General features: G+C 76.2%; 51 protein-coding genes (2 of these 51 only partly in view). 23 read left to right on the top strand and 28 right to left on the bottom strand.

The genetic code is table 11. The annotated features are described in order from the left end of the window. The 3 genes from ACWFNE_RS11780 to ACWFNE_RS11770 form a co-directional block, all read left to right on the top strand. On the top strand, nucleotides 1–46 hold the 3' end of the coding sequence (locus ACWFNE_RS11780; protein WP_452122599.1) for a nitroreductase family deazaflavin-dependent oxidoreductase. The gene continues 359 nt to the left of window position 1, outside the view; 46 of the gene's 405 nt are visible here — the last part of the coding sequence; the start codon falls outside the window, past its left edge; it ends in the stop codon at nucleotides 44–46. Nucleotides 47–183: 137 nt separating this feature from the next. After that, nucleotides 184–579 (top strand): VOC family protein, encoded by a 396-nt coding sequence (locus ACWFNE_RS11775; RefSeq protein WP_452122752.1) that lies wholly within the window; start codon nucleotides 184–186, stop codon nucleotides 577–579. Nucleotides 580–718: 139 nt separating this feature from the next. Continuing rightward, the gene (locus ACWFNE_RS11770; RefSeq protein ID WP_452122598.1) at nucleotides 719–1,747 is read left to right on the top strand and encodes a sigma-70 family RNA polymerase sigma factor; all 1,029 of its coding nucleotides are present in this window, start codon (nucleotides 719–721) and stop codon (nucleotides 1,745–1,747) included. Nucleotides 1,748–1,774: 27 nt separating this feature from the next. Here the strand turns inward: ACWFNE_RS11770 and ACWFNE_RS11765 are convergent, their stop codons facing one another. The 3 genes from ACWFNE_RS11765 to ACWFNE_RS11755 form a co-directional block, all read right to left on the bottom strand. Then, a complete protein-coding gene (locus tag ACWFNE_RS11765; protein ID WP_452122597.1) occupies nucleotides 1,775–2,026 on the bottom strand; it encodes a hypothetical protein in 252 nt (83 codons plus the stop codon). Nucleotides 2,027–2,177: 151 nt separating this feature from the next. After that, on the bottom strand, nucleotides 2,178–2,420 hold the full coding sequence (locus ACWFNE_RS11760) for a hypothetical protein (protein WP_452122596.1): 243 nt from the start codon (nucleotides 2,418–2,420) through the stop codon (nucleotides 2,178–2,180). Nucleotides 2,421–2,478: 58 nt separating this feature from the next. Continuing rightward, nucleotides 2,479–2,667 (bottom strand): hypothetical protein, encoded by a 189-nt coding sequence (locus tag ACWFNE_RS11755; RefSeq protein WP_452122595.1) that lies wholly within the window; start codon nucleotides 2,665–2,667, stop codon nucleotides 2,479–2,481. A gap of 134 nt (nucleotides 2,668–2,801) precedes the next feature. On the opposite strand from ACWFNE_RS11755, the gene ACWFNE_RS11750 reads away from it, so the two are divergent. After that, nucleotides 2,802–3,809: a DNA-3-methyladenine glycosylase family protein gene (locus tag ACWFNE_RS11750; protein WP_452122594.1), complete on the top strand. Its 1,008-nt coding sequence runs from the start codon at nucleotides 2,802–2,804 to the stop codon at nucleotides 3,807–3,809. Between the two features lie 52 nt (nucleotides 3,810–3,861). Next, complete coding sequence (locus ACWFNE_RS11745; protein WP_452122593.1) at nucleotides 3,862–4,059, top strand: hypothetical protein; 198 nt, start codon at nucleotides 3,862–3,864, stop codon at nucleotides 4,057–4,059. A 205-nt stretch (nucleotides 4,060–4,264) separates the two neighbouring features. Here the strand turns inward: ACWFNE_RS11745 and ACWFNE_RS11740 are convergent, their stop codons facing one another. Next, nucleotides 4,265–4,855, bottom strand: a complete 591-nt coding sequence (locus ACWFNE_RS11740; RefSeq protein ID WP_452122592.1) for a M15 family metallopeptidase — start codon at nucleotides 4,853–4,855, stop codon at nucleotides 4,265–4,267. Nucleotides 4,856–4,968: 113 nt separating this feature from the next. Here ACWFNE_RS11740 and ACWFNE_RS11735 point away from each other — a divergent pair, with 113 nt between their 5' ends. Continuing rightward, a complete protein-coding gene (locus ACWFNE_RS11735) occupies nucleotides 4,969–5,595 on the top strand; it encodes a uridine kinase (protein ID WP_452122591.1) in 627 nt (208 codons plus the stop codon). A gap of 146 nt (nucleotides 5,596–5,741) precedes the next feature. Here ACWFNE_RS11735 and ACWFNE_RS11730 read toward each other — a convergent pair whose 3' ends face one another. From ACWFNE_RS11730 to ACWFNE_RS11720, 3 genes are read right to left on the bottom strand one after another with little or no spacing between them, the layout of a single operon-like run. After that, nucleotides 5,742–6,785 (bottom strand): NAD(P)/FAD-dependent oxidoreductase, encoded by a 1,044-nt coding sequence (locus ACWFNE_RS11730; RefSeq protein ID WP_452122590.1) that lies wholly within the window; start codon nucleotides 6,783–6,785, stop codon nucleotides 5,742–5,744. After that, nucleotides 6,782–7,363, bottom strand: a complete 582-nt coding sequence (locus ACWFNE_RS11725) for an isoprenylcysteine carboxyl methyltransferase family protein (protein WP_452122589.1) — start codon at nucleotides 7,361–7,363, stop codon at nucleotides 6,782–6,784. Before ACWFNE_RS11725 ends, ACWFNE_RS11730 begins: the two co-directional genes overlap by 4 nt. Beyond that, nucleotides 7,357–8,463: a type III polyketide synthase gene (locus ACWFNE_RS11720; protein ID WP_452122588.1), complete on the bottom strand. Its 1,107-nt coding sequence runs from the start codon at nucleotides 8,461–8,463 to the stop codon at nucleotides 7,357–7,359. The genes ACWFNE_RS11725 and ACWFNE_RS11720 overlap by 7 nt, the downstream gene beginning before the upstream one ends. Nucleotides 8,464–8,539: 76 nt before the next feature. On the opposite strand from ACWFNE_RS11720, the gene ACWFNE_RS11715 reads away from it, so the two are divergent. From ACWFNE_RS11715 to ACWFNE_RS11700, 4 genes are all read left to right on the top strand, one after another. After that, entirely contained in the window at nucleotides 8,540–9,397 is an 858-nt protein-coding gene (locus ACWFNE_RS11715) for a UbiA family prenyltransferase (protein ID WP_452122587.1), read from the top strand. Nucleotides 9,398–9,459: 62 nt separating this feature from the next. Then, entirely contained in the window at nucleotides 9,460–10,215 is a 756-nt protein-coding gene (locus ACWFNE_RS11710; protein ID WP_452122586.1) for a glycosyltransferase family A protein, read from the top strand. An 83-nt stretch (nucleotides 10,216–10,298) separates the two neighbouring features. Further along, complete coding sequence (locus tag ACWFNE_RS11705) at nucleotides 10,299–11,174, top strand: DNA/RNA non-specific endonuclease (protein WP_452122585.1); 876 nt, start codon at nucleotides 10,299–10,301, stop codon at nucleotides 11,172–11,174. A 127-nt stretch (nucleotides 11,175–11,301) separates the two neighbouring features. After that, a complete protein-coding gene (locus ACWFNE_RS11700; RefSeq protein WP_452122584.1) occupies nucleotides 11,302–11,481 on the top strand; it encodes an Rv0909 family putative TA system antitoxin in 180 nt (59 codons plus the stop codon). A gap of 98 nt (nucleotides 11,482–11,579) precedes the next feature. Here the strand turns inward: ACWFNE_RS11700 and ACWFNE_RS11695 are convergent, their stop codons facing one another. Next, the gene (locus ACWFNE_RS11695; RefSeq protein ID WP_452122583.1) at nucleotides 11,580–12,335 is read right to left on the bottom strand and encodes a ZIP family metal transporter; all 756 of its coding nucleotides are present in this window, start codon (nucleotides 12,333–12,335) and stop codon (nucleotides 11,580–11,582) included. Nucleotides 12,336–12,389: 54 nt separating this feature from the next. Further along, nucleotides 12,390–14,192: a thiamine pyrophosphate-requiring protein gene (locus ACWFNE_RS11690; RefSeq protein ID WP_452122582.1), complete on the bottom strand. Its 1,803-nt coding sequence runs from the start codon at nucleotides 14,190–14,192 to the stop codon at nucleotides 12,390–12,392. Nucleotides 14,193–14,552: 360 nt separating this feature from the next. On the opposite strand from ACWFNE_RS11690, the gene ACWFNE_RS11685 reads away from it, so the two are divergent. Continuing rightward, complete coding sequence (locus tag ACWFNE_RS11685; protein ID WP_452122581.1) at nucleotides 14,553–16,403, top strand: S8 family serine peptidase; 1,851 nt, start codon at nucleotides 14,553–14,555, stop codon at nucleotides 16,401–16,403. A 162-nt stretch (nucleotides 16,404–16,565) separates the two neighbouring features. On the opposite strand, the gene ACWFNE_RS11680 is transcribed toward ACWFNE_RS11685, so the two are convergent. The 5 genes from ACWFNE_RS11680 to ACWFNE_RS11660 are packed head-to-tail and all read right to left on the bottom strand — an operon-like array spanning nucleotide 16,566 to nucleotide 24,409. Next, nucleotides 16,566–17,792, bottom strand: a complete 1,227-nt coding sequence (locus tag ACWFNE_RS11680) for a vWA domain-containing protein (RefSeq protein WP_452122580.1) — start codon at nucleotides 17,790–17,792, stop codon at nucleotides 16,566–16,568. Beyond that, nucleotides 17,789–20,311, bottom strand: a complete 2,523-nt coding sequence (locus ACWFNE_RS11675; protein WP_452122579.1) for a DUF5682 family protein — start codon at nucleotides 20,309–20,311, stop codon at nucleotides 17,789–17,791. The genes ACWFNE_RS11680 and ACWFNE_RS11675 overlap by 4 nt, the downstream gene beginning before the upstream one ends. After that, nucleotides 20,308–21,432: an ATP-binding protein gene (locus tag ACWFNE_RS11670; RefSeq protein WP_452122578.1), complete on the bottom strand. Its 1,125-nt coding sequence runs from the start codon at nucleotides 21,430–21,432 to the stop codon at nucleotides 20,308–20,310. Before ACWFNE_RS11670 ends, ACWFNE_RS11675 begins: the two co-directional genes overlap by 4 nt. Next, nucleotides 21,429–23,087 (bottom strand): DUF5691 domain-containing protein, encoded by a 1,659-nt coding sequence (locus tag ACWFNE_RS11665; protein WP_452122577.1) that lies wholly within the window; start codon nucleotides 23,085–23,087, stop codon nucleotides 21,429–21,431. The genes ACWFNE_RS11670 and ACWFNE_RS11665 overlap by 4 nt, the downstream gene beginning before the upstream one ends. After that, nucleotides 23,084–24,409, bottom strand: coding sequence for an SWIM zinc finger family protein (locus ACWFNE_RS11660; RefSeq protein WP_452122576.1), 1,326 nt, complete (start codon nucleotides 24,407–24,409; stop codon nucleotides 23,084–23,086). Before ACWFNE_RS11660 ends, ACWFNE_RS11665 begins: the two co-directional genes overlap by 4 nt. Nucleotides 24,410–24,605: 196 nt before the next feature. On the opposite strand from ACWFNE_RS11660, the gene ACWFNE_RS11655 reads away from it, so the two are divergent. Then, nucleotides 24,606–25,994, top strand: coding sequence for a UTP--glucose-1-phosphate uridylyltransferase (locus tag ACWFNE_RS11655; RefSeq protein WP_452122575.1), 1,389 nt, complete (start codon nucleotides 24,606–24,608; stop codon nucleotides 25,992–25,994). Between the two features lie 328 nt (nucleotides 25,995–26,322). Here the strand turns inward: ACWFNE_RS11655 and ACWFNE_RS11650 are convergent, their stop codons facing one another. Genes ACWFNE_RS11650 through ACWFNE_RS11630 form a run of 5 tightly spaced genes read right to left on the bottom strand, consistent with a single transcriptional unit; the run spans nucleotide 26,323 to nucleotide 32,531 of the window. Further along, a complete protein-coding gene (locus ACWFNE_RS11650; RefSeq protein WP_452122574.1) occupies nucleotides 26,323–27,177 on the bottom strand; it encodes an HpcH/HpaI aldolase/citrate lyase family protein in 855 nt (284 codons plus the stop codon). After that, a complete protein-coding gene (locus ACWFNE_RS11645) occupies nucleotides 27,174–27,647 on the bottom strand; it encodes a MaoC family dehydratase (protein WP_452122573.1) in 474 nt (157 codons plus the stop codon). The genes ACWFNE_RS11650 and ACWFNE_RS11645 overlap by 4 nt, the downstream gene beginning before the upstream one ends. Further along, complete coding sequence (locus ACWFNE_RS11640; protein WP_452122572.1) at nucleotides 27,647–28,819, bottom strand: acyl-CoA dehydrogenase family protein; 1,173 nt, start codon at nucleotides 28,817–28,819, stop codon at nucleotides 27,647–27,649. Before ACWFNE_RS11640 ends, ACWFNE_RS11645 begins: the two co-directional genes overlap by 1 nt. Continuing rightward, entirely contained in the window at nucleotides 28,816–30,918 is a 2,103-nt protein-coding gene (locus ACWFNE_RS11635; RefSeq protein WP_452122571.1) for an ATP-binding protein, read from the bottom strand. The genes ACWFNE_RS11640 and ACWFNE_RS11635 overlap by 4 nt, the downstream gene beginning before the upstream one ends. 5 nt (nucleotides 30,919–30,923) lie before the next feature. Further along, a complete protein-coding gene (locus ACWFNE_RS11630) occupies nucleotides 30,924–32,531 on the bottom strand; it encodes a carboxyl transferase domain-containing protein (protein WP_452122570.1) in 1,608 nt (535 codons plus the stop codon). A gap of 132 nt (nucleotides 32,532–32,663) precedes the next feature. Here ACWFNE_RS11630 and ACWFNE_RS11625 point away from each other — a divergent pair, with 132 nt between their 5' ends. Continuing rightward, complete coding sequence (locus ACWFNE_RS11625; RefSeq protein ID WP_452122569.1) at nucleotides 32,664–33,371, top strand: SACE_7040 family transcriptional regulator; 708 nt, start codon at nucleotides 32,664–32,666, stop codon at nucleotides 33,369–33,371. 238 nt (nucleotides 33,372–33,609) lie between these two features. Here the strand turns inward: ACWFNE_RS11625 and ACWFNE_RS11620 are convergent, their stop codons facing one another. From ACWFNE_RS11620 to pdhA, 3 genes are read right to left on the bottom strand one after another with little or no spacing between them, the layout of a single operon-like run. After that, the gene (locus tag ACWFNE_RS11620) at nucleotides 33,610–35,100 is read right to left on the bottom strand and encodes a dihydrolipoamide acetyltransferase family protein (protein WP_452122751.1); all 1,491 of its coding nucleotides are present in this window, start codon (nucleotides 35,098–35,100) and stop codon (nucleotides 33,610–33,612) included. A 22-nt stretch (nucleotides 35,101–35,122) separates the two neighbouring features. Next, complete coding sequence (locus ACWFNE_RS11615; RefSeq protein ID WP_452122568.1) at nucleotides 35,123–36,130, bottom strand: alpha-ketoacid dehydrogenase subunit beta; 1,008 nt, start codon at nucleotides 36,128–36,130, stop codon at nucleotides 35,123–35,125. Further along, a complete protein-coding gene (gene pdhA / locus ACWFNE_RS11610; protein WP_452122567.1) occupies nucleotides 36,127–37,386 on the bottom strand; it encodes a pyruvate dehydrogenase (acetyl-transferring) E1 component subunit alpha in 1,260 nt (419 codons plus the stop codon). The genes ACWFNE_RS11615 and pdhA overlap by 4 nt, the downstream gene beginning before the upstream one ends. 171 nt (nucleotides 37,387–37,557) lie before the next feature. Here pdhA and ACWFNE_RS11605 point away from each other — a divergent pair, with 171 nt between their 5' ends. The 3 genes from ACWFNE_RS11605 to ACWFNE_RS11595 are packed head-to-tail and all read left to right on the top strand — an operon-like array spanning nucleotide 37,558 to nucleotide 40,195. Then, nucleotides 37,558–38,346 (top strand): CoA transferase subunit A, encoded by a 789-nt coding sequence (locus ACWFNE_RS11605; RefSeq protein WP_452122566.1) that lies wholly within the window; start codon nucleotides 37,558–37,560, stop codon nucleotides 38,344–38,346. Then, nucleotides 38,343–39,011 carry a 3-oxoacid CoA-transferase subunit B gene (locus ACWFNE_RS11600; RefSeq protein ID WP_452122565.1) on the top strand — a complete coding sequence of 223 codons (669 nt, stop codon included), beginning with the start codon at nucleotides 38,343–38,345 and terminating at the stop codon, nucleotides 39,009–39,011. Before ACWFNE_RS11605 ends, ACWFNE_RS11600 begins: the two co-directional genes overlap by 4 nt. Further along, a complete protein-coding gene (locus tag ACWFNE_RS11595) occupies nucleotides 39,008–40,195 on the top strand; it encodes an acetyl-CoA C-acetyltransferase (protein WP_452122564.1) in 1,188 nt (395 codons plus the stop codon). The genes ACWFNE_RS11600 and ACWFNE_RS11595 overlap by 4 nt, the downstream gene beginning before the upstream one ends. Before the next feature lie 102 nt (nucleotides 40,196–40,297). On the opposite strand, the gene ACWFNE_RS11590 is transcribed toward ACWFNE_RS11595, so the two are convergent. Beyond that, on the bottom strand, nucleotides 40,298–40,771 hold the full coding sequence (locus ACWFNE_RS11590) for a pyridoxamine 5'-phosphate oxidase family protein (protein ID WP_452122563.1): 474 nt from the start codon (nucleotides 40,769–40,771) through the stop codon (nucleotides 40,298–40,300). A gap of 122 nt (nucleotides 40,772–40,893) precedes the next feature. Further along, nucleotides 40,894–41,304, bottom strand: a complete 411-nt coding sequence (locus tag ACWFNE_RS11585) for a PPOX class F420-dependent oxidoreductase (RefSeq protein ID WP_452122562.1) — start codon at nucleotides 41,302–41,304, stop codon at nucleotides 40,894–40,896. A 239-nt stretch (nucleotides 41,305–41,543) separates the two neighbouring features. Between ACWFNE_RS11585 and ACWFNE_RS11580 the strand changes: the two genes are divergently transcribed. The 7 genes from ACWFNE_RS11580 to ACWFNE_RS11550 all read left to right on the top strand — a co-directional run bounded on the left by ACWFNE_RS11580 (nucleotide 41,544) and on the right by ACWFNE_RS11550 (nucleotide 50,766). Further along, nucleotides 41,544–42,575, top strand: a complete 1,032-nt coding sequence (locus ACWFNE_RS11580; protein WP_452122561.1) for a LacI family DNA-binding transcriptional regulator — start codon at nucleotides 41,544–41,546, stop codon at nucleotides 42,573–42,575. A gap of 83 nt (nucleotides 42,576–42,658) precedes the next feature. Next, nucleotides 42,659–43,870 (top strand): L-rhamnose isomerase, encoded by a 1,212-nt coding sequence (gene rhaI / locus ACWFNE_RS11575; RefSeq protein ID WP_452122560.1) that lies wholly within the window; start codon nucleotides 42,659–42,661, stop codon nucleotides 43,868–43,870. A 202-nt stretch (nucleotides 43,871–44,072) separates the two neighbouring features. Then, nucleotides 44,073–46,127, top strand: a complete 2,055-nt coding sequence (locus ACWFNE_RS11570) for a bifunctional aldolase/short-chain dehydrogenase (RefSeq protein ID WP_452122559.1) — start codon at nucleotides 44,073–44,075, stop codon at nucleotides 46,125–46,127. Nucleotides 46,128–46,131: 4 nt separating this feature from the next. Continuing rightward, nucleotides 46,132–47,634: a rhamnulokinase gene (locus ACWFNE_RS11565; RefSeq protein WP_452122558.1), complete on the top strand. Its 1,503-nt coding sequence runs from the start codon at nucleotides 46,132–46,134 to the stop codon at nucleotides 47,632–47,634. A gap of 47 nt (nucleotides 47,635–47,681) precedes the next feature. Then, nucleotides 47,682–48,479 (top strand): (Fe-S)-binding protein, encoded by a 798-nt coding sequence (locus ACWFNE_RS11560; protein WP_452122557.1) that lies wholly within the window; start codon nucleotides 47,682–47,684, stop codon nucleotides 48,477–48,479. A gap of 14 nt (nucleotides 48,480–48,493) precedes the next feature. Next, nucleotides 48,494–50,101 carry a lactate utilization protein B gene (locus tag ACWFNE_RS11555; RefSeq protein ID WP_452122750.1) on the top strand — a complete coding sequence of 536 codons (1,608 nt, stop codon included), beginning with the start codon at nucleotides 48,494–48,496 and terminating at the stop codon, nucleotides 50,099–50,101. Next, nucleotides 50,098–50,766 (top strand): LutC/YkgG family protein, encoded by a 669-nt coding sequence (locus ACWFNE_RS11550; protein WP_452122556.1) that lies wholly within the window; start codon nucleotides 50,098–50,100, stop codon nucleotides 50,764–50,766. The genes ACWFNE_RS11555 and ACWFNE_RS11550 overlap by 4 nt, the downstream gene beginning before the upstream one ends. 64 nt (nucleotides 50,767–50,830) lie before the next feature. Here ACWFNE_RS11550 and ACWFNE_RS11545 read toward each other — a convergent pair whose 3' ends face one another. The 4 genes from ACWFNE_RS11545 to ACWFNE_RS11530 all read right to left on the bottom strand — a co-directional run. After that, the gene (locus ACWFNE_RS11545; protein ID WP_452122555.1) at nucleotides 50,831–53,131 is read right to left on the bottom strand and encodes an exo-beta-d-1,3/1,6-glucosidase; all 2,301 of its coding nucleotides are present in this window, start codon (nucleotides 53,129–53,131) and stop codon (nucleotides 50,831–50,833) included. Between the two features lie 134 nt (nucleotides 53,132–53,265). Further along, the gene (locus ACWFNE_RS11540) at nucleotides 53,266–54,507 is read right to left on the bottom strand and encodes an alpha-amylase family protein (protein ID WP_452122554.1); all 1,242 of its coding nucleotides are present in this window, start codon (nucleotides 54,505–54,507) and stop codon (nucleotides 53,266–53,268) included. Between the two features lie 135 nt (nucleotides 54,508–54,642). Beyond that, nucleotides 54,643–55,254, bottom strand: a complete 612-nt coding sequence (locus ACWFNE_RS11535) for a TetR/AcrR family transcriptional regulator (RefSeq protein ID WP_452122553.1) — start codon at nucleotides 55,252–55,254, stop codon at nucleotides 54,643–54,645. 123 nt (nucleotides 55,255–55,377) lie between these two features. Then, nucleotides 55,378–56,020: the 3' portion of a cation diffusion facilitator family transporter gene (locus tag ACWFNE_RS11530; protein ID WP_452122552.1), read on the bottom strand. Its footprint extends 242 nt past the window's final position; the window shows 643 of its 885 coding nt (coding positions 243–885); its start codon lies off the right edge, out of view; the stop codon is at nucleotides 55,378–55,380.

The raw sequence follows: 56,020 nt of genomic DNA, 5'->3' as shown, positions 1-56,020 counted from the left end.
TGCGACGTCACGCACGATCCCGGTCGTCGAGCTGACCCGAGCCTGACCGGCACGGCACGCCACCGGCACGGCACCTCCCCGGCAGCCCCCGGGACCCCGCGGCCCGGGCGATGAGTTCCCGGCCCAAGACCGGTCTGCCCTGGACCAGCAGCCGACAGGTCCCGGAGGTCCCGCGTGCGCTCCATGGTGTTCGTCAACCTGCCCGTCCGCGACCTCGCCCGGTCGACGGCGTTCTTCACGGCCCTCGGGCTGGGCTTCGACCCGCAGTACACCGACGACCGGGCGGCGTGCCTCGTGCTCGGGGCGGAGAGCTTCGTCATGATGCTCGTGGACCCCTTCTTCGCGACGTTCACGACGAAGCCCGTGGCCGACGCGACCACGACCACCGAGGTCATCGTCGCGTTCTCCGTCGCGTCCCGGGCCCGCGTCGACGAGCTGGTCGACGCGGCGCTCTCCGCGGGCGGCAGCCCGTCGAAGCCGCCCGTCGAGGAGGGCGGGATGTACTCCCGCTCCTTCCAGGACCCGGACGGCCACGTCTGGGAGGCGATGTTCATGGAGCAGGCCGGTGCTGCGGGCTGACGCGCCGGACGTCGACCTGATCGCACGTCCGGGAGGGTTGTCGGTGGGCGCGGCGCACTGTCAGGATCGAGAGGTCGTGGGCACCCGCCGCCCCGACGGCGGGCACCGAGCCCACCCCGGACGTCGAGAGGCCCCCGTCGTGACCGGTCTGGTCCCCGCAGACGCACCCGCCGCCGCGCGCACCCCCGCCGCGACGCCCGACCAGCTCGAGCCGTACCGCCGGGAGCTCACGGGCTTCTGCTACCGGATGCTCGGGTCGATCTACGACGCCGAGGACGCCGTCCAGGAGGTCATGGTGCGCGCCTGGCGTGCGCTCGACCGCTTCGACGGCCGCTCGAGCCTGCGCTCGTGGCTCTACCGCATCGCGACCAACGTGTGCTTCGACTCGCTCGACGGCACCCGCCGGCGCGCGCTGCCCATGGACCTCTCGCCGGCCGCGTCGCCCCCCGTCGAGGCGTCCCTCGGCGAGAAGCTGGGCGACCCGACGTGGCTCGGGCCGGCACCCGACGAGCGCGTGCTGCCCGACTCGGGCGACCCCGCGGACGTCGCCGTGGCCCGGGAGTCCGTGCGGCTGGCGTTCGTCGCGGCGCTGCAGGAGCTGCCGCCGCGCCAGCGTGCGGTGCTCATCCTGCGCGAGGTGCTGCGCTGGCGGGCCGAGGAGGTCGCGACGCTCCTCGGCTCGACGGTCGCGTCCGTGAACAGCGCGCTCCAGCGCGCCCGGGCGACGCTCGCGAACGGAGTGGCGGAGCGCAGGTCGAGCGCGCCCGACCCGCTCGACCCGGAGCACGCCGCCCTGCTCGACCAGTACGTCAAGGCGTTCGAGGCGTACGACATCGAGGCGCTCGTGCGGCTGCTGCACGCCGACGCGACCCAGTCGATGCCGCCGTGGGCCCTGTGGCTGAGCGGTCCCGTCGACATCGGGCTCTGGCACGTCGGCCCGGGCGGCGCCTGCCGCGGGTCGCGGCTGCTGCAGGTCGAGGCGAACGGCTCCCCGGCGTTCGCGCAGTACAAGCCGAGCGCCGTCGCCGGTCGGCTCGAGCCGTGGGCGATCCACGTCCTCGAGATCCGCGACGGCTGCATCTCGAGCATCACGAACTTCGTCGACACCCGGCTGTTCGCGGCGTTCGGCCTGCCCGACCACCTCGACGTGGCGGACGCCTCCGCCTGAGCAGGCGCACCCGCCGCGCCGGACGGCTCAGGAGGTCCGGGGCCTCCCGTCGCCGACGGGTCGCCGGATCGGCGACACGACGGTCTCGACGCGCAGCACGTCCACGAGGCCCGCGAACCGCAGCAGCTCGACGAGCTCGTCGCTCGCGCCGCGCAGCACCGCACGCCGCCCGGAGCGCAGCTCCTCGAGGTGGGCACGGGCGAGCGCGTCGACGCTCGCGAGGTCCGGCGGCAGCCCGCTCGCGTCGCGCACGACGGTGCGCGCGGCGACAGCCAGCATCAGCCGGACTCGCGAGCACGCCTCGGGAGCGTGTCGCGCCGGTTCGGTCTCGTCGGGCATGCGCGGCCTCCAGCTCGGTCTGGAGGGAAGACCGACGGTGCGCGGCGGACTCATCGGTCCACGCACCGTGCGCCGGGGGACGCGCGGTGGGTCAGAGACGCTCGAGCTTGGAGCTCGCGAGGGAGACGCGTCGGCGGTCGCCGCCGCCGAAGTCGACGATCACGTCGCTCTCGCCTGAGAGCGCAACCACACGGCCGAGGCCGTGGCGCTCGTGCGAGACGCGCTCACCGACGGGGATGCGCTCGAAGACGGCTTCGGCTGCCGCGCGCTCGCGAGCGGCGTTGAAGGGACTGTTGGGGAGGTGCCGGCGGGGACCGGTCTGCTGGGGGGCCACCCCTCGATCATCCTCCTGTTCCGCCCTGAGCGGAACCACCACCCCCCGCCTGCCGCAGTCAGGCGGTCGGTTCGCCCTCTCCGGGGTCGCCCGCGAGCTCCTCGGGTGTCGTGTAGCCGGCCTCGACGCCGTCGCCGTCGGAGCCGGGAGACGTCTCGTCGGCCGACGAGACGCCGGTGTCGTCGGCGCCGCCGCCCGAGCCGCCGGCGACCCGCTCGTCGCCCTGCTCGGTGCCCTGCTCGCTCATGTGCTCGCCCTCCCGTCGGCGCCGCGGCGGGTCCGGGTGGGTCGGGCCGCCCGCGGCGTGCGGCCTCCGCTCCATCGTGGGCGCGCAGGCGCCGGGCTGCACCCCGGGGCGGACGCGGGTGGCACCATGGGTGGATGAGCGCGTCCGCGGTGCCCGTGCCGGCTGGCACCGGCGACGCGCACCCCGGCACCGGCGACGCGCACCCCGGCACCGGTGACGCGCACCCCGGCGGGGGCAGCACCGCGAGCTACCGCCCCTCGACGCCCGTCGACCTCGGCCTCACGCTCCAGCGGCTCGCGCACGGGCGGTTCGACCCCACGCAGCAGCGCTCGCCCGACGGCGCGCTCTGGCGCACGACCCGCCCGCCGTCCGGCCCCGCGACGCTGCGCCTCGTCCAGCGCGGGTCGCACCGGGTCGACGCGTCCGCCTGGGGCCCGGGGGCCGCCGAGGTGCTCGCGTCGGTGCCCGAGCTGCTGGGGGACCGTGACGACCCCTCCACGTTCGACCCGCAGCGCGCCGACCTGCACGACGCCCACCGCCGGCACCCGGGGCTGCGCGTGCCCCGCACGGGGCGTGTGCTCGAGGCGCTCGTCCCGGCGGTGCTCGAGCAGCGCGTCATCGCGAGCACCGCGTTCAGCGCGTGGCGCTGGCTGCTCGACCGGCACGGGGACCCGGCGCCCGGCCCGGCACCGGCGGGCATGCGCGTCGTGCCCGACGCGCACGGCTGGCTCGGCGTGCCCGAGTGGGACTTCCACCGCGCCGGCGTCGACCCCCGGCGCGCCCGCACGGTCCTCGCGTGCGCCCGCGTCGCCGGGCGGCTCGAGGAGGCCGCGGCGATGACGCCCGGGGACGCGACGCGCCGGCTCCAGGCCGTCCCGGGGGTGGGCGTGTGGACGGCCGCCGAGGTGGCGCAGCGCGCGCTCGGCGACGCCGACGCGGTGTCCGTCGGGGACTACCACCTGGCCAAGGGCGTGGGCTGGGCGCTCGTGGGCCGGCGGGTCGACGACGCGACGATGCTCGAGCTCCTCGCCCCGTGGCACCCGCACCGGTACCGCGTGATCCGGCTTCTCGAGCTGACCGGCCGCGCGTTCGCCCCGCGGCGCGGGCCCCGGCTCACCGTGCAGGACCACCGCCGGGGCTGACGTCCCGCCGCATCGGATGCGGGTCGAGCGTCCCGGTGGCAGCGTGAGGCACATGAGCGAGCACACCGAGAGCACCCGCGACCAGCAGCCGGTGAACGAGTCCGAGAAGCCGTACGACCCGGACACCGACACGGACACCGACCCGGACAACCTCAACCCGCGCGACACCACCTCGGACGCCGGCGGGGAGTACGCGGACCCCGACGCGGACCCGGGCAACCTCAACCCGCGCGACCCGGACACGGTCTGACGGCCCGGGCACGCGCGCGGGACCCGGTGGGACGCCCTGCCGGGTCCCGCGCGCGAGGCCGCGCACCGCGGGCATCAGCGCGGCGTGCGCGACGAGTGGGCGCGCGACGCCGCTCCGCCCGTGACGACGAGCGGGCTGCGGTGCGCGACGGGCACGGCTCGTACCGGCGTGCGCCAGCCGCCGCGGTCGGTCGCCGGTGGTCCGGTCAGCCGCGGTAGACCCAGTGCCAGGGCTCGCGGGGGGTGTCCTCCACGAAGCCGAAGCGACCGCCGTTGGCGCGCATCCACGCCTGGGCCGTCGCGTCGAGCTTGAGGTCCACGGCCAGCCCCCAGCCGTGCGGGCTCGCTCCCGGCTTCGCCGCCAGGCCGCCCTGGGAGTACAGGCCCTTGCGCTCCGCGACGTCGACCTGCGCGTCGTACGAGCGGTAGGAGTCGGTGATGCCGATGGTGACACCGTCGCGCGCGGCGGCCGCGAGGACGTCCTCGAGCGCACCCGCGGCGGGTGCCCAGAGCGTGTGACCCGTGGACCCCACCGGCTCGAGCGCGTCGCGGGGGATGCGGCCGTTGCCGTACGCGGCGAGGTCGGCCGGGACGCCGTCGACGAACACCGCGGCGGGCTTGGACGCGGGTGTGGCGGCGGGGGTCGGGGCGCTCTGCGCCACCGCCTGCTCGAGCACCGCACCGAACGCCGCCCCCGACGCGGAGACCGTGGCGGTCCGGGGCGCGGGCGGGGCGAGCGTCGCGACGGTCGCCTGGATCGCCGCCATGCGCTGCGTGATCGCGGTGATGCCGTCCATGCGTCTCCTCGTGCCGTGGTCGGGGACCCGATCGGCGGGACGGTCCGTGATCTGAGGGGTCGCGGCGGTCAGGCCGGACGACGACGGCGTCCCGTGCGGGGCAGACTGTCCCGGTGCGCGTCGAGCCGGTCACCCCTGACGCGCTCGTCGACCACGTCGTCGGCGTGCTCTCGCGGCGCGAGCGCGGCACGCACGTGCGGGTCCTCGTGGACGGTCCGCCGCCGGCCCGTCCGGAGGCGCTCGCGGACGCCCTCGTCGAGCCGCTGCGCGCGGCGGGCAGGCCCGTCGTGCGGGTGCGGTCGCGCGACTTCCTGCGGGCGGCGTCCGTGCGGCTCGAGCACGGGCACCAGGACGATCTCGCGCTGTACGACGACTGGGTGGACCTCGGCGCGCTCGACCGCGAGGTGCTGCGTCCGCTCGGTTCGCACGGCTCGGGGGAGTACCTGCCGAGCCTGCGGGACCCGGTGCGCGACCGGTCGACCCGTGCCCGGCGCCTGCGTGCCGACGACGGGACGGTGCTCGTGCTCGACGGCGCGCTGCTCGCAGGCCGCGGCCTCGACGTGGACGTCACGGTGCACCTCGCGCTGCGTCCCGCGACGCTCGAGCGCCGCACCCCCGCAGAGGAGCGGTGGACGCTGCCCGCGTACGCGCGCCACGTGCGGGAGTGCGACCCGGAGCGCACGGCGGACGTCGCCGTGCGCGTCGACGACCCGCGGCACCCGGCGCTCGTGCACCGCTGACGCGGACGCGACGAGCCCGTGCGAGGGGCGGTGCGGGAGGGACGGCGCTGACGAGCGTGAAGCGGGCCGAGCGGCGTGGATGCCGCGCGACGAAAGACGCGGCGCGCGTGCGGGGGGCGCGGCGCGCGGGCGGGGGCGCGGCGCGGTCAGCGCGCGAGCGCCTCGACGATGGTGCCGTAGAGCCGCGGCGAGCTGCGGGCGACAGGGACGATCGCGCCGCGCGCCGGGGACGTCGCCCACGCCACCAGGCCCGTCGTCAGGACGCGGTAGCCGCGCGTCGCCTGCGCCCACGACCGCTCGTACGCGGCCGGGTCGTCGAGGTGGCGGATCGCCGCCGCCGCCTGCGCGAGCCCGACGCGCAGCCCCTCGCCGGTGAGCGCGTCGACGTACCCCGACGCGTCGCCCACGAGCCGGACGGGGCCGCTCGTGCGCCGCAGCGTGCGCTGGCGCAGCGGCCCCGCGCCGCGCACCGGGCCCGCCGGCTCCGCCCCGTCGAGCCGCGCGACCAGCTCGGGGAACGCCGCGAGCGCGGTCGCGAAGTCGACGCCCGCCGGGCCCAGCAGCGCCACGCCGACGAGGTCGTCGCTCACCGGGGTGACGTACGCCTCGACCGCCCGGCCCCAGTGCACCTCGACGAGGTCCGTCCAGGCCGCGACGTGGAAGTGCCGGCGCAGCCCGAACCGGCGGACCGGGGCGCGTGGGCCCGACCGGCGGGGCGCGACCTCGAGGCCGGTGAGCCGCCGCACGGTCGAGTGCAGCCCGTCGCAGGCGAGCAGCCGCCGCGCGCGCACCCCCGCGACCTCGACACCGTCGGCCGTCCGGTCGACGTGGTCCACGCGCGCGGTGACCCGTCGTGCGCCGAGCTCGTCGGCCCGCTCGCGCAGCGCGTCGTGCAGGGTCGTGCGGCGCACACCGCGGCCGGGTGTGCCGCGGAAGCGGTGGTCCGCGTGGTGGGCGCCCCGCCGGTAGCTGACCCCGGCCAGCGGGTGCCCGGGCGGGTCGACGCCGAGCCGCCCGAGCGCGGCGAGCGCCCCCGGCATGAGCCCCTCGCCGCAGGCCTTGTCGACCGAGCCGGTGCGCGGCTCGACGACCACGACGTCCAGGCCCGCGAGCCTCGACTCGATCGCGCACGCGAGGCCGACCGGTCCACCCCCGACGACCACGACGTCGGTGTCGACCGGCGTGCTCACGCGCGGTCGGCCCGGCGCACCACCGGGTCGCCGCCCGCCGGGGCCTCGCCCTGCGGAGCGGTGGCGGCGAGCAGGCCGAGCGCGCGCTCCTCGGTCGGGATGCGGAAGCGGAGCAGCAGCACGGCGTTGAGCAGCGTGAACACGAGCGCGGTGACCCACGCGGTGTGCACGAGCGGGAGCGCGATGCCCTCGACGACGACCGCGACGTAGTTCGGGTGACGCAGCCAGCGGTACGGGCCGCCCGTCACGAGCGGCAGGCCCGGCACCACGATGACGCGCGTGTTCCACCGCGGGCCGAGCGTCGCGATGCACCACCAGCGCAGCGCCTGGCTCGCGAGCGTGAGCACCAGCGCGGTCCAGCCCAGGGCGGGCAGGAACGGCCGGTCCGCGACGACCACCTCGACCGCGCACGCGACGAGCAGGCCCGCGTGCAGCGCGACCATCGGCGGGAAGTGGCCTCGCCCGTACTCGGCGCCTCCGCGCGCGAACGACCAGCGCGCGTTGCGGGTCGAGACGACGAGCTCGGCCAGGCGCTCGAGAGCCGTCGCGCCGAGCAGGACGAGGTAGGGGGTCAGCATGAGGGGTTCTCCGTCCCCGCGCCGCGGAGCAGGACGAGCTCGGCGCTCACCCCGGGTCCGAACGCGAACAGCACAGCGGGCTCGCCGGGGCTCGGTGCGCCGTCGGCGAGGGTGTCGGCGAGGACGTGCAGCACCGACGCGGACGAGAGGTTGCCGACGCGCGCGAGCGAGGCCCAGCTGCGGTCGAGCGCGCCGTCCGGGAGCGCGAGCGCGCGCTGGGCCGCCTCGAGGATGCGCGGGCCGCCGGCGTGGCCGACCCATGCCGCGACGTCGGCGTGCGTGAGCCCGTGGGCGTCGAGGAGAGCGGCGACGTCGCCCGCGAGGTGCTGCTCGACGACGTCCGCGAGGCCCGCCCCGAGCACGATGCGGAACCCGGACCCGCCGATGTCCCACCCGAGCGTCGCCGCGCTGCCCGGGTACACCGCGCTGCGGCTGCCCACCACGTCGACCCCGGCGGGCACGCCGCCCGCGGCGGCGTCGAGCGCCCGGGCCCGTTCCGCGCCGACCATGACGACCGCCGCGGCGCCGTCGCCGAACAGCCCGCTCGACACGAGGTTGGCCGTCGAGTCGTCCCCGTGCTGGATCGTCAACGAGCACAGCTCGACGGACAGCAGCACCGCCACGTCGTGCGGGTGGCCGACGAGGTAGTCGTGCACCCGGGCCAGCCCCGCGGCGCCCGCGACGCACCCGAGCCCGAACGAGGGCAGCCGCTTGACGTCCCGGCGCAGGCCCACCCGCTCGACGAGCAGCGAGTCGATCGAGGGCGCCGAGATGCCCGTCACCGACGTGAAGAGCACGAAGTCCACGTCGGACGGCTCGAGCCCGGCGGCGTCGAGCGCGGCGCGCAGGGCCCGCTCGGCGAGCTCGGCGCCGACGCTGATGAACAGGTCGTTGCCCTGGTCGAACGACGTCAGCGCCGCGTACTTCTCGAGCGGCAGCGCGAAGTGCCGGGTGCGCACCCCGGAGGCGCCGTGGAACCGGTCGAGGAGCGCGCGCCGGGCCGGGCTCGGCGCGAGCAGCGGCCCGATCTCCGCGGTGATCTCGGCTTGCGCGTGCACGTGGTCCGGCACCACGGGTGCCACTGCGACAAGTCGGGACATTGCGGCATCGTTGCACGTGGCAGGCTGATCGGCGCGTCCGGTTGCTAGCCTCGGCCGCCGGGCGGAGGGAGCGGGTGTGCAGCGAGCGGGACGCGTCGCGCGTGGGCTCGCGCTCGCGTGCCACCCGGGGCCAGCGGCCGTCGTGACCGTGCTCGCCGCGTCGCTCGCCGTGGGTCTCGGCTCGGACGTCCGCACGATCGTGCTGGTGACCGCGGCGGTGCTCGCCGGGCAGCTCTCGGTCGGCTGGTCGAACGACTGGATCGACGCCGGGCGGGACCTCGCGGTCGCGCGCCCGGACAAGCCCGTCGTCGCCGGTCTCCTCGACGCCGCGACACTGCGCCGCTGGGCGCTCGGGGCGCTCGCCGTGTGCGTCCTGTTGTCGTTCGCGACGGGGCTCGAGCCCGGGGCGGTGCACGTCGTGGCGGTCGCGAGCGCCTGGTCGTACAACGCGTGGCTCAAGCGCACGGCGTGGTCGTGGGCGCCCTACGCGGTCTCGTTCGGGCTGCTGCTCGTGTTCGTCGCGCTCGCGGAGCCGGGACGGGGGGCGCCGACCGGGTGGGGCGTGCTCGCGGCGTCCCTGCTGGGCGTGGGAGCCCACGTCGCGAACGTGCTGCCCGACCTCGAGGACGACGCGGCGACGGGGGTCCGGGGCCTGCCGCACCGGCTCGGGCGGACCCGGGCCACGGCGGTCGCGCTCGGCGCGCTGCTGGCGGCCGTCGCGGTCGTGGTGCTGGCGCCCCCCGGCGGCCCCGGCACGGCCGGGTGGGTCGGCGCCGCGGCGGCACTCGTGCTCGCGGTCGTGGGCGGGGGTGTCGCGCTGGTGCGCCGCCGGAGCAGGCTGCCGTTCACGCTCAGCATGGCGGTCGCCGCGGTGTGCGTCGCGCTTCTCGTGCTCGCTGCGCCCGACCTCGTCCCGGCGGGCGCGACGACATGACGGGGCGACCGGCCGGCGAGGTCCCGCGTGCGCCGGCGCGCGCGTCGGGAGAGGGTCGGGGCGTGCCCGTGCTCACGCTGTCCGTCGTCATCCCCGTGAAGGACGACGCCGTCGCGCTGCGCGCGTGCCTCGCGCACCTCGACCGGCAGACCCGCCCGGCGTGGGAGGTGGTCGTCGTCGACAACGGGTCGACCGACGACAGCGCCGCCGTCGCCGTCGCGCACGGTGCCCGCGTCGTGCCGGAGTCCGCACCGGGGATCCCGGCCGCGGCGGCGACCGGGTACGACGCGGCGCGCGGCGACGTCATCGTGCGGTGCGACGCCGACACGCTCGTGCCGTCCGACTGGCTCGCGGCGGTCGCCCGGCACTTCGAGTCCGACCCGGCGCTCGACGCGGTCACCGGCACGGGCGCGTTCTACGACGTGCCGCGCTGGCGCGCGACGGTCGTCGGCTGGCTGTACCTGCGCACGTACTACGCGGCGATGCACGCCGCGATGGCGCACCCGCCGCTGTGGGGCTCGAACATGGCGCTGCGGCGCACGGCGTGGCTGGCCGTGCGCGAGCAGGTCAACCGCACCGACCCCGAGAGCCACGACGACGTCGACCTGTCGTTCGCGCTCGGCCCCGGCGCCCGCCTGCGCTACGACCGGTCCCTGCGGGTCCGCGTCTCGGGTCGCTCGCTGCACGGTGCGGCGCAGGGCCGGCGGCGGTTCGACCGGGCGTGGCGCTCGCTGCGGCGCGGGTGGGACGTGCAGCCGCCGTGGGAGCGCTGGGCGCAGCGGCTCGGGGGAGCCGGTGGGCGTGGAGCCGCGGGCTGACCCCTCCGGCCGAGGGGCGCGCCGCGGGTCGTCCTCGGCGGGCAGCGGGTGCGTCTGTCGGTGCCGCGTGGTGGGGTCGAGGCATGACGCCGCCGGACGTGCACGCCTTCGACCCCGACTTCCTGGGCGTGCGCGCCCCGCTCCCCACGGCCCCGGCGGACGCCCCGCTGCGCGAGCTCCCGTCCACGCACTTCACGGTGCTGCTGGACCCGCGCCGCAGGCTCGCGGCCGCGACCGGCGTCAACGTCGACGGAGCGAGCCTGCTCGACCTCGGCCGCGGTGACGACTGGCACCTCGACCCGCGGGTCGGCGCCGACGAGCAGGCCGGCCCCGAGCTCTACGCACGCAACGACCTCGACCGTGGGCACCTGGTCCGGCGCCGTGACCCCGTGTGGGGCGCGCCGGCCGTCGCCGCCCGCGCGAACGTCGACACGTTCGCCTACCCGAACGCCGCACCGCAGGCCGCGGAGTTCAACCAGTCGAAGGAGCTGTGGAACGGGCTCGAGGACCACGTGCTCGAGCACGCCCGCGCCCACGGGCAGCGCCTCACCGTCCTGACCGGCCCCGTCCTGGACCCGGACGACCCCGTCTACCGCGGCATCGGGGTCCCGCGGCTGTTCTGGAAGGTCGTGGCCTGGGCCGACGTGCCCGACGACGCGGAGGCCGGCGCCGCGCCACGGCTCGCGACCACCGCGTACGTGCTCGACCAGACGCCGCAGCTCGACGACGTCGACCTGCGTACCGCGACCGCGCAGGCGCTCGCCGCCGGCGAGCCGCCCCCGCTCGGGCCGTTCCGGACGTTCCAGGTGCCGGTCCGCGACGTCGAGACCCTGACGCGGCTCGACCTCGGGCCGCTCGTGGCCGCCGACCGGCTCGCGACGGTCTCGACCCGCGGCAGCGGACCCGCCCTGCGTGCCGGCTGGGTGCCGCTCGCGAGCGCCCGGGACATCCGGCTCTGACGCGTACCGCGTACCGCGTGCCGGGCCGGGGAGACGCACCCGTGCGCGTCTCCGCGTGCGCTCCACGGCCGCCGGTCGCAGCATGGACGAGGGCGCGACGGGCGCCTCGGACAGTGAGGAGACCGGCATGGGCATCGACGACCTGACGGGCAAGGCGGAGGGCGCACTGAACAGCGAGAAGGGCGAGAAGGCGAGCGACGCCGCGCTCGACAAGGGCCAGGACGCGGCCTCGAAGGCCACCGGCGGCAAGCACGACGAGCAGCTCGAGAAGGCCGGCGACGCCGCCGACGAGCGCCTCGGGCAGTAGCGCCCCGACGCACGACCGCACGGCAGGGCCCTGACGCGCGCCGTCGGGGCCCTGCCGCGTCCGGGGTGCACGGCTCACCTCCCGTGGTGATGCACCGCTCACTCCCCGAGGTGGTGCACCGCGAAGGCGGCGACGAAGCCCAGCGCGGTCACGATCCCCGTGAGGGCGTGCGTGCGCTCGAACGCCTCCGGGATCATCGTGTCGGCGACCATCGCAAGGATCGCACCCGCGGCGACCGCCGTGATCACCGCGACCGTCGTCGGCGACGCGCCGCCGAGCGTGGCTGCCCCCAGCGCGGCCGCCAGCCCGCTCGCGACGGCGATCGCGCCCCACACGCCGAACACGTACCGGGCGCTCCGGCCGGCCCGCTTCATGCCGGCGGCACTCGAGAGCCCCTCGGGCACGTTCGAGATGAACACCGCGACGAGGACGCCGATCCCGACGCCCTCGCCGCCGAGGACCGACAGGCCCAGGACGACGGACTCCGGGATGCCGTCGAGCAGCGCACCGACCGCGATCGCGGCACCGCTGCCGGCGCTCTCCTGCTCCGAGGGCTGCTTCCCGGTCGAGCGCTTGCGGTGCCGCGCCCCGCGCCGCGCGAGCACCTCGTTCGCGGCCACGTACGCGACGGCCCCGCCGAGGAACCCCAGGACCGTCGGCCCGAGCCCGCCCTGCTGCTCCGCGGGCTCGACGAGCTCGAACGCGAGCGCCGAGACGAGGACCCCGGCGCCGAACGCCATGACGCCCGCGACGACGCGCTGCGGCACCTCGACCCACCAGGCGACGAGCGCACCGAGCACGAGCGCGCCACCGGCGACGAGCCCCCACAGCCCGGCCTCGAGCCAGACGGGCACGCCGCTACGCCCCCGCGTGTCGGCGACGGCGCGGCGGGGTCGCCGTGGCTGCGGTCATGCGTCGTTCTCCGCGGTGACGCCCGCCGGGTCGTGGGCCGCCTCGTGGGCGCGCTGGCGGTCCAGGTGGTCGGCCGCAGCCCGGCCGCCGGGCTCCTGGGCGAGGCCGCGGCGCATCTGCTCGACCTTCTCGGCGGGCTGGCGCGGTGCGAGCAGAGGCGTGTCGCGGTCGACGACGGCCTCGATCAGGCAAGGCCGGTCGGCGCCGAGCGCGGTGCGCCACGCTGCGTCGACGTTCGCGGGGTCGTCCACGCGGATCCCGGTCAGGCCCAGCAGCTCGGCGTAGGCGGCGTAGGGGAACGGCGGCACGGTCTGGGACGTCGCGAAGCGCGGGTCGCCCTCCATCTCGCGCTGCTCCCACGACACCTCCGCGAGGTCGCCGTTGTGGAGCACGAGGACCACGAACCGCGGGTCGGCCCAGTCCCGCCAGCGCGCGGCGACCGTGATGAGCTCGGAGAGCCCGTTCATCTGCATCGCGCCGTCGCCCGCGAGCGCGACCACGGGCCGGTCGGGGTGCAGCAGCTTCGCGGCGATCCCGTACGGCAGCGCGGAGCCCATCGACGCGAGGGTGCTGGACAGGTGGGCCGGGACGCCCGGGGGCAGGCGGAGGAACCGTGCGTACCAGTAGACGACCGACCCGACGTCCAGCGAGACCTGGGCGTCGGCGGGCAGGTGGTCGCTCAGCGTGCGCAGCACGAGCTGGGGGTTGAGCGGGTCGGCGGGCTCGGCGGCGCGCTGCGCGGCGATCTCGTGCCACGCGACGACGCTCCGCTCGACGTCGGCGCGCCAGCCGTCGCGTGCGCGCAGCCGGGGGAGCAGCAGGTCCAGGGTGAGCGCTGCGTCCCCGGCGAGACCGACCTCGACCGGGTACTTCGCCCCGAGGTTGCGTGCCGCGATGTCGACCTGCACGGTCCGGACGGTGCCGGGCGGCGGGTAGAACTCGGTCCACGGGTCGCTGCTGCCGACGATCAGGAGCGTGTCGCAGCGCGCGAGCAGGTCGGCGGACGCGGTCGTGCCGAGGTGCCCCATGACCCCGCAGTGGTACGGGAGGCCCTCGTCGAGGACCGGCTTGCCGAGCAGCGACGTCGTGATCCCCGCGCCGAGCCGCTCGGCGACCGCCCGGACCTGCTCCGCCGCTCCGGCGGCCCCCTGCCCGACGAGGAGCGCGACCCTCTCGCCGGAGTCCAGGAGCTCGGCGGCCCGGTCGAGCGAGGCGTCGTCGGGGACGACCCGCGGACGCGCCCACGTCGCGGACGACGCCACGACGCCGTGGGTGTGCGGAGTGCCCTCGGGAAGGTCCTCCTTCTGCACGTCGTGCGGCACGATCACGCACGTCGGGCTCGACGTCGCGAGCGCGGTGCGGAGCGCGTTGTCCAGCACGAGCGGGAGCTGCTCGGCGCTGTGCACGGTCTGGACGTACTGGCCGCACACGTCCTTGAACAGCGTCTGGAGGTCGACCTCCTGCAGGTAGCCGCTGCCGAGCGCGGTGGAGACGACCTGCCCGACGATCGCGACGACGGGCTTGCGGTCGAGCTTCGCGTCGTACAGCCCGGTCAGGAGGTGGATCGCGCCGGGTCCCTGCGTCGCGAGGCAGACGCCGACCCCGCCGCTGTACTTGGCGTGCCCGGTGGCCATGAACGCGGCCATCTCCTCGTGCCTCGCGGTCACGAGCTGGACGCTGTCGGAGGCCCGGTCGAGCGCCGCGAGCAGCGGGTCGATCCCGTCGCCCGCGAAGCCGAACACCCGCTCGACGCCCCACTCCGCGAGCCGTGCCACGATCCCGTCCGCCACCGTCGCCATGTCGACCCTCCCGCGCGGGACCCGTCGGTCCTCGGTGCGTGCGCGGTGTCCTGACGCACCCGGCCATCGTCGGGCGGTGTGCGGCACAGCGCATCCGGGAGGGCGCCCGGGCGGCGTGCCGGTGCTCCGCGTGACTCGTCCGGCGGGCCGCTCGTGGGCGCGCGCAGGGCGTCGTCGGCGGTGCGCCCGGGGCGTGACCGGGTGGCTCCCGTGACGGTGTACCGCGGAGTAACTTACGCCCTTGACCGCAGTCATAGCGATGCTTACCGTGAGTCGCACGTCGCACCGGAGCGACATCCCGACCGGTCGGGACCGAGCACGGACGACGTCCACACCCACGCAGCCGAGAGGCAGACCCTCATGCAGCACAGATTCACGACGCGCCCGGTGGCCGCACTCGCCGCCGGCGTGCTCCTCGCGTCGTCCTGGGCACTGGCCCCGCAGGCCGTGGCCGCGACGGCGGAGGACACCGCCCCCGACGCGTCGGCGCCGTCCGTCGACGCGACGGCGGACGCGCCCGGCACCGACCGGGTGATCGTGCGCTACCGCTCGCAGCCGCTGGCAGCGAGCGCGAGCGCCGACGTCCAGGCCGGTCGTCAGGACCGGATCGCCCGCGCAGCCGAGGCCCACGGTGCCGAGGTCGAGTACGTGCGCGACACCGCGCAGGGCGCCCAGGTGTGGGCGCTGTCGGCCACGCTGCCCGTCGCCGACGTCGAGGCGCTCGCCGCCCAGGTCGCCGCGGAGGACGCGAGCGTCGAGTACGCGGAGCCCGACCGGCTGCTGCAGCCCGCCGCCGCCGCGCCGAACGACCCCCGCTGGTCCGACCTGTGGGGCCTGCAGACCAGCACCGTCGGCATCGGCGTGCTCGGCGCCTGGGACGTCACGCGGGGAGCGGGCGTCAACGTCGCCGTCATCGACACGGGGTACCGCCCCCACGCGGACCTGTCCGGGGCGGTCGTCGGCGGCTACGACATGATCACCGACACCGAGGTCTCGAACGACGGCAACGGCCGGGACGGCGACGCCAGCGACCCCGGTGACTGGACCGCGGCGAACGAGTGCGTCGCCGGGCGGGGCGCCACGACGTCGTCCTGGCACGGCACGCACGTCGCCGGCACCATCGCGGCCGTCGCCGGCAACGGCGCCGGCGTCGCAGGTGCCGCGCCGGCCGCGAAGATCGTGCCCCTGCGCGTCCTCGGGACGTGCGGCGGCTACACCTCCGACATCGCCGACGCGATGATCTGGGCGTCCGGCGGCTCGGTCACCGGGGTGCCGGCCAACGCGAACCGGGCCCGCGTCCTCAACCTGTCGCTCGGCGGCAGCGGCGCCTGCGACACCACGAGCCAGCGCGCCATCACGGCCGCCCGCGCGAACGGTGCCGTCGTCGTCGTCGCGGCGGGCAACGAGAACCGCAACGTCTCCAGCTCGAGCCCGGCGAACTGCTCCGGCGTCATCGCCGTCGCCGCCTACGGCCCGACGGGCGCGCGGGCCTCCTACTCGAACTACGGGACGCTCGTCGACGTCGCGGCGCCCGGCGGGGAGATGAGCGGCGGGCAGACCCGCGGGATCCTCTCGACGCTCAACACCGGCACCGCGGGCCCCGGCAGCGACTCGTACGCCTACTACCAGGGCACGTCGATGGCGACGCCGCACGTCGCCGCCGCGGCCGCGCTCGTGATCGCCGCGAACCCGGCGCTGACGCCCGACCAGGTCGAGAGCACGCTCAAGTCGACCGCGCGCCCGTTCGTCGCGACGTGCTCGAGCTGCGGCGCGGGCATGGTCGACGCGAACGCCGCCGTGCGGGCAGCCACCGGCGGCACCAACCCGACCCCGACGCCCACCCCGACGACCCCGCCGGTCGGCACGAGCGAGGTCGAGCCGAACAACACGCGCAGCGCCGCGAACGCCGTCGCCGCGCCGAGCACGCTCACCGCGACGATGGGGTCGAGCACCGACACCGACTACTTCGCGGTCGCCGTCCCGGCGGGGGCGACGCTCACGGTGCGCCTCACGCCCGGGTCGAGCGCCGCGGACTACGACCTGTACCTGTACGGGTCGGGCAGCTCGGCGCTCGCGAGCAGCCGGCTCGGAGCGGGCCGGGTCGACACCGCGTCGGTGCGCAACACCGGCACCTCCACGGCCACGTACTACGCCCGCACCACCTACTACGGCGGCGGGGCCGGCGCGTACACGATCCAGCTGGGCTGGTGACCGGCGGATGACCTGACCGACCGAGGCCCCCGGTGGTCCCGACCCACGGGCCGCCGGGGAGCCCGGTCCCCCGGACGGGCACCGGCGTGCGCACCCTGGAGCCGCGCGCGCCGGTGCCCTTGCGCGTGCCCCGTCGCCGGCGGCGGCCCCGTCGTCGACCGGTCAGCGTCGCGCGCCGGCCGCTCCCGGCGCGAAGGACCGCTCCGCCCACGCCCCGACGTCACCACGGGCGAGCGCGACGGCGAGGAGGTCGGGGAACGCGTCCGGCGTGCACGCGAACGCCGGCACGCCGAGCTCGACGAGCGCCGCGGCGTTCTCGCGGTCGTACGACGGCGCGCCGGAGTCCGACAGTGCGAGGAGCACGACGACCTGCACGCCCGCCGCGGTCAGGTCGGCGACCCGGCGCAGCAGCTCGTCGCGCACGCCGCCCTCGTAGAGGTCGCTGATCAGCACCAGCAGGGTGTCCGCCGGCCTGCGGACGAGCCCCTGGCAGTACGCGACCGCCCGGTTGATGTCCGTCCCGCCACCGAGCTGTGTCCCGAACAGCACGTCGACCGGGTCGGCGAGCAGCGGCGTCAGGTCGACCACCTCGGTGTCGAAGACCACGAGCGAGGTCGACAGTGCGCGCATCGAGGCGAGCACCGCACCGAACACCGAGGCGTACACGACCGACTCCGCCATCGATCCCGACTGGTCGATCGCGAGCACGACGTCGCGCGCGACGACCTGGCGCCGGCGACCGTGGCCGACGAGGCGCTCCGGCACCACCGTGCGGTGCTCCGGGAGGTAGTGCCGCAGGTTGGCCCGGATCGTCGCGTCCCAGTCGACGTCGTGCAGCCGGGGGCGCTGCGTGCGGCTCGTCCGGTCGAGCGCCCCGGCGACGGCCGAGCGTGTCCGGTCCGCGACCCGTCGCTCGACCTCGGCCACGACCGACGCGACGACCTGCCGTGCGGTGGCCCGAGTCGTCTCGGGCATCACTCGGTTGAGCGAGAGCAGCGTCCCGACGAGGCTCACGTCGGGCTCGACGGCGCCGAGCAGCTCGGGCTCGAGCAGGAGCTGACGCAGGTTCAGCCGGTCGACGGCGTCGCGCTGCATCACCTGCACGACTGTGCTCGGGAAGTACGTGCGGATGTCGCCGAGCCAGCGGGCGACGCGCGGCGCTGACGCGCCCAGCCCGGCCCCCCGCGGACCGCCCGGACGTGCCCCGGTGCCGTCGTCGGCGTCGTAGAGCGCGGCGAGCGCGGCGTCCATGGCCGCGTCGGCGCCGTGCAGGGGCGCCGCACCGGGCTGCCCGGCGCCGCCCAGCACCAGGCGCCACCGGCGCAGACGCCCCGCCTCGTCGACAGCGGGGCGGGACGCGCTCAGGTCGGAGCTGCCGTTCTCGCTCACGGGTGACCTCCGAGGATCGTCGCGACGGTGTGCAGTGCCGGCAGCGCGCGGACCTCGTCGGGGCCGGTCGCCGCCGCGGCGTCGGGGGCCGTGCGCGGTGCACGTGCGGCCGCCTGCCCGACGGCACGCCGCTCCGGCGCGGACAGCGCGCCGAAGGTGCGGCGCAGCAGCGGGAGCACGTCCGTGAAGTCCCGCTCCGGGAGCCCCGTGAGCCAGGTGTCGAGGACCCCGAGCAGCTCGTCGTCGCGCGCCAGCAGGAGGCCGCCGCCCTCGAGGAAGCCCTCGACCCACGCGGCCTTCGCCGGCGCCGGCGCACCCGCGGAGAGCGCGCGGGCGAGCCGCACCGGGGCGTCGTCGAGCCGGCCGCCGTCGCGCAGCAGGCGCGTCGCACGTCCGGCGAGCACCCCGGAGACGTCGTCGCGGTCGGCGAGCGAGGCGAGCGCCGACCACCACAGCTCCCCGCCGACGGCCTCCTCGCGCAGGAGCACCGAGTCGTGCACCGCGTCGAGCGCGGTCCGCAGCTCGCGTGCGGCGTCGTCGTCGAGCGCCGTGACGGCGGACGGCAGCGCCGCGCAGACCCGCACGAGCAGCGCGTCCGCGACACGGCCGATCTGCTCGACGTCCGTCCCGCGCACGCCCGGGTAGCGGTACGCACGCACCAGCGGGGGCAGCGCCGTCATGAGGTGCACCACGTCGACGTCGTGCGCGGCGCGCGCGTCGAGCGCGGCCAGGAGCGGCGTCATCGCCGCCGGCAGGTCCGCGAGCAGGGCGTCCTCGACGAGCCGGGTGAGCCCCACGAGCGACGCCTCCCCGGCCGCGGCCCCGAGCCGGGCGCCGGCGGCGGCCTCCACCGTCGTGCCCCACAGCGCCGCCTCGACGACGGCGACCGCGAGCTCGGGTCGCCACACGAGCGTCCATGGCTCGCGGAACGTCCCGGTGCTGCGCCGGGTCGCGGCCGCCGGCACGCCCCAGCCGACGCCGAGCACGCGCAGGCGGTGCAGCAGGCGGGAGCGCTCGCGGTCGATCTCCTTGCGGACGTCGAGCTCGAGGGTGCGGGCGAGCGGCTCGACCTTGAGCCGCAGACGCCGGGCGCTCGCGCGCAGGTCGCTCGCGAGCGGCACCGTCGGCACGGACTCCGGCACCGTGCCGAGCGCCTCGCCGACCACGAGCCGAGCCGTCACGAGCGCCAGGACCGCGTCGTCGCCCTCGCACAGCACCGCCCGGGTGGCCTCGATGACCTCGTCGAGCCCCGCGAGCGGGCGTCCTCGCAGCGTCGCGAGCGCCTCAGCCAGCCGGACCGCCTCGATCACGTGCGCCGACGAGACCGGCAGGTCCTCCGCGCGCAGCACACCGGCGACCCGTGTGAGCCAGCGTGCGACGACATGGTCCGGGGCCGTGAACAGGTGGTGGTACCAGCCGGGTGACGCGATGCCCGCGCCGTACCCCGAGGCCGACGCGAGCCGCGAGGACGTCCACGGCACCCACGTGACCGACGTCGCGCGGCGCGGCAGCCCGCGCAGCGCACGGACGTCGGCTGCGGCCGGCGGGAGGCGCCCGTCGAGCGCCGGGGCGTGCCACGCGCCGCACACGACGGCGACCCGGCGGGCGCCCGCGCGCAGCTCGGCGCGCAGCGTCTGTCGCATGTACGCCTCACGGCGGTCCTCGTGCGCCTGCCGCTCGGGAGGGAGCGGGTCCGCGCTCCGCCGCAGCTCGGCCATCGCCTCCGTGAGCACCGGGAACGGCGTGGGGGACTCGAGCCGGTGCTCGACGACGTCGTCCCACCACCGCTCGGGGTCGTCGTACCCCGCGGCGGCGGCGAGCGCCGCCAGCGGGTCGCGGCGCAGCGCGGACGCGGCGTCGAGGGGCGGGTCCGCCGGCCCGGACGGGTCGGCGCCGTCGGGTGCGCCCGGACTCTCGGCTGGGCCGCCGGGCGCGAGCGCGTCGGGGTCGTCGGCAGCGCGAGGGGTCTCGGGTGCGACAGGAAGGTCCTGCCCGTCGGGCTGCGCGGGCGTCCCTTCCGCGCCGGTCGCCCGCCCGAGCACCGCGCCGGACGGCAGGTCGCAGAACCGCACCCGCACCCCGTGCTCCGCGGCCCAGCGCAGCGCCTGCCACTCGGGGGAGAACACCGCGTACGGCCAGAACACCGCCGTGGCCGGGTCGTCGTTCGCGTACGCCAGCATCGCGACCGGCGGCACGAGCTCCGGGTCGCCGGCGAGCACGGCGAGCGGATCGGCGTCGGCGGGTCCCTCGACGAGCACGACGTCCGGCTGCAGCCGCTCGAGCGCCGCCCGCACGGCACGCGCCGAGCCGGGACCGTGGTGCCGCACGCCCATGACCTCGACGACCGGTGCGCCCTGGTCCGGCCCGTCGTCGCCGCCCGGGGCGGCGTCCGCGCCGGTCGTCCCGCGCTCGGGCGCCGCTGCACCCGCGCGGGTCGACGCCTCGTCCCGTCCCGCGAGACCCCCGCGCGCCGCCGCACCGGTGCCCGCGCCCGCCTCCGCGACCGGGGCGACCGTCATCCGCTGACCTCACGGCATGCCGCGTAGAACTCGTGCCAGCCCTCGCGCTCACGTGCGACGGCCTCGAGGTACTCGAACCACACGGCGCGGTCGGCGACGGGGTCCTTGACGACCGAGCCGACGATCCCCGCGGCGATGTCCGACGGCTGGAGCGTCCCGTCGCCGAAGTGCGCGGCGAGCGCGAGCCCCTGGGTGACGACCGAGATGGCCTCGGCGGTGGACAGCGTGCCCGACGGCTGCTTGAGGGTCGTGCGCCCGTCGAGGGTGCGGCCCGAGCGCAGCTCCCGGAACACCGTCACCACGCGGCGGATCTCCTCGGCGGCGGCCGGGACGGGCGGGAGCTCGAGCGCCGCACCGAGCTGGGCGACGCGCCGCGTCACGATCTCGACCTCCTCCTGCTCGGTGGCGGGCAGCGGCAGGACGACCGTGTTGAACCGCCGACGCAGCGCCGAGGACAGCTCGTTGACGCCGCGGTCGCGGTCGTTGGCCGTCGCGATGACGTTGAACCCCTTGGCCGCCTGCACCTCCGTGCCGAGCTCGGGCACGGGCAGCGACTTCTCGGAGAGCACGGTGATGAGGGCGTCCTGCACGTCGGACGGGATGCGGGTGAGCTCCTCGACCCGCGCGATCCTCGCCTCACGCATCGCGGTCATGACCGGGGAGGGGACGAGGGCCGCGGGGGTCGGGCCCTCGGCGAGCAGCCGCGCGTAGTTCCAGCCGTACCGGATGGCGTCCTCGCCGGTGCCGGACGTGCCCTGGACGAGCAGGGTCGACCGGCCGCTGACGGCGGCCGCGAGGTGCTCGCTCACCCACGTCTTCGCCGTCCCGGGCACACCGAGGAGGAGCAGCGCGCGGTCCGTCGCGAGGGTCGCGACCGCCACCTCGACGAGCCGGCGCGGCCCGACGTACTTCGGGGTGATCACCGTGCCGTCACCGAGCACCCCGCCGAGCAGGTACGTCACCACGGCGCCGGGGGACAGGAGCCAGGCGGGCGGGCGCGGCCGGTCGTCGTGCGCGGCGAGCGCCGCGAGCTCGTGGGCGAACGCCTGCTCGGCGTGCGGGCGCAGGAGCGCGTCGGCGCCGTCCGCGTCGGCGGGCCCGGCCTGAGGGGTGATGGTCAACGGAGCTCCTCGGTCATGTGGCGTCGGTCGTGCAGCGTGTCCGCGACGGTCAGCACGCGCGCGCGCCACGGGTCGTCGTCGGCGCGTGCGAGCCCGGCGGCCCGCACGGCGTCCTCGGTCGTGGCGTCCGTCGGGAGCCGCATCGCGACGGTCCGCAGCGCCCAGTCGGCGTGCCAGGTGTCCGTCGAGCGCTCGCGGGCGAGCCAGCGGAGCACCGCGGCGGTGAGCGCGGGTGGCCAGGGCCGCGGGCAGGTGCCCAGCAGGGCGTCCACGTGCGTGAGCACCGCGCGCCCGCCCTCCTGCGCGAGCGCGTCGACCGCGGCGGCCACGTGCTCCGCGCGCTCCTGGACCCCGAGGACGCGGAGCAGCGCGACCCGCTCGCCGGGATCGGCGTCGCGCAGCAGCGCCTGGGCCCACGGTGCGTCGGCCTGGTCACGGGCGGCGCCGAGCCAGCCGGCACGCAGCTGACCTCGGAGGTCGTCGGCGACCGGCAGGGCCACGAGCTCGTCGGGCCCGGCGCCGAGGGCCTCCTCCCAGGCGCGGAGCGGGGTGGCGAGGACGAGGTGGCGCAGGAGCCAGACGCGCGCGCCGGTGCCGGTCGGCGCCGGCGGCAGCGCTCGGTCGTCCCGGCCGCCCGGGTCCGTCGCGGGCAGGTCGACGACCAGGACGCGCCGCAGCCGCCGCCGCTCGACGTGCACCAGCGGGACGGCACGTGCCGCGGCGCGGGCGGCGTGGGCGCTGCCCGGGAGGCGGCGCAGCATCGCTGCCGCGACGGTCCGCACGTCCTGGCGGGCGTCGTCGAGCGCGCGCTCGAGCAGCTCCTCGTCCGCGGGTCCCAGACCGTCCGCGAGGACGCCGTAGAGCTGGGCGCGTTCCTCGCCTCGGAGGGTCGACGGGTCCGCGGCGAGGAGCATCGCGCGCGCGGCTGCCGGGTCCCTGCGGCGCACCGCGACGATCCGGTCGCGACGGTCGGCGGCGGTCCCGCGGGTCCAGACGTCGCCGGGCCCCGCGGACGCGTCCGGACCGGCGGTGTCGCGCCGCGTCACCGCCTCCCACTCGGCCCGGTGGCCCGCGAGCCAGCGCCCGCGCGCACCGAGCACGGGCGCCACGCGCTCGGCACGGTCGCGCCGGACCTCACCGCGTTCGCCGCGCGCGCTCGCCCAGTCCAGGAGGCGCGGCAGCTGTGCGGGCGGCGCGAGCCGGCCGTGGCCCGCGGCGAGGGCGAGCCACTCGTCGAGGAGCCGCTCCGCGAGCGCGTCGGTCCGCGCGAGCAGCCCGGCGAGCCGGGCCCCGGCAGCGGTCGAGGCGGCTGCCGCGGTCTCGTGCGGTGCGGCGGGCACGGGCTGCGGGGCGGGGAGCGGCCGCGTGCCCGCGCGCCGGAGCGTGGTGAGCAGCGCCGCCGCGTCGAGCAGGCGTCCCGGTGCGTCGGTGCCCGGCAGGCTCGCCGCGAGCCGGCCGACCTCGCCCGGGAGGGTCGCGACGTCGACCGCGCGCCGCGCCACGCCGAGCAGCGCGGCCGTCACGAGGTCGTCCCACTCGAGCCCGCGGGCGTGGACCGTGACGAGCGACTCGTCCGCCGGCGCCGACGTGCCCGGCTCGGCGGCCGCGGGCGGCGTGCCCCCGCGCGCCGGACCCTGGGGCGGGACGGCGCTCATGCCGGCACCAGAGCGGCATCGGCGAGGACCGACTCGGCACGGACCCCGCGTGGGGTCAGGGCGCCGACGAGGGTGACGGGGTGACCGCCCGCGATGGCGAGCACCGTCCAGAGCCCGGCGGCGGGCACGAGCGGGAGCGCGTCACCGGCGGCGTCTGCGACGAGCCAGCCGTCGGGTGTGCCGTCCCGGGTGGCGACGACCTGGACGTCCGCCAGCACGACCGGCAGGTCGGCCGTCCACGGGTCCGCGGCGAGCGCGCCCGCCCACGCCGCGAGGGCGTCCCGCACCCCGCAGCCGGTCACGGCGGACAGCGGGCCCGGCTCGCCGTGACGGGTGCCGACCACCGCTCGCAGCGGGAGCGCGCCGGGGTAGAGATGCAGGTCCGCGTCGAGCGACGTGCCCGGGACGAGCGAGACGTCGAGCACCTGGCCGGGGCCCGCGAACGACAGCACGAGGGCATCACGGCCCGTCCCGGCACCGCGGACGTGCACGCGCCGGGTCGTGAGCCGTCCGTCCGAGGAGTCCCGGAGCGCGAGCACGTCCCAGCGGTCCCGCACCGGCGGTCCTGCGAGCACGTCCTCGGTCCGGACGGTCGCACCGGCACGCGTGCGGACCGTCTGGGCGAGGTCGGCCGGGAGCTCGTCGAGCCGGCCGTGCGCGGTCACCAGGAGGTGCACCAGCGCGAGCTCCTCGAGCAGGCGCCCCGGCCAGCCCTCGCCCGACGCCGCCACCGACGCGAGCCGGCGCACCGCGGCCGCGAGCCCGGGGGCCTGCGCGTCGACGAGCCGGGCGGCGACCGGGTCCGTCAGCGCGTAGCCGGCGGTGTCCGCCGACGCCACGCCGGTCCGGACCTGGTCGCGCAGCCAGCGCTCGAGCTCGGCGACCCCGGCCGCGACGCGCTGCTCGCGCTGCTCGCGCCGACCGGCGGCGCGGGGGTCCGACGGGGTGCGCTCGGCGCGGACCTCGGCGCGCTCGGCGCTGCGTGCAGCACGCGCCGCGCGGGCCTCGAGCCACGTCGCGGCGAAGTCGGCCGGCTCGTCGTGCTCGGCGACCTCGCCGCCGGCCCACCGCAGGAGGAGCGCGAGGGCGTGCTTGCACGGGAACTTGCGGCTCGGGCACGAGCAGCTGAACGCCGGCTCGGTGAGGTCGACGACCGTCTGGTACGGCGTCGAGCCGGAGCCCGCGCACAGCCCCCACACGACCCCCGGCGCCGCGCCCGTGGAGGACCAGGAGCCCGACGTCGCGAGCTTGCGCCCGGCCGCGGCCGAGGAGGCGTCGGGGGCGATCGCGAGCGCCTGCTCGACGGTCCAGCGCTGGGGCATGGCGTCACGGTAGCCAGGTCGTCCGACACGGCGCAGGCGGCTCGCCCGCGTCGCCCGACCTGCGGCCGAACACCCGACGACGTCCGGGCGAACCCGCGGCGACGCCGCCGCGGACCTGCGCGTCGGGACGCCGGGGCACCGCCCACGGGCCGGGCGCCGGGTGTGCACCGACTTGTCCGGCGCCTAGTCTCGAAGCATGAGCGCTGACGGATTGGACCAGGCCCGCCAGAAGATGACGGACGCAGGGGTGGCGCCCACTGCGATCGACGTCTTCGCCCGCTTCTACGGTCTCCTCGAGTCGGGGGAGACGGGTGCCATCGCCGAGACGGACGTGCGCCCGCTGACCGACGTGCCCCACCTGTCCGCCCTCGACGTGTCCGACGAGGCGGCCCGCGAGGCCCTCGCCGTGACCGCGGTCATCAAGCTCAACGGGGGCCTCGGGACCTCGATGGGCATGGACCGCGCGAAGTCGCTGCTGCGCGTGCGCGGCGACCAGACCTTCCTCGACGTGATCGCCCACCAGGTGCTGGCCGCGCGCGCCGCGACCGGTGCGCGGCTCCCGCTCGTCCTGATGAACAGCTTCCGCACGCGCGAGGACACCCTCGAGGCGCTCGCACCGCACACCGAGCTCGCGGTCGAGGGTCTCCCGCTCGACTTCCTGCAGAACCGCGAGCCCAAGCTGCGTGCCGACGACCTGACGCCCGTCGACTGGCCCGCGGACCCGAGCCTCGAGTGGTGCCCGCCCGGCCACGGCGACCTGTACACCGCGCTCCACGCGTCGGGCACGCTCGAGCGCCTGCTCGACGCGGGCTACCGGTACGCGTCGGTCTCGAACTCCGACAACCTCGGTGCCTCGCCCGACGCGCGCATCGCCGGCTGGTTCGCCTCGACGGGCGCGCCGTTCGCCGCCGAGGTCGCGCGCCGCACGCCCGCCGACCGCAAGGGCGGTCACCTCGTGGTGCGTGCCGCGGACGGCCGGATCGTGCTGCGCGAGACCGCGCAGACCCTGCCCGAGGACGCCGAGGCGGCCGCGGACATCGAGACGCACCCGTTCTTCAACACGAACAACCTGTGGCTGGACCTGCGGGCGCTGGCCGACGAGCTCGAGCGCACGGGGGGCGTGCTCGACCTCCCGCTGATCCGCAACGACAAGACGGTCGACCCCACCGACTCCTCGTCGACGCCCGTGGTGCAGATCGAGTCGGCGATGGGCGCGGCGATCGAGGTGTTCGACGGCGCGGTCGTGCTCGAGGTGGACCGCTCGCGGTTCCTGCCCGTCAAGACGACGAACGACCTGCTCGTGCTGCGCTCCGACGTGTACCGCTCGACCGAGGACCACCGGCTGGAGGCGGTCGTGGACGCACCGTTCGTGGACCTCGACGGGAAGCACTACAAGACGATCGGGAAGTTCGACGAGCGCATCCCCGTGGCCCCCTCGCTCGCCGGTGCGTCGGCGCTGCGCGTGCAGGGCGACTGGACGTTCGGGCGTGACGTCGTCGTGACCGGCGACGCGCGGCTGACCGACCCGGGGGAGCCGTCGACCGTGCCGGACGGCGCGCAGCTCGGGGCCGACGGGATCGCCTGACCCGCCCCACCCGAGAAGCCCGGTCACCGGGCGGCTCGTCGCGAAGGCCGGCGTCCTGCGGCGCCGGCCTTCGTCGTGCTCGAGGTGGGTCGCCCGACGCGGGCGCGATCGCGCCTCGCGGCTCGCCCGGCGCGTGCGCAGTCGCGCTCGTGGCGACTCGGTGGACGCGTCCGTGGTCGCGCCCGGACGGACTCGCCCGCTGCGCTCCGGTGTCCCCGCTGAGCGCTGCGATCCGGTTCACCACGTCGAACCGCGCATGCGTGACGAACGCGCCGAAAGCGACGCAGATGCGGACAGGACGCACCGTCGCCACGGACGCGTGCGGTCGCTATGGCGTCGCGTCCCGCTCCGGCGCCCCGTCCCGCTCCGGCGCCCCGGACCCCGCTCGACGCAGCACCTCGCGGGCGTGCGCGAGCACCGGCCCGTCGACCATCCGCCCCTCGAACCGGAACACGCCGCGCGCGCCGGCGGCCGCGTCGAGCAGCCTGCGCGCCCGGTCGACCGCCGCGTCGCCGGGCCGGAACGCGGCCCGCACGACCTCGAGCTGGCTCGGGTGGATGCACGCCGTGCCGGCGAACCCCGACGCGGCGGCGTCCTCGGCCTCGCGCGCGAGCCCGTCGAGGTCGGCGATGTCCATGTGCACCGCGTCGTAGGCGGGCTTGCCGTGCGCGCCCGCGGCGACGAGCACGGTCGCGCGCGCGTGCAGCGCGACGTCCCGCCACCGCCCGTCGGGGTGGCGGCTCGCCGTCCCGCCGAGCGACGCGACGAGGTCGTCGGCGCCCCAGTGCAGCGCGACGACGTGCGGCACGGCGGCGATCGCGGCGGCGTTCAGCACCCCGGCCGCCGTCTCGACCAGCGCGACCGTCGCGAACGGCGCGAGCGCGTCGAGGTCCGCGGCGCTCGCGGTCTTGGGCAGCATGACGGTCCGGTACGCGGTGCGGGCCAGCGCCTCGAGGTCGGCCGCGAGGTCCGGGGTCCCGGCGGCGTTGACCCGAACGACCGTGCGCTCCGGGTCCAGCGGGGTCCCGACGAGCGCGGTACGCGCAGCGGGCTTCGCGGACGGGGCGACGGCGTCCTCGAGGTCGAGGACCACCGCGTCGGCGCGCTCCGCCGCCTTGGCGTAGCGGTCGGGGCGGTCCGCGGGGCAGAACAGCAGCGCGGGCCCGAGCGCCGACGTCGTCACGGCTGCGCGCCCTCACGCCAGAGGAGCACGGTCCGCGTCGCGGTGGCGACCACGGTGCCGTCCTGGTTGCGGCCCGTGTGCGCGAAGGTCACGACGCCCTGGCCCTCGCGCGAGGCGGACAGGCGCTTGCCCGTCACGACCGTCTCCGAGTAGAGCGTGTCGCCGGGGAACAGCGGGTGCGGGAAGTCGACGTCGGTGAGCCCGAGGTTCGCCACGAGCGTGCCCTGGGTGAGCTGCGCGACCGAGCTGCCCACGAGCGTCGCGAGCGTGAGCATCGAGTTCACGAGCGGCCGCCCGAACGGCTGCCCGGCGGACCACGCCGCGTCGAGGTGCAGCGGCTGGGTGTTCATCGTCATCGTCGTGAACGCGACGTTGTCCGCCTCGGTGATCGTGCGGCCCGGGCGGTGCAGGTAGCGCACGTCGGTCTCGAGCTCCTCGTACCAGAGGCCGCGCTGCACGGCGTCGCGCATCAGAGGCGTCCCGCCAGCCCGAGCTCCCGGGCGATCACCATGAGCTGCACCTCGGTCGTGCCCTCGCCGACCTCGAGGACCTTGGAGTCGCGGTAGTGCCGGGCGACGGGGTTCTCGTTGAGGAAGCCGTAGCCGCCGAAGATCTGCGAGGCGTCGCGCGCGTTGGCCATCGCGGCCTCGCTCCCGATGAGCTTCGCGAGGCTCGCCTCGAGCTTGAACGGGCGCCCGGCGACGATCCGGTGCGCGGCGTCGAGGTAGGCGAGGCGGGCGGCGTGCGTGCGGGCCTGCATGCGGGCGATCGTGAACTGGGTGTGCTGGTTCTCGCCGATGGTCCGGCCGAACACCCGCCGGGTCCCCGCGTACCGGACCGCCTCCTCGAGGCACCCCTGAGCCGCGCCGGTGCACAGCGCGGCGAAGGCGACGCGGCCCTCGTCGAGCGTCTGGATGAAGCTCGCGAACCCGCGACCGCGCTCGCCGAGCAGGTTCTCCGCGGGGACGCGCACGTGGTCGAGCACGAGCGGGTGCGTGTCGGAGGTGTGCCAGCCGACCTTGTCGTAGGCAGGCCCGACGTGGAGCCCGGGCGTCCCGGCCGGCACGAGGAACGCGCTGAGCTCCTTGCGGACCGAGCCGTCGGGCCGGGTCGTCTCGCCCGTGACGGCGGTGACGGTGACGAGCCGGGTGATCCGCGTCCCGGAGTTGGTGATGAACTGCTTCGAGCCGTCGAGGACCCAGTGGCCGTCGTCGAGGACGGCGGTCGTGCGGGTCCCGGCGGCGTCCGAGCCGGCCTCGGCCTCGGTGAGCCCGAACGCGGCGAGCGCCTCGCCGCGCGCGAGCATCGGGATCCACTCCTTCTTCTGGGCGTCGGTCCCGCTGCGCCACACCGGCATCGCGCCGAGCCCGACACCCGCCTCGAGGGTCACCGCGATCGACTGGTCGACGCGTGCGAGCTGCTCGACGGCGAGGCACAGGTCGAGGTAGTCCCGCCCCTGCCCGCCGTACTCGCGCGGGAAGGGCAGCCCGAACAGCCCCATCGCGCCCATCTGCGCGAGGATCTCGTAGGGCAGCTCGCGCCTCGTGTCGTACTCGTAGGCGGCGGGTGCGACGACGGTGTCGGCGAAGTCGCGGACCTCGTCGACGAGGCGCTGCTGGGCGTCGGTGAGCTCGTGGCTCATGGTCGGGTCCCTTCCTCGGCGGGCGCGGTGGTGTCCTGCCCGGTCGTCTCCTGCCCGGTGCGGTGGGTGCCGTGCGGCGTGATCGTCGCGAGCACCTGGTCGAGCGCCACCCGGTCGGCCGGTCGGGCCGCGAGGGTGACGACGCCGTCGGTCGTCGCCGTGACCCGGTGCTCCATCTTCATCGCCTCGACGGTGAGCAGCGGCTGCCCGGCGGTCACGTGGTCGCCCGTCGCGACGTCGACGGCGACGACGGTCCCGGGCATCGGCGAGCGGACCACCGGGTCGGCCGCGCCGGCGGGACGGTCGACGCGGGCGCGTGCCTCGGCGAGCGTGTCGAGCCGGCCCGTGACGCGCAGCGCGACGGCGGACCCGTCGCTCCCGACCCACGTCGTGGCACCGTCGGAGGCGAGGCGCACGGTGCGGACGGCGCCGTCGACCGTGAGCTGTGCCGTCGAGCCGTCGACCGGGACGAGGCCCGCGCGCACCGGTGGGCCGCCGTCGAGTCGGACCCGGGCGTCGTCCGCGGAGCCGAGCACGGCGACCTCGGTCGGCTCGCCGTCTCCCGAGGTCACGGTGTGCACCGTCGGGGCGTGCTCGCCGAGCCGCCACCCGTCGCGGGCCCACGCGGAGCCCGCGCTCAGAACCTGTCGAGAGCGCTCGGCGGTGGCCCGGAGCGCTGCGACGAGTGCCGCGTCCGGCACGCGCACCGGTGCGGCGAGCGCGTCGAGGTGCCGCTCGATGAGCCCGGTGTCGAGGTGGCCCGCGCGCACCTCGGGGTGGCCGACGAGCCGGCGCAGGAACGGGATGTTCGTCGTGATCCCGAGCACGGTCGTCGAGGCGAGCGCGGCGTCGAGCCGCGCGAGGGCGGTCGCGCGGTCGGGCCCCCACGCGACGACCTTCGACAGCATCGGGTCGTAGGTGGACCCCACCTCGCCGCCGACGGCGAGCGCGCTGTCGACGCGCACCCCGTCGCCGGTCGGCTCGTCGAGCACGAGCACACGCCCGGCCGTCGGCAGGAACCCGCGCGCGGGGTCCTCGGCGTAGACGCGGGCCTCGACCGCGTGCCCGGTGAGCCGCACCTCGTCCTGGGTCAGCCCGAGCGGCCCTCCTGCCGCGACGCGCAGCTGCTGCTCGACGAGGTCGATCCCGGTGACGAGCTCGGTGACCGGGTGCTCGACCTGCAGGCGGGTGTTCATCTCGATGAAGAAGAAGTCCTCGGGCGCGTCGCCCTCGACGAGGAGCTCGACGGTCCCGGCCCCGACGTACCCGACCGAGCGCGCGACCGTGCACGCGGCCGCGCCGAGCCGCGCTCGGGTCGCGGTGTCGACGAGCGGCGACGGGGACTCCTCGACGACCTTCTGGTGCCGTCGCTGGAGCGAGCACTCGCGCTCGCCGAGGTGCAGCACGGTGCCACGGGTGTCCGCGAGCACCTGCACCTCGATGTGCCGGGGCGCGCCGAGGAGGCGCTCGAGCAGGAGCGCGTCGTCCCCGAACGCCGAGGTGGCGACCCGGCGCGCGGCGGCGAGCGCGGCGGGCAGGTCCGCGGGGGAGCGCACGACCGTCATGCCCTTGCCGCCGCCGCCCGCGGAGGGCTTCACCAGCAGCGGGTACCCGACGTCCGCGGCGCGCGCGACGAGCTCGTCGTCGGAGAGCCCGGGCTCGTGCGTCCCCGGGACGACCGGGACCCCGAGCCGCGCGACGTGGGCCTTGGCGCCGATCTTGTCGCCCATGACCTCGAGCGCCGGCACGGGCGGGCCGACGAACACGATCCCCGCGTCGGTGCACGCGCGCGCGAGCGCGGGGCTCTCGGACAGGAACCCGTACCCGGGGTGCACCGCGTCGGCACCGGTCGCCTTCGCGGCACGCAGCACGGCGTCCACGTCGAGGTAGCTGGCCCGGGGCTCGGCCGGCCCGAGCCGGACCGCGACGTCCGCGAGCCGCACGTGCGGCGCGCCGGCGTCCGCGTCGCTGAAGACCGCGACGGAGCGGATCCCGAGCCGGCGCAGCGTGCGGATCACGCGGCACGCGATCTCGCCCCGGTTGGCCACCAGGACGGTGCGGAACGGCGGAGCGGTCGCCGCCCCGGGGGCGGACGGCACGGCGCTCACATCCGGTACACGGCCGCGGAGCGCGGCTCCAGGGGGACGCCGCGGCACACGTCGAGCGCGAGCCCGAGCACGCGCCGGGTGTCCGCGGGGTCGAGGACGCCGTCGTCCCACAGCCGCGCCGTCGACCAGTAGGGCGAGCCCTGCCGCTCGTACTGCTCCCGGACGGGGGCGGCGAACCGCTCCTCGTCCTCGGCCGACCACGTCTCGCCGCGCGCCTCGAGCTGGTCCCGCCGCACGGTCGCGAGCACCGCCGCCGCCTGCGCCCCGCCCATGACCGAGATCCGGGCGCCGGGCCACGTCCACAGGAACCGCGGGGAGTACGCGCGCCCGCACATCGAGTAGTTCCCGGCGCCGAACGACCCGCCGATCACGACCGTGAGCTTCGGGACGCGGGCCGTCGCGACGGCCGTGACCATCTTGGCGCCGTGCTTGGCGATGCCGCCCGCCTCGTAGTCCCGCCCCACCATGAAGCCCACGACGTTCTGCAGGAACACCAGCGGGATGCCGCGCTGGTCGCACAGCTCGACGAAGTGGGCACCCTTGAGCGCCGACTCCCCGAACAGCACGCCGTTGTTCGCGACGATCCCGACCGGGTGCCCGTGCAGGCGGGCGAAGCCGGTCACGAGCGTCGTGCCGTACTCGCGCTTGAACTCGTGCAGCTCGCTCGCGTCGACCAGCCGCGCGATCACGTCGCGCACGTCGTACGGCTCCTGGAGGTCGACCGGGACGACGCCGTACAGCCCGGCCGGGTCCGCGAGCGGCTCACGCACCTCCGCGACGTCCCAGGCGTGCTCGCGCAGCACGGGGAGCGTCGCGACGATGCGCCGCACGATCCGCAGCGCGTCCGCGTCGTCCTCCGCGAGGTGGTCCGCGACCCCCGAGACGCGCGTGTGCAGCTCGCCCCCGCCGAGGTCCTCGGCCGTCACGACCTCGCCGGTCGCGGCCCGCACGAGCGGGGGCCCGCCGAGGAAGATCGTCCCCTGGCCGCGGACGATGACCGTCTCGTCGCTCATCGCGGGCACGTACGCCCCGCCCGCGGTGCACGAGCCCATGACGCACGCGACCTGCGGGATCCCCGCGGCGGAGAGCCGGGCCTGGTGGTAGAAGATCCGCCCGAAGTGGTCGCGGTCCGGGAACACCTCGTCCTGCATCGGCAGGTACGCCCCGCCGGAGTCGACGAGGTAGACGCACGGCAGCCGGTTCTCGAGCGCGACCTCCTGCGCGCGCAGGTGCTTCTTGACCGTCATCGGGTAGTACGTGCCGCCCTTGACCGTCGCGTCGTTCGCGACCACCAGGACGTGCCTGCCCTCGACGAGGCCGATGCCGGCGACGACGCCCGCGCCCGGCGCCTCGCCGTCGTACATCCCGTGCGCTGCGAGCGGCGCGAGCTCGAGGAACGGGCTGCCCTCGTCGAGGAGGGCGTCGACCCGGTCGCGGGCGAGGAGCTTGCCGCGCGCGACGTGGCGCTCGCGGGACGCCGCCGGGCCGCCCCGGGCCGCCGCGCGCAGGTGCTCGCGGAGCTCGTCGACGAGCGCGCGCTGGGCCGCCTCGCGGGCGGCGGACGGCGACGCGGCGGGGTCGGCCGTGCTCGTGGTCGTCGTCATCGACGCTCCTGTCCGGAGGACCGCTGGTCTCGGGTTCGAGTGAACACCCATTCACCGAATTCGGCTAGTGTTCGTTCACCGAGAGGCGCGCCGGGCCGCGCGTGGCAGGGCCGAGGCGGAGCGGGGTGCAGCGTGAGCGAGGATCCGAGCACACCGGCCCTGGGTGCGCCGAGCCGTGCGCGCGGCGCGGGCAGCCCGAGCGAACCGGGCGACGGGGCGGCGCGCCGCACGGGGCCGACGGGCGCTGCGGGTACCCCCCGAGGGCGTGCGAAGGCCGAGCGTCGTGCCGCGCTGCTGACGGCAGCGGCCCGCCTCTTCGCGCTCCGCGGCTTCGAGGGCGTGTCGATGGAGGACCTCGGCGCCGCCGCCGGGGTGAGCGGACCTGCGGTGTACCGGCACTTCACGGGCAAGCACGCCGTGCTCGCCTCGCTCCTCGGCGGGGTCAGCGCCGAGCTGCTCGACGGGGGCCGCGCCGTCGTCGAACGCGCCGCGGACGACGCGGCGGCGCTCCGCGGGCTCGTCGCCTTCCACGTCGAGTTCGCCCTCGCCGACCCCGACGTCATCCGCGTCCAGGACCGCGACCTCGAGCAGCTCGCCGAGCACGACCGCCGGTCCGTGCGGACGCTGCAGCGCCGCTACGTCGAGCTCTGGGTCGACGTGCTGGCGCGCCTCGACCCGGCGGCGGAGCGGCCCGAGCTCCGCCTGCGGGCGCACGCGACGTTCGGGCTGCTCAACTCGACGCCGCACAGTGCGCGCGCGCTGCCGCGCGGGCGCGTCGCGGACCTGCTGCGCGAGATGGCGCTCGCGGCGCTCGGGCACCCGGCCGGCTCGGGGCGTTGAGGTCCGGCACAGGCGAGCACGGACGAGCACGGGCCCGCACGGGCTGGCCGGGCCAGCACGGGCCGGTACCGACGAGCACCACCGGCACCGGCCGGCACCGACCGGCACCGACCGGCACGGACCGGCACCGACCGACACCGGCCGGCACGGACCCGATCCGCGGCCTGCGTCACGCAAGCGGCGCGCCCGCCCGGACCGTCGTGCCGGTGTCCCGGGCAGGCGCCGCCGCGCCGTGCGGTCACACCATCGCGAGCACCGACCCCGGGCGGGCGAGCACCGCACCGACGTCGGCGACGAACCGTGCCGCCTGCTCGCCGTCCACGACCCGGTGGTCGAACGTCACCGCGAGCGTCACCACGCTGCGCAGGGCGATCGCGTCCCGGTGCTCCCAGGGCCGGCGCCGCACCGCTCCGACCGCGAGGATCGCGGCCTCGCCGGGGTTGAGGATGGGCGTCCCCGCGTCGATCCCGAAGACCCCGACGTTCGTGATCGTGATCGTGCCCCCGACGAGGTCGGCCGGTGGTGTCGTGCCCGCGCGCGCCCGCTCCGTGAGGTCCGTGAGGGCGTCGGCGAGCGCACCGAGGTGCAGGCGGTCCGCGTCCTTGACGTTCGGCACGAGGAGCCCGCGCGGGGTCGCCGCGGCGATGCCGAGGTTCACGTAGTGCGGCTGCACGATCTCGCTGGCGGCCTCGTCCCAGCGCGCGTTGACCTCGGGCGTGCGCGCGACCGCGATCGTCACTGCCTTGGCGACGACCGTGAGCAGCCCGAGGCGGTGGCCGGCGAGCGCGCGGTCGCGGCGCAGGTCGTCGAGCAGCTCGAGCGTCGGGGTGACGTCGACCGTGAGGAAGACCGTCGCCTGCGGTGCGGTGAAGGCGCTCGCGACCATGGCGGCGGCGGTCCGGCGCCGGACGCCCGTCACGGGCGTCCGGTCCTCGCGCGGCGACCCGTCGGGTGCGTGCGGCGCGTGCGTCCCGGTCGCCGGGGAGGCGGCGGGAGCCGACCCGGGGTCCCGGTGCGCGCGGGTCAGGACGTCGTCACGCGTGATGACGCCGTCGGGTCCGGTGCCCATGACGCCCGTGAGGTCCACGCCGAGCTCGTGCGCGAGCTTGCGCACCGGCGGGTACGTGCGCGGCCGCTCGCGGACGGTCCCGCTCGCGGGAGGTGCGGCACGACCTGGGTGATCCGTCGGCGGCGGGTCCGCCGGTGCGCGCCCGGTGCGCGGGGCGGGAGCACCCGGGCGCGACGTGCGGGGTCGGCGCCGAGGCCGGTCCGTGGTCCCCACCGCGGGCCCGTAGCCGACCAGCACGGACGTGCGCGCCGCCACGGGCGACCGCCCTCCGGTGCCCGCCGCCGTGGGCGACGAGGCGGCGCGCGTCGTCGCAGGCGAGGACTCGGCGTGCGCCGCCGCAGGGGGAGACCCGTGGGTCCCGGCGGCGGGTGCGGTGACGCGGCTCGCCGCCGCCGACGCCTCGACGCGTGCGGCCGCGGGTCTGCCCGCGCCGCCCCCGGGCCCGGTGTCCACCGCCAGGATCGGCGTCCCGACCGGCACGGTCGTCCCCGGCTCGACGAGCAGGCGCGCGACGACCCCGGCGTACGGGGACGGCAGCTGCACCGCGGCCTTCGCCGTCTCGACCTCGGCGATCACCTGGTTGAGCGCCACGGTGTCGCCCTCGGCGACCTCCCACGACACGAGCTCCGCCTCGGTCAGGCCCTCGCCGAGGTCCGGCATCGGGAACTCCTCGATCGCCACGTCAGCCCTTCCAGCCGGTCAGGGAGTGCTCGCGGCCGAGCACGCGGTCGACGCCGTCGAGGATCCGGTCGAGGTCGGGCAGGAAGTGCTCCTCGAGCTTGGCGGCCGGGTAGGGCACGTCGAAGCCGGTGACCCGGACCGGCGGCGCCTCGAGGTGGTAGAAGCACCGCTCGGTGATGCTCGCCGCGATCTCCGCGCCGAGGCCGCCGTGCTGCTGCGCCTCGTGCGTGACGACGAGCCGGCCCGTGCGGCGCACGGACGCCTCGACGGTCGCGAGGTCGATCGGGGACAGGGAGCGCAGGTCGACCACCTCGACCGAGATGCCGTCGTCCGCAGCGGCGAGCGCGACGTCGCGTGCGGTTATCACGAGCGGCCCGTACGCGACGAGCGTGACGTCCGTCCCGGGCACGACGACGCGCGCGGCGTCCATCGGCGCGGTCGAGCCGTCGATCACCTCGTCGACCTCGCCCTTGACCCAGTAGCGCCGCTTGGGCTCGAAGAAGATCACCGGGTCGTCGCACGTGATCGCCTGGCGCAGCAGCGTGTGCGCGTCCTGCGGGTCGGCGCACGTCACGACGCGCAGGCCGGGGGTGTGCGCGAAGTACGCCTCGGGCGACTCCGAGTGGTGCTCGACCGCGCCGATGCCGCCGCCGTAGGGGATCCGCACGGTGATCGGCATCCGGGCAGCGCCGCCCGTGCGGTGGTGCAGCCGGGCGACCTGCGTGACGAGCTGGTCGAACGCCGGGAAGACGAAGCCGTCGAACTGGATCTCCACGACGGGCCGGTACCCGCGGTACGCGAGCCCGACGGCCGTGCCGACGATGCCGGCCTCGGCGAGCGGGGTGTCCATGACCCGGTCGGCGCCGAAGTCGCGCTGCAGCCCGTCCGTGACGCGGAAGACCCCGCCGAGCGTGCCGATGTCCTCGCCCATCAGCACGACCTTCGGGTCGTCCTCGAGCGCGTGCCGCAGCGCCGCGTTGAGGGCACCGCCGAGCGTGAGCGCGGTCACCGGTCACCTCCGCGCACGTCGGCGCCCCGCGCGTCGCCCGGGCCGGTACCGCCGTCGCCGGCGCCCTCGTCGAACATCGCGAGGTACGCGGCGTACTGGCTGCGCTGGCGCTCGAGCCACGACGTCGGCGTCGTGTACACGTGGTCGAACACGCTCAGCGGCGGTGGCGGCTCGAGCCCGTGGCAGCCCGCGCGCATCTCGGCGGCCGCGGCGTCGGCGTGGGCCGTGACCGCGGCCGTCAGCTCTGCGGTGAGGCGGCCCCGCCCCGCGAGGTAGCGCTCGACGCGCGCGATCGGGTCGAGGGCGACCCACTGCTCGTGCACCGCCGGGTCGACGTAGCGCGTCGGGTCGTCCGACGTCGTGTGCGGCCCGCGCCGGTACGTCACGGCCTCGACGAACGTCGGCCCGCCGCCCGTCCGGGCCCGGTCGAGCGCGACGCGGGTCACCGCGCTCACGGCGAGCACGTCGTTGCCGTCGACGCGCACGCTCGGGATCCCGTACCCCGGTGCCCGGTCCGCGACCGGTCGGCGTGCCTGCAGCCCGACGGGCTCCGAGATCGCCCACTGGTTGTTCTGGCAGAAGAACACGACCGGGGCGCGGTACGACGCCGCGAACACCATCGCCTCGTGGACGTCGCCCTCGCTCGTCGCACCGTCGCCGAAGTACGCGACCGCGACCGAGTCCACGCCGTCCTTGGCGCAGCCGATCGCGTACCCCGTCGCGTGCAGGGTCTGCGCCCCGATGATGATCGTCGGGGTCGCCATCCCGACGGTCCGCGGGTCCCACCCGGTCGCCGCGGTGCCCTTCCAGACGCGCACGAGGTCGGTGGTCGAGACGCCGCGGCACCACGCGACGGCGTTCTCCCGGTAGCTCGAGAACACGAAGTCGTCGGGGCGCAGCGCACGCGCGGAGCCGATCTGCGCGGCTTCCTGACCCAGGAGCGGGGGCCACAGCCCGAGCTGACCCTGACGCTGCAGCGCGGTGGCCTCGATGTCGAGGCGGCGCACGACGACCATGTCCTCGTAGAGCGCGGCGAGCCGGTCGTCGTCCAGGTCGGCGACCCACGGGTCGTGCTCGGGGTCGGGCCGGCGGGTGCCGTCCGGCGCGAGGAGCTGGACGGGCGCGGGGCCCGCCCCGGGGCCGGGCGCGGGCCCGGGGCCCGTGGGCCGGGGGACGGCGTCGCGCGGGGCGGCCGGCTCGGCGCTCGCGGGACCCGTGTGCGGGGTGACGTCTGGACGCAGCTCTGAACGCAACATGGTGTGCTCCGTTGTTCGGCGGAGCCCGCGCCCTCGTGAGGTCTGGGCTCCATCGCCCGATGTGCTGCCAGCGTACGACGCGCGGGGTTACGGTGCTCCGAAGAGGTGCGCGCGTCGCTCACGAGGCTGCCGTGCACGTGCTGGCACGTGGTGGTGCGAGGAGGCACGCCCATGGACAAGGTCGTCCGGTCCGCCCAGGAGGCGGTCGCCGACATCCCCGACGGCGCGACGCTCGCGGTCGGGGGCTTCGGGCTCTGCGGCATCCCGAGCGTGCTCATCGGCGCGCTGCTGGACGCCGGCACGCACGACCTCGAGGTCGTGAGCAACAACTGCGGGGTCGACGACTGGGGGCTGGGGCTGCTGCTCCAGCAGCACCGGGTGCGCCGCGTCATCGCGTCGTACGTGGGAGAGAACAAGGAGTTCGCCCGCCAGTTCCTCGCGGGCGAGCTCGAGGTCGAGCTGACGCCGCAGGGCACGCTCGCGGAGCGCCTGCGCGCGGGCGGCAGCGGCATCCCCGCGTTCTACACCGCGACGGGCGTCGGGACGCAGGTCGCCGAGGGCGGGCTGCCGTGGCGCTACGACCCCGACGGCGGCGTGGCGGTCGCGTCGCCGCCCAAGCCGGTCGACCGGTTCACGGTCCGTGGGGTCGAGCGCGAGTACGTCCTGGAGCGGGCGATCACCGCCGACTTCTCGCTCGTGCGGGCCTGGAAGGGCGACCGCGCCGGGAACCTCGTCTTCCGCGCGTCGGCCCGCAACTTCAACCCGCTCGCCGCTGCGGCCGGCCGGGTCGCGCTCGCGGAGGTCGAGCACCTCGTCCCCGTGGGGGAGATCGAGCCCGACGCGGTGCACCTGCCCGGGATCTTCGTGGACCGCGTCGTCGAGCTCACGCCCGAGCAGGTGGCCGACAAGCGCATCGAGCGCCGCACGGTCCGCGCCGTCCCCGCCGGCGGTGCGTCGTGACCGGGCGGCTCACGCGGGACCAGCTCGCGGAGCGCGCCGCCCAGGAGCTCGTCGACGGCACGTACGCGAACCTCGGCATCGGTCTGCCGACGCTCGTGCCGAACCACGTGCCGGGTGGGGTCGAGCTCGTGCTGCAGTCCGAGAACGGCGTCCTCGGCGTCGGCGCGTACCCGGCGGAGGACGGCGTCGACCCCGATCTCATCAACGCCGGCAAGGAGACGATCACCGTCGAGCCGGGCGCGAGCTTCTTCGACTCCGCGACGAGCTTCGCGATGATCCGCGGCGGCAAGGTCGACGTCGCGATCCTCGGTGCGATGCAGGTGTCGGTCGACGGGGACATCGCCAACTGGATGATCCCCGGGAAGATGGTCAAGGGCATGGGAGGGGCCATGGACCTCGTGCACGGAGCGCGGCGCATCGTGGTGCTCATGGAGCACACGGCCCGGGACGGCTCGGCGAAGCTCGTGCCCGCGTGCACGCTGCCGCTCACGGGCCGCGCGGTCGTCGACCGCGTCATCACGGACCTCGCGGTGATCGACGTGACCCCGGGAGGGCTCGTGCTGCGCGAGCGCGCACCGGGCGTGAGCGTGCAGGAGGTCCTCGACGCGACGACCGACGTGCCGCTCGCGGTCGAGGGTGACGTCCCCGAGATGGTCCTGCGATGACCGGCCGGGAGGTCGTGCTCGTCGCGTTCGCGCGCACGCCCATGGGACGGCTGGGCGGTGGGCTCGCGACGCTCAGCGCCGCCGAGCTCGGGGCCGTGGCGGTCCGCGGAGCGCTCGACCGCGCACGGGTCGCGCCCGAGGACGTCGACCAGGTGCTCCTGGGGCAGGTCGTGCAGGCGGGGGCCGGCCAGAACCCCGCACGCCAGGCGGCCCGCGGCGCCGGCATCCCGTGGTCGGTCCCCGCGGCCACGGTCAACAAGGTGTGCCTGAGCGGGCTGAGCGCGATCGTCGACGCCGCCCGGACGATCCGGCTCGGCGAGGCCGACGTCGTCGTCGCCGGCGGCCAGGAGTCGATGAGCCAGGCGCCGCACCTGCTGCCCGGCTCGCGCCGCGGCTGGACCTTCGGGGACGTGCGCGCGGTCGACTCGCTCGCGCACGACGGGCTCACCGACGCGTTCGACCACGAGTCGATGGGTGCCTCGACCGAGCGGGGCAACGCCCGGCTCGGGATCACCCGGGAGCAGCAGGACGAGATCGCGGCGGAGAGCCACCGCCGCGCCGCGCTCGCCGCGAAGGACGGCGTCCTCGCGGAGGAGATCGTGCCCGTCGACGTCCCGCAGCGCCGTGGCGACCCGGTCCGGGTCGCCGCCGACGAGGGCATCCGCCCCGACACGACCGCGGCGACGCTCGCCCGGCTCGCCCCGGCGTTCGCCGCCGACGGCACGATCACCGCCGGGAACGCCTCGCCGCTCACGGACGGGGCGGCGGCCGTGGTCGTCATGAGCCGTGAGGCCGCCGAGGCCCGCGGGCTGCCGTGGCTCGCGGAGATCGGTGCCTCCGGCCAGGTCGCCGGGCCCGACACGTCGCTGCACTCCCAGCCGTCCGCGGCCCTGACCGCCGCGCTCGCGCGCGCCGGGTGGGACGTCGCCGACCTCGACCTCCTCGAGATCAACGAGGCGTTCGCGTCGGTCCTCGTGCGCTCGCTCGCCGACCTCGGGTACCCGCACGAGCGGACCAACGTGCACGGCGGGGCGATCGCCCTCGGCCACCCCATCGGCGCGTCCGGGGCACGGCTCGCCGGGCACGCGGCGCTCGAGCTCGCGCGGCGGGGGTCCGGGCGCGCGGGCGTCGCGCTGTGCGGCGGCGGGGGGCAGGGCGAGGCGCTGCTGCTGCTGCGGCGGTAGGCGGGCGCGGGGGACGGGCACCGGGGACGCGGCGCACGGCCGGGCCGAGGCGCGGGACGCACCGTGCGCGGCGTCGAGCCGCCCGCTCCCGTCCGAGCAGGGCTATGCGCCGACCTCGACGCGCCCGTCGTGCTCGTCGAGGACGTAGACGTGCGACGCCCGGGCCCGGTACAGCCGGAACTGCGCCGCCCCGGTGACGTCCTGCGCGGTCCAGGTGCGCAGGCCCTGCTCGGCGGTGCGCCGGTTGTAGACGGCGAGCGCGGCGGCCCGGTCGTCCGGGCCGACCTCGCCGGCCTCCGCCTCGACGTACACCGCCGCGGCGCCGCCCACCGCGACCGCCGAGTCGAACACGACGACGGCCACGGCGGGCTGCTCGGCGACGTTGACGGAGTGACGGGCGCCGGGGCGCGACACCCAGACGAACTCGGCGCAGTCACGCTCGGCGAACCACACCGGGGTGGCCCACGGCCGTCCCCGGGCGTCGGCCGTGGCGAGCGTCAGGTACGTGGCTGCTGCCACCACGCGCCGCGCCTCGTCCGCCACCGTCGCGCCGTCCGCACCGTCGTCGACCGCCATGGTCCTGCCTCCCGGGTCGGGCATCTCGTCATGGGGGAGACCCGGCGGTCGGCCGCAACTCATCGGTCGAGCGGGGTGCGGGCGTCCGGTGGCGGCGGCCCGGCGTCGGACGCCCGGCGGGCTCAGTCCTGCTTCGCGGCGCCCCAGCCGTGCCAGCGGTCGATCCGGACCCGCACGCTCACGCGGGCGCGGTCGCGCGTGGGGTACGGGTTGCCGGTGTAGTGCGTCGAGAGGCGGTCGATGTCGACGAGGTCGGCGTCCTCCTCGATCGCGACGACCGTGCCCTGCACGCTCACGTGGGTGTACCAGCCCGACTCGTCGAGCGCGGTCAGCGAGACGCGCGGGTCGGTGCGCAGGTGGTTCAGTCGGGCCCGGGAGGCGTCGAGGTTGAGCAGCACGGTGCCGTCGTCCTCGACGAGGTACCACGTCGCGACGGTCACGGGGCGGCCGTCGGACGCGACGGTCGCCATGACCGCCGGGTTCGGGCGGGAGAGCAGCACGGCGACGTCGTCGGGCAGCGGGGGCACGGGCACGGGGATCCTCCGGCGGGGTCGGGTCGGGTCGGAGCGGGTTCGCGGCGCCGGGCCGGTCGGGCACGACGGCACGGCTCATCATGCGCCGGCCTCGGGCCCACTCCCACCCCGTCCCGCGCCGTCTCGTGTCGTGGGACGCGGGTCCGCGGGTCGCGCCGCCCCCGGACCTAGGCTGGGCGCACGCCCGGCCGCCCAGCGCGCCGGGTGGCCCGCACGCCCACGCGCCGGAGAGGACGGACATGGCTGCCCCGACGTCACGACGGCGCGCGTCCGTGATGGACGTGGCGCGCGAGGCGGGCGTCTCGGTCGGCACGGTCTCGAACGTCCTCAACCGCCCGGACGTCGTCAAGCCGGAGACCCGTACGCGGGTCCAGGACGCCATCGCCGCGCTGAGCTTCGTGCCGAACGGCGTCGCGCGCCAGCTCCGGTCGCGCACCGTGACGACCGTGGGCGCGCTCGTGCTCGACATCCGCAACCCGTACTTCACCGAGGTCGCGCGCGGCATCGAGGACCGGCTGAGCCTCGACGACCACACGCTCATGCTCGCGAGCTCGGACGACGACCCCGAGCGCGAGCGCCGCTACCTGCGCCTGTTCGAGGAGCACGGCGTGCTCGGGATGCTCGTCGTCCCGGGGTCGGCGGGCACGCGTGCCGTGGAGGCGGTGCACGCACGCGGGACCCGCGTGGTGCTGCTCGACCACCCGTCGTCCGTCCCCGGCATCCCCTCGGTCGCGGTCGACGACCGGGCGGGTGGCGCGCTCGCCGCCGCCCACCTCCTGGGGCGCGGGCACGAGCGCCTGGTGCTGCTCAACGGGCCGCACTCGATCCGGCAGTGCGTCGACCGGCAGCGCGGCGTGCGGGAGGCGGTCGAGCGGGCGGGCCTCGACCCGGACGAGGTGGTCCGTGAGGTCACGGTCGCGAGCATGGACGCGCGCGGGGGCGACGCGGCGATGCGCCGCCTCGTCGCCGAGCGGGACGGGGCGGCGCCCGAGGCGGTCCTGTGCGTCAACGACCTCGTGGCGATCGGTGCGCAGCGGGCGCTGCGGGCGCTCGGCGGGACGGCGCTGCTGCGCTCGACCGCCCTGGTCGGGTACGACGACCTCGACATCTCGAGCGAGCTCGCGTCGCCCCTCACGTCCGTGCGCCAGCCGGCGCTCGAGATGGGGTACCGCGCCGCGGCGATCCTGCTGGAGGGCGACGAGGCCGCCGAGCAGGACGTCGTCTTCCAGCCCGAGCTCGTGGTGCGCGACTCGAGCACGCACGGGGGCTGACGAGCGCGGACCGCGGGTCTTGCCCGGCGCAGGAGCGCGCGGTTAGGGTATGAATCGATTCAAAGACGAACCGAGAGGTCACCGTGACGACTGCTCCGTCCCCCGACCGCGGCCCCGGCGCCGCCGCGGACCACCGGCCCGGCACGCTCCCCGCCGCGCTCGACGACCTCGCGATCGAGCTGCCCTCGTGGGCGTTCGGCAACTCCGGCACGCGGTTCCGGGTCTGGCCGTCGCCGGGCACCCCGCGCACGGTGCAGGAGAAGCTCGCCGACGCCGCGCAGGTCCACCGGTTCACCGGGCTCGCCCCCACGGTGGCGCTGCACATCCCGTGGGACGCCGTCGAGGACTGGGCGGCGCTGCGCCGGCACGCCGACGACCTGGGGATCCGGCTCGGCACGATCAACTCGAACACGTTCCAGGACGAGCGGTTCAAGTTCGGCTCGCTCGCGTCGCGGGACGCCGCGGTCCGCCGCGCGGCCGTCGAGCACCACCTCGACTGCCTCGAGGTCATGGCGCACACCGGGTCCCAGGACCTCAAGATCTGGCTCGCCGACGGTACCAACTACCCCGGCCAGGACGACATCCGTGCGCGGCAGGACGCCCTCGCCGAGTCGCTCGCCGCGATCTACGCGCAGGTCGGCGACAACCAGCGGCTCGTGCTCGAGTACAAGTTCTTCGAGCCGGCCTTCTACCACACCGACGTCCCGGACTGGGGCACCGCGTACGCCCAGGTCACGGCGCTGGGCGAGCGCGCGGTGGTGTGCCTGGACACCGGTCACCACGCGCCCGGCACGAACATCGAGTTCATCGTCGCGCAGCTCCTGCGGCTCGGGCGGCTCGGGTCGTTCGACTTCAACTCGCGCTTCTACGCCGACGACGACCTCATCGTCGGTGCGGCCGACCCGTTCCAGCTGTTCCGGATCCTCGTCGAGGTCGTCCGCGGCGGGGGGCTCGGCCCCGGCTCGGACGTCGCGCTCATGCTCGACCAGTGCCACAACGTCGAGGACAAGGTCCCGGGCCAGATCCGTTCGGTGCTGAACGTCCAGGAGATGACCGCCCGGGCGCTGCTGCTCGACCGCGACGCGCTCGCCGCCAAGCAGCGGTCGAACGACGTGCTCGGCGCCCACCAGGTGTTCATGGACGCGTTCTACACCGACGTCCGGCCGGCGCTCGCCGCGTGGCGCGAGGAGCGCGGGCTGCCCGCCGACCCCATGGCGGCGTTCCTCGCGAGCGGCTACCTCGCGCGGGTCGCCGACGAGCGCGTCGGCGGCACGCAGGCCGGGTGGGGTGCCTGAGCGCCCGACGACGCGCCCGCGCACGGTGCTCCGCCGGCGCACGGCGCGCCCCGCACGCACCGCAGGGCACCACGCACGACAAGGCCCGCACGCACCGCCAGGCCCGCACGCACAGCAAAGCCCCCACGCACAGCAAGGCCCGCACGCACGGGCACCGAACCGGGGCGACCCCGCCCGCACCCCAGACGAGAGGACACGTCGGATGACGCGCACCCCTGCGGCCGACCTCATCGCCCGGTCGAACCGCCTCGGCGCCGACCCGCGCACGACCAACTACGCGGGCGGCAACACCTCCGCGAAGGGCACCGCGACCGACCCCGTGACCGGCGAGGACGTCACGCTGCTCTGGGTCAAGGGCTCGGGCGGCGACCTCGGGACGCTCACCGAGCAGAACCTGGCCGTGCTGCGACTCGACCGGCTGCGCGCGCTCGCGGGCGTCTACCCGGGGGTCGAGCACGAGGACGAGATGGTCGCGGCGCTCGACTACTGCCTGCACGGCAAGGGCGGTGCGGCGCCGTCGATCGACACCGCGATGCACGGGCTGCTCGACGCCGCGCACGTGGACCACCTGCACCCCGACGCCGGGATCGCGCTCGCGACGGCGGCGGACGGCGAGGCGCTGACCCGCGAGCTCTTCGGCGACCGGGTGGCCTGGGTGCCGTGGCGCAGGCCCGGGTTCCAGCTCGGGCTCGACATCGCGGCGATCGCGGCGGCGAACCCCGAGGCGATCGGGTGCGTCCTCGGGGGTCACGGCATCACCGCGTGGGGCAGCACGTCCGACGAGGCCGAGGCGCGCTCGCTCGAGATCATCGCCGCGGCCGAGGGGTTCGTCGCGGAGCGTGAGCGCCGCCTCGCTGACGAGGGCCGGCACGCGTTCGGCCCCGTGGTGCCGGGGCGGGAGGCGCTGCCCGAGGCCGAGCGGCGCGCCCGTGCGGCGGCGCTGGCCCCGGTGGTGCGGGGACTCGCGAGCACCGACCGCCCGCAGGTCGGCCACCTCACGGACTCCGCCGTCGTCCTCGACTTCCTGTCCCGGGACCGGTTGCTGGCGCTCGCGGCGCTGGGCACGTCCTGCCCGGACCACTTCCTGCGCACCAAGGTCACCCCGCTCGTGGTCGACCTGCCGCCGGACGCGCCCCTCGAGGACGTCGTGGCCCGGCTGCGGGAGCTGCACGCGGCCTACCGCGCGGAGTACGCCGCGTACTACGCGCGCCACGCGACGCCCGACAGCCCGCCCATGCGCGGCGCGGACCCCGCGATCGTGCTCGTCCCCGGCGTCGGGATGTTCTCCTACGGCAAGGACAAGCAGACCGCGCGGGTCGCGGGGGAGTTCTACGTCAACGCGATCAACGTCATGCGCGGCGCCGAGGCGATCAGCACCTACGCCCCGATCGACGAGGCGGAGAAGTTCCGGATCGAGTACTGGGCGCTCGAGGAGGCCAAGCTCCAGCGGATGCCCGCCCCGAAGCCGCTCGCGACCCGCGTCGCGCTCGTGACCGGCGCCGGCTCGGGCATCGGGCGCGCGATCGCCGAGCGGCTCGCCGCCGAGGGTGCGTGCGTCGTCGTCGCCGACCTGAACCTCGACGGGGCCGAGGAGGTCGCCGCGTCCCTCGGTGGACCCGACGTCGCGGTCGCCGTGCGGGCGGACGTCACGTCGGAGGACGACGTGCGCGCGGTGGTCGACGCCGCGGCGCTCGCGTTCGGCGGGATCGACCTCGTCGTCAACAACGCCGGGCTGTCGATCTCCAAGCCGCTGCTCGAGACCACGGCGCGCGACTGGGACGTGCAGCACGACGTCATGGCCCGGGGGTCGTTCCTCGTCTCGCGGGAGGCCGCACGGGCGATGGTCGCGCAGGGGATGGGGGGCGACATCGTGTACGTCGCGTCGAAGAACTCGCTGTTCGCCGGGCCGAACAACATCGCCTACTCGGCGACCAAGGCCGACCAGGCGCACCAGGTCCGGCTGCTCGCCGCCGAGCTCGGGGCGCACGGCATCCGGGTCAACGGCGTGAACCCGGACGGCGTGGTGCGGGGGTCCGGGATCTTCGCCGGCGGCTGGGGCGCGCAGCGTGCCGCGACGTACGGGGTGCCCGAGGAGGACCTGGGCGAGTACTACGCGCAGCGCACGATCCTGAAGAAGGAGGTGCTGCCGGAGCACGTCGCCGCGGCGGTGTTCGCGCTGACCGGCCCGGACCTCGTGCAGACGACCGGGCTGCACGTGCCCGTCGACTCCGGCGTCGCCGCCGCGTTCCTGCGCTGAGCCCGTGCGGACCTACGTCGCCGTCGACCTCGGCGCCACGAGCGGGCGGGTCATCGCGGGCCGGGTCGAGGCCGGCCGGCTCCTGACCGAGGAGACCGCGCGGTTCGCCAACGTGCCGGTCGGCGCGCCCGGACCCGGCGGGCGGGCGACCCTGCACTGGGACCTGCTGCGGCTCTGGGCGGGGGTCCAGGACGGCCTGGCCGCGGCGGCCCGGCGGTTCGGCCCGGTGACGTCGGTCGGGATCGACGGCTGGGCGGTCGACCACGGGCTGCTCGACGCCGACGGTGCGCTGCTCGGCAACCCGGTGCACTACCGCGACGCGCGGACCGCGGGTGCGCCCGCGCGGCTGTTCGAGCGGATCGCCGCCGAGCGCCACCACGCGCTCACCGGCGTCCAGGTCCAGCCGTTCAACACGGTGTTCCAGCTCGTCGCCGCCACCGGCACCGCGCAGCTCGCCGCCGCCCGGCGAGCGCTCCTCGTCCCCGACCTGCTCGCGTACTGGCTCACGGGCGAGCAGGTCGCGGAGCTGACGAACGCCTCGACGACCGGGCTGCTCGACGTCACGACCCGGGCGTGGAGCGCGGAGGTTGCGGGCGCGGCCTCGGCGGTCGCGGGGGTGGACGTCGGCGCGCTCCTCCCGCGGCTCGTGGCGCCGGGCACCGTGATCGGCGCGGTGCGGCCCGAGGTGGGCGCCGCGCTCGGCGTCGCCGGTGCCACGGTCGTCGCGGTCGGCTCGCACGACACCGCGTCGGCGGTCGCCGCGGTCCCGGTCGCGCGCCGGGACGCCGCCTGGATCTCGTCGGGCACCTGGTCCCTCGTCGGCCTCGAGCTCGACGCACCCGTCCTCACGGAGGCGAGCCGCGCCGCGAACTTCACCAACGAGCTCGGCGTGCACGGGACCGTCCGCTACCTGCGCAACGTGACCGGCCTGTGGCTCCTCGAGCAGGCGTTGGCGACGTGGGCCGGGCAGGGTCGCCCGCAGGACCTCGAGCCGCTGCTCCGGCAGGCCGCGGCCGTGCCCGGGCTGCGCTGCGTCGTCGACGTCGACGACCCGGTGCTCGCCGCGCCCACCGACGTCCCCGCTCGCATCGCCGGCCTCGCCCGCGCCACGGGGCAGCCGGTGCCGGGGGAGCCCGCCGAGCTCGTGCGGGTGCTCCTCGACTCGCTCGCGCTCGCCCACGCCCGCGCGGTCCGGCAGGCCGCCGAGCTCGCGGGCCGCGACGTCGCCGTGGTGCACCTCGTCGGCGGCGGCTCGCGCAACGCGCTCCTGTGCCGCCTCACCGCGGACGCGACCGGGCTCCCCGTCGAGGCCGGGCCCGCCGAGGGGACCGCGACCGGCAACCTCCTCGTGCAGGCCGCAGCCCACGGTGACGTCGGCGACGATCTTGCGGCGATGCGCGCGGTCGTCCGCGCCTCGACGGACGTGCGCCGCTACGAGCCCTCCGGGGACCGCGCCGCCTGGGAGCGCGCCGAGGAGAGCCTCCGATCCGGGGCACCGAGGAGATGATGGAGGCAGGCGTCGGGGGACGCCGCGACCACGGGAAGGGGCACCGCATGCGTATCGCCCTGTTCACGACGTGCCTCGTCGACGGCCTGTTCCCGCACGCCGCCGCCGCGACCGTCCGCCTGCTCGAGCGCCTGGGCCACGAGGTCGTCGTCCCGCCCGGCCAGGCGTGCTGCGGGCAGATGCACGTGAACTCCGGCTACCCCGCCCAGGCGGCGCCGGTCGTGCGCAACCACGTGCGGGCGTTCTGGCCGGTCGTCGAGGGCGCGTGGGACGCGGTGGTCGCGCCCTCGGGCTCCTGCGTCGGGTCGACGCGGCACCAGCAGGCCCGCGTCGCGCGGCAGGCGGGCGACGAGCGGCTCGCCGTCGCGGCCGAGCGGGTCGCCGCGCGCACGTACGAGCTGTCCGAGCTGCTCGTGGACGTGCTCGGCGTGACCGACGTCGGCGCGTGGTTCCCGCACACGGTGACCTACCACCCCACGTGCCACTCGCTGCGCCTGCTCCGGGTCGGCGACCGGCCCACGCGGCTCCTGGGGCACGTCGACGGGCTCCGGCTCGTCGACCTGCCCGACGCCGACCAGTGCTGCGGGTTCGGCGGGACGTTCGCGCTGAAGAACTCCGCCACGTCGGGGGCGATGGTCGCCGACAAGGCCGACGCCGTGCTCGCCTCGGGCGCCGACGTCGTGACCGCCGGGGACTGGTCGTGCCTCATGAACATCGACGGCGCGCTCTCGCGGCGTGGCGCGGGGACCCGCGCGGTCCACCTCGCCGAGATCCTGGCGTCGACGCGCGAGGACCCGTGGCACGCGCCGGGCACGCGGCGCACGACCGCCCGGAGCGCCCCGTGAGCACCTACCTCGGCATGCCCGCCGTCCCGCCGAAGCCCGCCGCCGAGCCGCTCGACCCCCTGCGGTGGGGCCCGACGTTCCCCCAGGCGGCCCGCGGGACGCTCGACGACGCACAGCTGCGCACCAACCTGCGGCGCGCGACCCGCACGATCCGGGACAAGCGCCTCGCGGTCACCGCGGAGCTGCCCGACTGGGAGGCCCTGCGCGACGCGGGCGCCGCGATCAAGGCCGACGCGATGGACCGGCTTCCCGAGCTCCTCGAGCAGCTCGAGGCCGCCGTCACCGCGCGGGGCGGCACGGTGCACTGGGCACGCGACGCCGCCGAGGCCAACCGGATCGTCACCGACGTGGTGCGCGCGGCGGGCGCCCGCGAGGTCGTCAAGGTCAAGTCGATGGTGACGCAGGAGATCGGCCTCAACGAGCACCTCGAGGCCGAGGGGATCGCCGCGCACGAGACCGACCTCGCCGAGCTCATCGTGCAGCTCGCGGGGGACCGGCCCTCGCACATCCTCGTGCCCGCGATCCACCGTAACCGCGACGAGATCCGCGACGTCTTCCGGACCCGGATGCCCGGCGCCCCGGGTGGGCTCACGAACGAGCCGGCCGCGCTCGCGATGGCTGCCCGCGAGCACCTGCGCGCGCTGTTCCTGCGGGCCGACGTCGCGATCAGCGGCGCGAACCTCGCGATCGCGGAGACCGGAACCGTCGCGGTCGTCGAGTCCGAGGGCAACGGCCGCATGTGCCTGACGCTGCCGCGGACGCTCGTCACCGTCATGGGCATCGAGAAGGTCCTGCCGGCGTTCCGGGACCTCGAGGTGTTCCTGCAGCTGCTGCCGCGCTCGTCCACGGGCGAGCGCATGAACCCCTACACGACGACGTGGACCGGCGTGACCCCGGGCGACGGCCCCCAGGACTTCCACCTCGTGCTGCTCGACAACGGCCGCACCCGAGCGCTCGCGGACGACGTGGGACGCCAGGCGCTGCACTGCATCCGCTGCTCGGCGTGCCTCAACGTCTGCCCCGTGTACGAGCGGACCGGCGGGCACGCGTACGGCTCGGTCTACCCGGGGCCGATCGGCGCCATCCTGACCCCGCAGCTCCTGGACCTCGACCACGCCGACCCCGCGACCGCGTCGCTGCCGTTCGCGAGCACCCTGTGCGGCGCGTGCTACGACGCGTGCCCGGTCAAGATCGACATCCCGACGGCGCTCGTGCACCTGCGCGACCGCGCGCTGCACGACGGCGGGCCGCGCCGCCCGACCGCTGCGGGTGCCGCGATGGCGGCGGCGGCGACGGTGCTGTCCTCGGGCCACCGGTTCCGCTGGGCGCTGCGGGGCGCCGCGCTCGCGGGCCGGTTGCTCGGCGGGCGCCGCGTGCGCCGGCTCCCGTGGCCGGGGTCGCTGTGGACCGCGAGCCGTGACCTGCCGGCGCTGCCGGTGCGGTCGTTCCGTGCAGCCCGGGACGCGCATGCCCACGCGAACGCGCGGGGTGCCCGGGACACGCGCGGTGCTCGGGATGGCGGTACCGCCCGGGTCGCCGGCACGACCCGGGATCCGGGCGCAGCCCGGGATCTCCGGCCGGGTGGGGAACCGCACGGTGCGGACGGACGGGGCCTGCCGTGAGCGCGCGCGACGAGGTCCTCGCGGCGGTGCGCGCGGCGCTCGGCCGTGACCCGGGGACCCGGCCGACGGGCGACGTCACCGCCGGCGCGGTGCCGCGTGCCTACCGGGTGGAGACCGGCACCGCGTCGGGGTCCGTCGCTGCGTGCGACCTGCTCGAGCACCGGCTCCTCGACTACCGCGCCCGGGTCACCCGGTGCCGGCCCGACGAGGTCGCGGCGACCGTCGCGCGCGAGCTCGCGGGTGCGGCGTCCGTGGCCGTCCCGCCGGGGCTGCCCGAGGCGTGGGTGGACGCGCTGCACGCCACCGGGGTCACGGTCCGCCGCGACCTGCCGGGTGGCCCGCTCGCCGCGGCCGAGCTCGACGGCACCGACGCGGTCGTCACGGGCTGCCGGGTCGCGGTCGCCGACACCGGCACGATCGTGCTCGACGCCGGCCCGGGGCAGGGCCGTCGGGTGCTGACGCTGGTCCCGGACCGGCACGTGTGCGTCGTGCGGTCCGACCAGGTCGTCGGGTCGGTCCCCGAGGCGGTCCGCCTGCTCGAGGCGCACCCCGAGCGTCCCCTGACCTGGATCAGCGGGCCGAGCGCGACGAGCGACATCGAGCTGGTGCGCGTCGAGGGCGTGCACGGCCCCCGCGACCTGCGCGTCGTCCTCGTCGGGCCCTGACCCCCGGGGCGACCCGACGAGAGAGGGCCGCCCGCCCTGTCGGGGTGACCGGTCGCCTGACGGCTCAGTCGCCCGCGCCCACGGTGAACGACGCGCGCAGGAGGTCCTCCGAGCGCGACGAGGGGCCGACGAGCAGCTCGAACGCGCCGGGCTCGACGACCCGGCGGCCGTGCGCGTCGACGATCGTGCACTCCCGCACCGGGAGCTCGAGCTTGACGGCCCGCGCCTCGCCGGGCGCGAGCTCGACCTGCGTGAACGCCTTGAGCTCGCGGTCGGCCCACGACGCGGACGTCACGGTGTCGCTCACGTAGACCTGGACGGTCTCGCGCACCGGCCGGGAGCCCGTGTTGCGCACCGTGACCTCGCCGCGCAGGACGTCCGACGCGGTGACCTGCTCGGCGTCGAGCCGCAGGCCCGCGTACTCGACGGTGCTGTACGAGAGGCCCTCGCCGAAGACGAACGCGGGGCGCTGCGTGAGGTCGGCGTAGCGGGTCCCGTGCTGCCCGCGGATCTGGTTGTAGTACGTCGGCTGCTGGCCGACGTGCCGCGCGAACGAGATCGGGAGCCGGCCCGACGGCTCGACGACGCCGAGCAGCAGCTCGGCGACCGCGCGCCCGCCCTGCATCCCGGGGTTGGCGACCCACACGAGCGCCGCGGCACCCAGCGCGGACTCGGGCAGGACGAGGGGCTTGGAGGCAAGGAGGACGACGACGAGCGGGGTCCCGGTCGCGGCGAGCGCGTCGAGGAGCGCGACCTGGCTCCCGACGAGCTCGAGCGTCGCCGTCGAGCGGCCCTCGCCGACGAGCTCGACGCGGTCGCCGACCACCGCGACGACGTAGTCGGCCTCGTGGGCCCGCGCGACGGCGTCGGCGAGGAGCTGCTCGTCCGGCGTCGCCGGGGCGACGAGCGGCGGGCGCGGCTGCCCGTCGGGGAAGAACGGGCCCTCGGGGTCGGGCGTGATGTCGAGGATCTGGGCGCCGGGTGCGTGCGTGACCGTCCAGCCGTCGGGCACGTGCGCGCGCAGGCCGTCGAGGACGGTCGTGATCATCTCGCGCGGCTGCCCGTCGCGGAGCCAGTCGGCCTGGCCGGACGACCCGGCCCAGTCGCCGAGCTGGGTCTGCGCGTCGTCGGCGAGCGGACCGACGACGGCCACGGTGCGCCGCGGCCCGTCGACGACGGCCCGTGCCGACGCGTCCGCCGGGGTCCCCGGGGTGTGGCCGCCCGCGAGCGGGAGCACGCCGTCGTTGCGCAGCAGGACGAGCGAGCGGCGCGTCACCTCGAGGTTGAGGGCGGCGTGCTCGTCGGCGCCCACGACGTCCGCGATGCGGGCGCGGTCGGGCCGGCGGGGGTCCTCGAAGAGCCCGAGCTCGAACTTGAGGGTGAGGATGCGCCCGACGGCGGCGTCGAGGTCGTGCTCGGCGATCAGACCGAGCTCGATCGCCTCTTGCGCACCCTCGAAGAACTGGGGGGTGGTCATGATCATGTCGTTGCCGGCACGGACCGCCGCGGCGGCCGCGTGCGCGTGGTCGGGCTGGACCTTCTGCTCCCAGACCATCCGCCCGACGTTGTCCCAGTCGGTGACGAGCGTCCCGGTGTAGCCCCACTCCTCGCGCAGGACCTCGCTCAGGAGCCAGTCGTTGACCGTGATGGGGACGCCGTCCATGGTCTGGTAGCCCAGCATGAACGTCCGGCAGCCCTCGCGGGCGACGCGCTCGAACGGCGGGAGGAACCACGAGCGGAGCTTGCGCCGGGAGATGTCCGCCTCGGACGCGTCCCGCCCGCCCTGCGTCTCGGAGTACCCCGCGAAGTGCTTGGCGGTGGCGAGGATCGCGGTGGGGTCGTCGAGCCCGTCGCCCTGGTACCCGCGGACCATCGCGGAGGCGAGCTCGCCGATCAGCAGCGGGTCCTCGCCGAACGTCTCGTCGACCCGGCCCCAGCGCAGGTCGCGCGCGATGCAGAGGACCGGGGAGAACGTCCAGTGGATGCCGGTCGCGGCGACCTCGACGGCGGTGACCCGCGCGACCCGCTCGACGAGCGCCGGGTCCCAGGACGCCGCCATCGCGAGCTGCGTGGGGAAGATCGTCGCGCCGCGCCAGAACGAGTGGCCGTGGATGCAGTCCTCGGCCACGAGCAGCGGGATGCGCAGGCGCGTGCCGTCGGTGAGCTCGTGCGCGCGCAGCACCTGCTCGGGCGCCGCGTGCAGGATCGAGCCCGCGTGCAGGTCCTCGACGAGCGGACCGACGTCGGCCTGGGCGTCGAGCTGGAGCATCTGCCCGACCTTCTCGGGCACGGTCATGCGCTCGAGCAGGTCCTTGACCCGCTGCTCGACGGGGAGCTGCGGGTCCTGGTACGGGTCGCCGGTCACGGCAGCTCCTTCGTTCGGCACGGGTATGTCGCCGCCGGGCGGCGCGGGCCGACTTTATTACTTACTTGTTGGTAAGTGAAGCCTTTTCCCCGCGCCGTCCGGTCGATGCTCCCAGTGTGCCGCTGCGCGGCAGGTCAGGCGTCGTAGGCGAAGAGCGTCGCGCCCGAGGCGTCCCGGACGACGGCGTGGTGGCCGTCCGTGACGTCGAGCTCGACCCGGAGCTCGCCCGGCCCCGCGAGCGCGCGGGCCGTGTAGGCGTAGCGCGTGTTCGTCACCTCGGTCGCGGTGGTCCTCGCGTCCACGAGCCACGCGTGCTGGCGCCGGATCGCGAGGAGCTGCTGGTGGACCCGGAACATCCACGCGCCCTCGGGCGGCAGCTCCGCCGGCGAACCCGGCATCGCCGGGCGCACCGCGTCGTCACCACCGAGCCGCTCCTCCTTGGTGCCCGTGAACGCCTGCTCGTCGCCGTAGTAGACGGTCGGCACGCCGGAGACGGTCATGAGCACGACGAGCGCGAGCACCGCGCCCTCCGGGCCGACCGTCGTCGCGATGCGCGTGACGTCGTGGTTGCCGACGAACGTCGCGGGCAGCTGACCCTCCGAGAGCTGCAGGTGGCGCGTCAGCGCCCAGTCGAGCTCGAAGAAGTTGCGGTCGACGAGGCTGCTCCAGATCGCCTTCCACAGCTCGTACTGCGTGATCGAGTCGATCCCCGAGGCGGCGGCGAACGCCGCGTAGTCGCCGTGGATGACCTCCCCGAGGATCCAGGCGTCCGGGTGCGCGGCGCGCACGCGCGGCAGGACCCGCGCCCAGAACTGCGGGGGGACCGCGTACGCGGCGTCGAGCCGCCAGCCGTCCGCGCCGCGGTCGAGCCAGGTCGTCATGACGTCCGCGACGTAGTCGACGACCGCGGGGGCGTCGTGGTCGAGCTCCACGAGGGACGCGTGGCCCTCGAAGTCCGCGGCGCGGGGCGCGAGGGGGTCCGACCAGTCGATGCGGAAGAAGCCGGCGAGCTCGCCCTCCGGTCCCTCGGCGAGCGCGCGCCGCACCCAGGGGTGCCCGGCGCCGACGTGGTTGAACACCCCGTCGAGCACGACGCGCAGGCCGCGTTCGTGGCAGGCGGCGACGAGCGCGTCGAAGTCGGCGAGGTCACCCAGGCGCGGGTCGATGCGGTACTGGTCGACGCTGTCGTACCCGTGGCTCTCGGAGCTGAACACGGGGCCGAGCAGGAGGCCGGAGACGCCGAGCTCGACCGCGTAGTCGAGCCACCCGGCCAGCCGGGCCAGCCGGGGCCGCGCGTCGTGCGCCGTGCGGACCGGCGCGCCCGTGAAGCCCAGCGGGTACACGTGCCACCACGTGCCGTGCTCGGACCGGTCCATGCGACCTCCGCTACTGAGTCGAGTTCACTAACTCCGCGACGGTACCGGTCCCCAGCGGCGACCCGCAAGGCGCCGACCGCCCTGCTCCCGCGCCGCGTCGAGGTCGTCGACGGGCCTCACCGCCGCGGGCGGGCGTCAGGCCCCCCAGTCCCCGAGCGCCCCCTCGAGCGCACCGACGGACGCCTCCAGCACGGGCTGGCGACCCTCGTCCGGGCAGCCCTCGCGGACCCACCGCACGCACGCGGCCTCGAGGAAGCCGACGAACCCCCACAGCGCGTACTCGTGCCGCGCCGTCGAGCTGGGGGAGAGCAGGTCGCGCAGCCGCCGGACGTACTCCTCGCGCGCACGGGTCCGCACCTCGACGGTCGCTGCCGGCTCGCTCGCGACGCCGGTGAGCGGCAGCGCCCACGCCTGGGGGTGGTGCGCGACGTGCTCGAGGTGCACCGTCGTCGCGACCACGACCCGGTCGCGGACCGGGACCCCCTCCGGCAGGCCCGCGAGGGCGGCCGCCTGCGCGTCCAGCAGGTCCTCGAGCGTGAGCCCGACGACGGTCGTGTACAGCTGGTCCTTGCCGGCGAAGTAGCGGTAGAGCAGCGCCTCCGACGCGCCCGCGAGCCGGGCGACCGAGGCGAGGGTCACGTCGCGGTACGGCTCGCGCGCGAACGCCTCGGCGGCCGCCGCCAGGATCGCCTCGCGCCGGGCGTCGGGGTCGAGGCGCCGCCGAGGGACCCGGTCTGTCCGTGCCATGCGGCACACCCTAGTCACGGGCCCGTGGGCACCCGGCCCGGGCGGCTCGCCGGTGCGTCGCCGCTCGCCGCTCGCCGCTCGTCGCCTGCCGCCGGAGTGCGGCCGGCCCATCGCCGGGTGCGGCTAGTCGTGGTGGGCGCCCTCGTGCGGGCGGTGGCCGACCGGTTCGAGCTGGAACGTGCAGTGCTCCATCGAGAAGTGCTCGCCGAGGCACGCGTCCAGCGCGTCGAGGACGTCGCCCGGGCGACGCCGGTCGATGCACTCCGCGTCGACCACGACGTGCGCGGACAGGGCGGGGACGCCGCTCGTGATCGTCCAGGCGTGCAGGTCGTGCACGTCGACCACGCCGGGGACGGCCCGGATGTGGTCGCGGACCTGGTCGAGGTCGAGCCCTCGGGGGGTCGCCTCGAGCAGCACGTCGACGACCTCGCGCAGCAGCGACCACGCGCGCGGGACGATGAACAGCCCGATCGCCAGGGACGCGATCACGTCGGCGCGGGTGTACCCCGTGAGGGCGATGACGACGCCGGCCACGACGACGGCGGCCGACCCCACGAGGTCGCCGAGGACCTCGAGGTAGGCGCCGCGCACGTTGAGGCTCTCGTGCCTCCCGCCGCGCAGGACGAGCAGGCTCACCAGGTTGGCGCCCGCGCCGACGAGCGCGACGCCGAGCATCAGACCGGTCGCGACCTCCGGCGGGTCCGACCAGCGCCCGAGGGCCTCCACGATGACCCAGAGCGCCAGCCCGCCGAGCAGCAGCGCGTTG

It is taken from the genome of Cellulomonas sp. NPDC055163 (assembly GCF_053607065.1).
This window is presented reverse-complemented; position numbering and strand designations above follow the sequence as displayed.

Bases quoted from the DNA above. Each gene is read 5' to 3' on its own strand.
- ACWFNE_RS11705 (WP_452122585.1), top strand. From the start codon at position 10,299: ATGACGCCGCCGGACGTGCACGCCTTCGACCCCGACTTCCTGGGCGTG.
- ACWFNE_RS11605 (WP_452122566.1), top strand. From the start codon at position 37,558: ATGGACAAGGTCGTCCGGTCCGCCCAGGAGGCGGTCGCCGACATCCCC.
- ACWFNE_RS11590 (WP_452122563.1), bottom strand. From the start codon at position 40,771: ATGGCGGTCGACGACGGTGCGGACGGCGCGACGGTGGCGGACGAGGCG.
- ACWFNE_RS11620 (WP_452122751.1), bottom strand. From the start codon at position 35,100: ATGCCGGACCTCGGCGAGGGCCTGACCGAGGCGGAGCTCGTGTCGTGG.
- ACWFNE_RS11685 (WP_452122581.1), top strand. From the start codon at position 14,553: ATGCAGCACAGATTCACGACGCGCCCGGTGGCCGCACTCGCCGCCGGC.
- ACWFNE_RS11645 (WP_452122573.1), bottom strand. From the start codon at position 27,647: ATGCGCGACGCCGTGCAGCGCGGCCTCTGGTACGAGGAGCTCGAGACC.
- ACWFNE_RS11745 (WP_452122593.1), top strand. From the start codon at position 3,862: ATGAGCGAGCACACCGAGAGCACCCGCGACCAGCAGCCGGTGAACGAG.
- ACWFNE_RS11690 (WP_452122582.1), bottom strand. From the start codon at position 14,192: ATGGCGACGGTGGCGGACGGGATCGTGGCACGGCTCGCGGAGTGGGGC.
- ACWFNE_RS11675 (WP_452122579.1), bottom strand. From the start codon at position 20,311: ATGACGGTCGCCCCGGTCGCGGAGGCGGGCGCGGGCACCGGTGCGGCG.
- ACWFNE_RS11755 (WP_452122595.1), bottom strand. From the start codon at position 2,667: ATGAGCGAGCAGGGCACCGAGCAGGGCGACGAGCGGGTCGCCGGCGGC.
- ACWFNE_RS11640 (WP_452122572.1), bottom strand. From the start codon at position 28,819: ATGAGCCACGAGCTCACCGACGCCCAGCAGCGCCTCGTCGACGAGGTC.
- ACWFNE_RS11580 (WP_452122561.1), top strand. From the start codon at position 41,544: ATGGCTGCCCCGACGTCACGACGGCGCGCGTCCGTGATGGACGTGGCG.
- pdhA (WP_452122567.1), bottom strand. From the start codon at position 37,386: ATGTTGCGTTCAGAGCTGCGTCCAGACGTCACCCCGCACACGGGTCCC.
- ACWFNE_RS11660 (WP_452122576.1), bottom strand. From the start codon at position 24,409: ATGCCCCAGCGCTGGACCGTCGAGCAGGCGCTCGCGATCGCCCCCGAC.
- ACWFNE_RS11540 (WP_452122554.1), bottom strand. From the start codon at position 54,507: ATGGACCGGTCCGAGCACGGCACGTGGTGGCACGTGTACCCGCTGGGC.
- ACWFNE_RS11700 (WP_452122584.1), top strand. From the start codon at position 11,302: ATGGGCATCGACGACCTGACGGGCAAGGCGGAGGGCGCACTGAACAGC.
- ACWFNE_RS11570 (WP_452122559.1), top strand. From the start codon at position 44,073: ATGACGCGCACCCCTGCGGCCGACCTCATCGCCCGGTCGAACCGCCTC.
- ACWFNE_RS11655 (WP_452122575.1), top strand. From the start codon at position 24,606: ATGAGCGCTGACGGATTGGACCAGGCCCGCCAGAAGATGACGGACGCA.
- ACWFNE_RS11630 (WP_452122570.1), bottom strand. From the start codon at position 32,531: ATGACGACGACCACGAGCACGGCCGACCCCGCCGCGTCGCCGTCCGCC.
- ACWFNE_RS11720 (WP_452122588.1), bottom strand. From the start codon at position 8,463: ATGTCCCGACTTGTCGCAGTGGCACCCGTGGTGCCGGACCACGTGCAC.
- ACWFNE_RS11725 (WP_452122589.1), bottom strand. From the start codon at position 7,363: ATGCTGACCCCCTACCTCGTCCTGCTCGGCGCGACGGCTCTCGAGCGC.
- ACWFNE_RS11665 (WP_452122577.1), bottom strand. From the start codon at position 23,087: ATGAGCGCCGTCCCGCCCCAGGGTCCGGCGCGCGGGGGCACGCCGCCC.
- ACWFNE_RS11555 (WP_452122750.1), top strand. From the start codon at position 48,494: ATGCCCGCCGTCCCGCCGAAGCCCGCCGCCGAGCCGCTCGACCCCCTG.
- ACWFNE_RS11750 (WP_452122594.1), top strand. From the start codon at position 2,802: ATGAGCGCGTCCGCGGTGCCCGTGCCGGCTGGCACCGGCGACGCGCAC.
- ACWFNE_RS11560 (WP_452122557.1), top strand. From the start codon at position 47,682: ATGCGTATCGCCCTGTTCACGACGTGCCTCGTCGACGGCCTGTTCCCG.
- ACWFNE_RS11595 (WP_452122564.1), top strand. From the start codon at position 39,008: ATGACCGGCCGGGAGGTCGTGCTCGTCGCGTTCGCGCGCACGCCCATG.
- ACWFNE_RS11765 (WP_452122597.1), bottom strand. From the start codon at position 2,026: ATGCTGGCTGTCGCCGCGCGCACCGTCGTGCGCGACGCGAGCGGGCTG.
- ACWFNE_RS11535 (WP_452122553.1), bottom strand. From the start codon at position 55,254: ATGGCACGGACAGACCGGGTCCCTCGGCGGCGCCTCGACCCCGACGCC.
- ACWFNE_RS11775 (WP_452122752.1), top strand. From the start codon at position 184: ATGGTGTTCGTCAACCTGCCCGTCCGCGACCTCGCCCGGTCGACGGCG.
- ACWFNE_RS11740 (WP_452122592.1), bottom strand. From the start codon at position 4,855: ATGGACGGCATCACCGCGATCACGCAGCGCATGGCGGCGATCCAGGCG.